34 protein-coding genes, 3 tRNA genes and 2 pseudogenes (2 of these 39 cut by a window edge) are annotated in these 57,671 nt (G+C 45.1%); 13 read left to right on the forward strand and 26 right to left on the reverse strand.

The window, feature by feature from the left end:
- The 6 genes from WC882_01370 to WC882_01395 all read right to left on the reverse strand — a co-directional run.
- Nucleotides 1-222, reverse strand: partial view of a S1 RNA-binding domain-containing protein gene (locus WC882_01370; protein ID MFA5842313.1) — the beginning only. The gene continues 990 nt to the left of window position 1, outside the view; the window shows 222 of its 1,212 coding nt (coding positions 1-222); its start codon is at nt 220-222; the stop codon falls past the left edge of the window.
- A gap of 263 nt (nt 223-485) precedes the next feature.
- The gene (locus WC882_01375) at nt 486-3,071 is read right to left on the reverse strand and encodes an ATP-dependent Clp protease ATP-binding subunit (GenBank protein ID MFA5842314.1); all 2,586 of its coding nucleotides are present in this window, start codon (nt 3,069-3,071) and stop codon (nt 486-488) included.
- A gap of 172 nt (nt 3,072-3,243) precedes the next feature.
- A complete protein-coding gene (locus WC882_01380) occupies nt 3,244-4,869 on the reverse strand; it encodes a hypothetical protein (protein ID MFA5842315.1) in 1,626 nt (541 codons plus the stop codon).
- A gap of 31 nt (nt 4,870-4,900) precedes the next feature.
- A complete protein-coding gene (ruvB, locus tag WC882_01385; GenBank protein ID MFA5842316.1) occupies nt 4,901-5,908 on the reverse strand; it encodes a Holliday junction branch migration DNA helicase RuvB in 1,008 nt (335 codons plus the stop codon).
- 4 nt (nt 5,909-5,912) lie between these two features.
- Entirely contained in the window at nt 5,913-8,165 is a 2,253-nt protein-coding gene (locus tag WC882_01390) for an S-layer homology domain-containing protein (GenBank protein ID MFA5842317.1), read from the reverse strand.
- Entirely contained in the window at nt 8,077-10,128 is a 2,052-nt protein-coding gene (locus WC882_01395) for an O-antigen ligase family protein (protein MFA5842318.1), read from the reverse strand. The genes WC882_01390 and WC882_01395 overlap by 89 nt, the downstream gene beginning before the upstream one ends.
- A gap of 341 nt (nt 10,129-10,469) precedes the next feature.
- Between WC882_01395 and WC882_01400 the strand changes: the two genes are divergently transcribed.
- Nucleotides 10,470-10,545, forward strand: a tRNA-Arg gene (locus WC882_01400).
- 90 nt (nt 10,546-10,635) lie between these two features.
- Nucleotides 10,636-11,661, forward strand: coding sequence for a tyrosine-type recombinase/integrase (locus tag WC882_01405; GenBank protein ID MFA5842319.1), 1,026 nt, complete (start codon nt 10,636-10,638; stop codon nt 11,659-11,661).
- 445 nt (nt 11,662-12,106) lie between these two features.
- Here the strand turns inward: WC882_01405 and WC882_01410 are convergent, their stop codons facing one another.
- The 3 genes from WC882_01410 to WC882_01420 all read right to left on the reverse strand — a co-directional run bounded on the left by WC882_01410 (nt 12,107) and on the right by WC882_01420 (nt 15,678).
- The gene (locus tag WC882_01410) at nt 12,107-12,238 is read right to left on the reverse strand and encodes a hypothetical protein (GenBank protein ID MFA5842320.1); all 132 of its coding nucleotides are present in this window, start codon (nt 12,236-12,238) and stop codon (nt 12,107-12,109) included.
- 22 nt (nt 12,239-12,260) lie between these two features.
- A complete protein-coding gene (locus WC882_01415) occupies nt 12,261-13,271 on the reverse strand; it encodes a class I SAM-dependent methyltransferase (protein MFA5842321.1) in 1,011 nt (336 codons plus the stop codon).
- A 202-nt stretch (nt 13,272-13,473) separates the two neighbouring features.
- Complete coding sequence (locus tag WC882_01420) at nt 13,474-15,678, reverse strand: S-layer homology domain-containing protein (GenBank protein MFA5842322.1); 2,205 nt, start codon at nt 15,676-15,678, stop codon at nt 13,474-13,476.
- 509 nt (nt 15,679-16,187) lie between these two features.
- Between WC882_01420 and WC882_01425 the strand changes: the two genes are divergently transcribed.
- Nucleotides 16,188-16,778: an HD domain-containing protein gene (locus WC882_01425; GenBank protein MFA5842323.1), complete on the forward strand. Its 591-nt coding sequence runs from the start codon at nt 16,188-16,190 to the stop codon at nt 16,776-16,778.
- Here the strand turns inward: WC882_01425 and WC882_01430 are convergent.
- The 6 genes and pseudogenes from WC882_01430 to WC882_01455 form a co-directional block, all read right to left on the reverse strand.
- Complete coding sequence (locus WC882_01430; GenBank protein ID MFA5842324.1) at nt 16,747-27,966, reverse strand: Calx-beta domain-containing protein; 11,220 nt, start codon at nt 27,964-27,966, stop codon at nt 16,747-16,749. The two genes, WC882_01425 and WC882_01430, sit on opposite strands and share 32 nt — an antisense overlap.
- 89 nt (nt 27,967-28,055) lie before the next feature.
- Complete coding sequence (locus WC882_01435) at nt 28,056-29,486, reverse strand: peptidoglycan-binding protein (protein MFA5842325.1); 1,431 nt, start codon at nt 29,484-29,486, stop codon at nt 28,056-28,058.
- Complete coding sequence (locus tag WC882_01440) at nt 29,464-32,205, reverse strand: type IV secretory system conjugative DNA transfer family protein (GenBank protein MFA5842326.1); 2,742 nt, start codon at nt 32,203-32,205, stop codon at nt 29,464-29,466. Before WC882_01440 ends, WC882_01435 begins: the two co-directional genes overlap by 23 nt.
- Before the next feature lie 89 nt (nt 32,206-32,294).
- Nucleotides 32,295-34,052, reverse strand: a pseudogene (aspS, locus tag WC882_01445) (aspartate--tRNA ligase).
- 166 nt (nt 34,053-34,218) lie between these two features.
- Nucleotides 34,219-37,800, reverse strand: a complete 3,582-nt coding sequence (locus WC882_01450; protein ID MFA5842327.1) for a DNA polymerase III subunit alpha — start codon at nt 37,798-37,800, stop codon at nt 34,219-34,221.
- Between the two features lie 71 nt (nt 37,801-37,871).
- A complete protein-coding gene (locus WC882_01455; GenBank protein MFA5842328.1) occupies nt 37,872-38,171 on the reverse strand; it encodes a DUF5665 domain-containing protein in 300 nt (99 codons plus the stop codon).
- Nucleotides 38,172-38,771: 600 nt separating this feature from the next.
- On the opposite strand from WC882_01455, the gene WC882_01460 reads away from it, so the two are divergent.
- The 6 genes from WC882_01460 (at nt 38,772) to WC882_01485 (ending at nt 43,762) form a co-directional block, all read left to right on the forward strand.
- Nucleotides 38,772-38,855, forward strand: a tRNA-Leu gene (locus WC882_01460).
- Between the two features lie 342 nt (nt 38,856-39,197).
- A tRNA-Arg gene (locus tag WC882_01465) sits at nt 39,198-39,274 on the forward strand.
- A 108-nt stretch (nt 39,275-39,382) separates the two neighbouring features.
- Nucleotides 39,383-41,323, forward strand: coding sequence for a DUF2339 domain-containing protein (locus tag WC882_01470; protein ID MFA5842329.1), 1,941 nt, complete (start codon nt 39,383-39,385; stop codon nt 41,321-41,323).
- On the forward strand, nt 41,251-42,222 hold the full coding sequence (locus WC882_01475) for a thrombospondin type 3 repeat-containing protein (protein ID MFA5842330.1): 972 nt from the start codon (nt 41,251-41,253) through the stop codon (nt 42,220-42,222). Before WC882_01470 ends, WC882_01475 begins: the two co-directional genes overlap by 73 nt.
- 121 nt (nt 42,223-42,343) lie before the next feature.
- Nucleotides 42,344-43,408 carry a sigma factor-like helix-turn-helix DNA-binding protein gene (locus tag WC882_01480; GenBank protein MFA5842331.1) on the forward strand — a complete coding sequence of 355 codons (1,065 nt, stop codon included), beginning with the start codon at nt 42,344-42,346 and terminating at the stop codon, nt 43,406-43,408.
- Between the two features lie 39 nt (nt 43,409-43,447).
- Nucleotides 43,448-43,762 (forward strand): histidine triad nucleotide-binding protein, encoded by a 315-nt coding sequence (locus WC882_01485; GenBank protein ID MFA5842332.1) that lies wholly within the window; start codon nt 43,448-43,450, stop codon nt 43,760-43,762.
- Between the two features lie 100 nt (nt 43,763-43,862).
- Here the strand turns inward: WC882_01485 and nadC are convergent.
- The 3 genes and pseudogenes from nadC to WC882_01500 form a co-directional block, all read right to left on the reverse strand.
- Nucleotides 43,863-44,747 (reverse strand): annotated as a pseudogene (gene nadC / locus WC882_01490) (carboxylating nicotinate-nucleotide diphosphorylase).
- A gap of 9 nt (nt 44,748-44,756) precedes the next feature.
- On the reverse strand, nt 44,757-45,689 hold the full coding sequence (gene nadA, locus WC882_01495; GenBank protein MFA5842333.1) for a quinolinate synthase NadA: 933 nt from the start codon (nt 45,687-45,689) through the stop codon (nt 44,757-44,759).
- A gap of 255 nt (nt 45,690-45,944) precedes the next feature.
- Complete coding sequence (locus tag WC882_01500; GenBank protein MFA5842334.1) at nt 45,945-46,472, reverse strand: hypothetical protein; 528 nt, start codon at nt 46,470-46,472, stop codon at nt 45,945-45,947.
- A 110-nt stretch (nt 46,473-46,582) separates the two neighbouring features.
- Between WC882_01500 and WC882_01505 the strand changes: the two genes are divergently transcribed.
- Nucleotides 46,583-49,207 carry a valine--tRNA ligase gene (locus WC882_01505; GenBank protein ID MFA5842335.1) on the forward strand — a complete coding sequence of 875 codons (2,625 nt, stop codon included), beginning with the start codon at nt 46,583-46,585 and terminating at the stop codon, nt 49,205-49,207.
- A gap of 17 nt (nt 49,208-49,224) precedes the next feature.
- Here the strand turns inward: WC882_01505 and WC882_01510 are convergent, their stop codons facing one another.
- The 7 genes from WC882_01510 to WC882_01540 all read right to left on the reverse strand — a co-directional run bounded on the left by WC882_01510 (nt 49,225) and on the right by WC882_01540 (nt 53,865).
- Entirely contained in the window at nt 49,225-49,635 is a 411-nt protein-coding gene (locus WC882_01510; protein MFA5842336.1) for a very short patch repair endonuclease, read from the reverse strand.
- 1 nt (nt 49,636) lies between these two features.
- On the reverse strand, nt 49,637-50,719 hold the full coding sequence (locus WC882_01515; GenBank protein ID MFA5842337.1) for an HpaII family restriction endonuclease: 1,083 nt from the start codon (nt 50,717-50,719) through the stop codon (nt 49,637-49,639).
- On the reverse strand, nt 50,634-51,572 hold the full coding sequence (locus WC882_01520; GenBank protein MFA5842338.1) for a DNA cytosine methyltransferase: 939 nt from the start codon (nt 51,570-51,572) through the stop codon (nt 50,634-50,636). The genes WC882_01515 and WC882_01520 overlap by 86 nt, the downstream gene beginning before the upstream one ends.
- A 49-nt stretch (nt 51,573-51,621) precedes the next feature.
- Nucleotides 51,622-52,026, reverse strand: a complete 405-nt coding sequence (locus WC882_01525) for a hypothetical protein (GenBank protein MFA5842339.1) — start codon at nt 52,024-52,026, stop codon at nt 51,622-51,624.
- 12 nt (nt 52,027-52,038) lie between these two features.
- Entirely contained in the window at nt 52,039-52,386 is a 348-nt protein-coding gene (locus tag WC882_01530) for a hypothetical protein (protein MFA5842340.1), read from the reverse strand.
- 28 nt (nt 52,387-52,414) lie between these two features.
- Nucleotides 52,415-52,888 carry a hypothetical protein gene (locus WC882_01535; GenBank protein ID MFA5842341.1) on the reverse strand — a complete coding sequence of 158 codons (474 nt, stop codon included), beginning with the start codon at nt 52,886-52,888 and terminating at the stop codon, nt 52,415-52,417.
- 92 nt (nt 52,889-52,980) lie between these two features.
- Nucleotides 52,981-53,865 carry a hypothetical protein gene (locus WC882_01540; GenBank protein MFA5842342.1) on the reverse strand — a complete coding sequence of 295 codons (885 nt, stop codon included), beginning with the start codon at nt 53,863-53,865 and terminating at the stop codon, nt 52,981-52,983.
- A 345-nt stretch (nt 53,866-54,210) separates the two neighbouring features.
- Between WC882_01540 and WC882_01545 the strand changes: the two genes are divergently transcribed.
- Entirely contained in the window at nt 54,211-54,969 is a 759-nt protein-coding gene (locus WC882_01545) for a hypothetical protein (GenBank protein MFA5842343.1), read from the forward strand.
- Here WC882_01545 and WC882_01550 read toward each other — a convergent pair.
- Nucleotides 54,959-56,254 (reverse strand): adenylosuccinate synthase, encoded by a 1,296-nt coding sequence (locus WC882_01550; protein MFA5842344.1) that lies wholly within the window; start codon nt 56,252-56,254, stop codon nt 54,959-54,961. The two genes, WC882_01545 and WC882_01550, sit on opposite strands and share 11 nt — an antisense overlap.
- A 286-nt stretch (nt 56,255-56,540) precedes the next feature.
- Here WC882_01550 and WC882_01555 point away from each other — a divergent pair, with 286 nt between their 5' ends.
- Entirely contained in the window at nt 56,541-57,509 is a 969-nt protein-coding gene (locus tag WC882_01555; GenBank protein MFA5842345.1) for a phosphoribosylaminoimidazolesuccinocarboxamide synthase, read from the forward strand.
- A gap of 71 nt (nt 57,510-57,580) precedes the next feature.
- A protein-coding gene (locus tag WC882_01560; GenBank protein ID MFA5842346.1) for an AIR carboxylase family protein crosses the window boundary here: on the forward strand, nt 57,581-57,671 show its 5' end (the start). 365 nt of this gene lie beyond the right edge of the window; only the first 91 of its 456 coding nucleotides appear in the window; it begins with the start codon at nt 57,581-57,583; its stop codon lies off the right edge, out of view.

The following is a 57,671-nucleotide window of genomic DNA, read 5'->3' on the forward strand; positions in this document are numbered from 1 at the left end:
TTTGTCGCCGGGTTGAATGGTTTTTAACGTATCCGCACTGTCTCGGGTTTCACGGCCGGAAATGATTCCGACTTTGACTCCACCAATATCAATCAAGATACGGTTGCGGGAAATCAAAACCAATTTTCCTTCCACCAATTCTCCGGGCTTTGGGCTCAGGAGTTTCGGGGAATCTTTTAAAAGTTCATCCATGGGGATGAATTGTGCAGCAGTCGTGGTCATAAAAATAAGGGCGGAAGAAAGGCTGAAAAAATAAAATCCGCGAATCTTCAGGGGCTTTCTTCCTGTTTTACCCTGAGAGAGCGGAAAACGAAGTGATTATAAGGAGAGGTTCAGGGGAAGTCAAATGCTTTTTCAGAGCAAAGAGGAGTGGGTGTTTTTGAGATCGCATTTTTTCAAGGGAGGTTCTGCGAGGATCATGTATCCGAGCAGGTTCTCCCCATGCGATCGAGAGAATACCCGCTCCTCTTTGAAAAAAATAAGCTTTATTTCTTCAGCACCAGCTCCTCTCCCTTTTTTACAATTTTAATGGTGTCTCCTTCTTTAAATGTGCCTTCGAGTAAGGCTTCGGCCAACACATCTTCTACATGATCCTGAATCACGCGGCGGGCCGGGCGAGCGCCATAATCCGGGTCATACCCGAGTTTGGCGAGGTAATCGAGGGCACCGGCAGACAGTTGGAGCTTCAATTTCTTGATTTCGAGCCGTTTTTCAAGATCAGCGACAAGAAGTTTGACAATGGCTTTGATGTTGTCGTGCGTTAAAGCTTCAAATACAACAATTTTATCGACACGATTTAAAAATTCGGGACGGAATTGATCCTTGAGCTCACGCATGATGTCTTCTTTTTTATTCTTAAAGGCACCTTCGGCGCGCTTGAGTTCATCCGCTTCCAACGAGAATCCAATGGGTCCCGCAGACTCGGTGAGTTGACGAGCGCCAATGTTGGAAGTCATGATCAAAATGGTATTTCTAAAGTCGACTTTTTTCCCTTTTCCATCCGTCAAAACCCCATCCTCCAAAATTTGCAAAAGGATGTTCATGACTTCGGGATGGGCTTTTTCAATTTCATCCAAAAGCACCACAGAATAAGGTTTGCTTCGAATCATTTTAGTGAGTTGGCCACCTTCTTCGTAACCCACATAACCGGCCGTGGTTCCCACCAAACGGGAGACATTATGGCGTTCCATGAATTCACTCATATCGATTTTAATCAGCGCGTCTTCATCGTTGTAAATTTCTTTGGCAATGGTTTTCACGAGCTCGGTTTTCCCAACTCCGGTGGGTCCCATAAAAATAAAGGAAGCGATCGGACGACTCGGGCGGGAAACCCCGACACGAGATCGACGAATGGCTTTAGCCACGGCTTCGATGGCTTCTTTTTGCCCAACAATGTGCTGACTGAGGAGGGTTTCAAGATTTTTAAGACGAGCGATGTCATCTTTTAAAAGCTTGGTAACGGGGACTCCGGTAGCTTTTGAGAGCACCGCAGCAATATCTTCGGCATCGATTTTCCCACGGAGTTCTTTTGGAACTTTAATTTTTCGCGCTTCTTCGACTTTTTCCATCAATGTCAATTCTTCAGTACGGAGTTCCGCGGCTTTTTCATAATCTTGTTTTGAAACCGCTTCTTCTTTTTGTTGAATGATGGCATTGAGTTCTTTTTGATGTTTAACGAGATCTTGTTTGAGATTTTTAGCCTGCATGCCTTTGAGGGACGCGGCTTCATCCATGAGATCGATGGCTTTATCCGGAAGGAATCGATCGTTGACATAGCGTTTGGATAAGCGAACCGAGGCTTCCAAGGCTTCATCCGTAATCACCAAGTTGTGATGATCTTCAAATGAAGTGCGGAGTCCTTTGAGAATTTGAAGGGTTTCTTCTTCAGACGGTTCTTCCACTACCACGGGTTGAAAACGGCGTTCGAGTGCCGCATCGTTTTCAATTTGCTTACGAAATTCATTCGTCGTTGTGGCGCCAATCACACGAAGATTCCCTCGAGAAAGAGCGGGTTTCAAAATGTTGGCGGCGTCAAGACTGCCTTCCGCGGATCCGGCCCCTACAACCGTGTGTAATTCATCAATGAAAAGGATAACATTTTCTTGAGAAGACGCTTCGTCAATGATTTGTTTGAGGCGTTCTTCGAATTCCCCACGGTATTTGGTTCCCGCAACCACAGAAGCCATTGAAAGACATAAAACGCGTTTGTCCACCATGGTATCCGGTACATTTTCTTTTACAATGGCGTGGGCAAGGCCTTCCACCACTGCGGTTTTTCCAACACCGGGTTCTCCGATGATCACCGGATTATTTTTGGTTTTGCGTTGAAGGATGCTGATCACGCGTTCGATCTCTTTGGCACGGCCGATAATGGGGTCCATTTTGCCTGCGCGGCACTTGGCCACCAAGTCTTCGGTGAAATAGTCGAGGGCCGGGGTTTTGGAGCCTTTTTGGCCGGGTTTGGTCGAGGTTTTCATGTAGGATTCTTTGTCTCCTCCTTGAATCACCCCTTGCAACCCGCTCAAAAGGAATTCAAGAGGATTGCCTTGTCCCATGGCTCCGGGCATCGCGCCTCCGGGGCCCATTGGCATTTGTCCGGGTTTTGCTCCGCGTTTTAAGGTTTCAAACGCGGCTTCGATTTCAGTTTGAATGTCTTTGGGGCGAACTTTCATGTTCTCGAGAATCACGGTGGCCGCAGTGTTGTCTTGGCGAACCAAGGCGTGAAGCAAGTGTTCAGTGCCCACAAACATATGACTGTGGTCTTGAGCGCATTTGATGGCATCTTCAATCACTTTTTTGGCAAATCCGCTGAGTCCTCCGCCTTGAGAGGTTCCCTTGGCGGTTCCCGCGGTGCGTCCCACGCTTTTTAACACCAAATTCACATTGTCGATGGACACCCCAAAATTCATAAGGATGGAAGCGCCGAGCGAATTCGGTTGGCTTAAAATCCCGAGAAGAATATGTTCGGTTCCCACATAATTGGTTGCTGTTTTTTTAGCAACATCTTGTGCAACAATAAGGGCTTGTTTGGCCTCTTTGGTAAAGCGTTCAAAACGATTGTCTTTTTCCATAATTTTTAGATGAGAGATTAAGAAGTCTTTTTTAAATTCCGATTATTATAACACGAGACAGGGGTAAAAGCCTACAGAGAAAGTCTTGCGGAAAAGGGGAGAATGACGCATAGATTATATCTTAAACTTAGCACACTTGATTGTAGAGTGCTAAGACGTGAATGTCAACGATTTAGCTCTTTGTGGAAGTAATGCCTTGGGCCATGGTTTCCATAATGGCTTTGTAGTCAGGAAATCCAATAAATGAATATCCGCTGGAATCGTCCCGAGGAGCTTCGATTATATAGCGTTGAGCGTCCAAAGATTGAGTTTCAACTGTGGTTTCATACGCACGATACGCTGCCACAGGAGTTGAAAGAATTGTTAATGTCACCAATGCATTGCTTACATCCGCGGGTTTATCACTGAAATAAAAGGAATCTCCCGAACGTGAGTAATACCACTGGGAAGGATAAGGCATGGAAAATTGGAGGCTGGAGCTTTCAAAAAGAGCATAACCTTCAGGAATGGAATACGATTGGCCACTCTCGGCATTGACCGAGGTTTGGGGCAAGCCGGACGCTTCGTTGGTGCCGGAAACCAAAGTCCAATCCGTGGTTTCGCCTTCTTTGAATACCGCAAGTAATTGGAAAGGCTCGGCATTTCTTTCCCAATAGTCACGAACAAGAATACGGCCTTTGGTGCCTGTGGTGGAATCTTGATATTCCACATAAACATAATCGGGCTCTGCAAAAGAATAGCGCGTAGGAACCCAGTTGCCGGGATCCGGGATCAAATAATTGAGTTGAGTTTTGAGAGCTTCAATCGTGGCTTGATGGTCGGAGGAAGTGGGGGTTATGGGCGTGTCAGTAGAAGTGTTATCCGTAGGAGTCTCCGTTGAGTCGTCAGTTGGAATCTCGGTTGTTGGCGCAGTTGTCACAGTGGGGACAATTTCATCCACGCCGTGAACATCAAACGAGTAGAGCATGTCGGAAAATAAGGTGGAATATTCGAGTTTGTAATCGGTTTGAACCGCAGAATGAGAGATCTCGAAAATAGTGGTTTCATAGGCCACAAAATAAACAGGATCCGCATCTGAGGTGGAAGATTTGACAGCAGGGAGCTGATCTCTGGAAACCATGCTCTTGCTGTAAATTTCCGCTTCGGACCACGAAGAAGCCGTGGCATAGATGGCATACCATTCTTCAATTGGAAGAGATTGAAGATTTTCTAAAACCTTAATCGAAATGGTGTCCCGAGGAATGTCGAGCGTGTCGAGGTCTGTGTCAGTCGCCAAAGAAACAGGAGCGGTGAAAGTAACTGCAGTGCCGGTTCCATTGACTGTGCCTTCTTGTAATTCCCAATCACTGCGGTAAGAAATCGTGAAATTTAAAGTGCTGTGACGGAAAGTTTTCATTTCCACTGCGGCGGAAGTTGTGGCGGTTTCGAGGGTGACGAGTTCGATTTTGGTGATGCCAAGGGTGTCTTTATCGGATTCCTCGGACGCGAGATAAAGATTCCCGGTCACGCGGACTTTTACTCCTTTATAAGAAGGATCATCCAAATCCACAGTTGAGGAGGCACTATACGCATAAATCATTGTGCCATTTTCCAACCCCAATAAATGAGTGGGGACATTTTCTTCTTCTTCCGAAACACTTGGATTTCCCAAAGAATAAAGAGTGCCTTCAAATGTCTCGACCGTAAAAACGGAATCCACTTGAGTGTCATCTTCTGAGGAGAAAAAACAGCCGGGAAGAACCAAGGTCATTCCCAATAAAAGAATGGCGGTCCGTTTAAACCAAAAAGGGGAGTGCATAAAGGAAAAAATTAAGGGGTGAAGAGAGATATTATTTGCGAAGAAGACCAAGGTGGTGATAAGCGCGAGACGTGACGAGGCGGCCGCGAGGGGTACGCTCCAAAAAGCCGCATTGGAGGAGAAAAGGCTCGTAAATATCTTCCAGGGTTTCGGATTCTTCATGGGTCGCGGCCGCCAGCGTATTCAGCCCCACCGGACCTCCATTGAATTTTTCAATCACGGTTTTCAAAATAGTACGATCTGTGGAATCCAGCCCCAAGGCATCGATTCCCATATATTTTAACGTTTTTTCAACCAGAGGAAGGGTCACCGTGATCGTGCCTTCAACACACGCAAAATCTCGAATGCGTCGCAATAAACGATTTGCAATACGAGGCGTTTGCCGAGACGATTGCGCCAATCGTGCCACCGCATCTTTATTGATATCCATTTCAAGGAGTGATGCGGAGCGGTGAATGATGGCTTCAATTTCATCTGAGGCGTAAAAATCGAGGCGATACACATGCCCGAAACGATCGCGCAACGGCGAAGACAAAAGACTCAACTTGGTGGTTGCTCCAATCAAGGTGAACCGTGGCAAATTGAGTCGCATCGATCGCGCGGACGGGCCTTTTCCCAAAATAATATCAATCGAATAATCCTCCATAGCGCTGTACAAGGTTTCTTCCACGATCGGGCGCAGTCGATGGATTTCATCAATAAAAAGCACATCGTTTTCCTCAAGATTGGTGATGATGGCCGCAATATCACCTTGGCGCTCCAAGGCCGGCCCGGACGTCACACGAATATTTGCCCCCATCTCATGAGTGATCACATGAGCGAGTGTGGTCTTTCCCAATCCCGGAGATCCGTGCACCAAAATATGCTCCAGCGGTTCTTTGCGTTGCTTGGCCGCTTGGATCGCAATGGTCAGATTTCGTTTGATCTCGGGTTGGCCAATATAATCCGCAAAAGTTTGCGGACGCAACGTAATGTCGAGTTTTTTTTCTTGCACCTCTTCCGCTGGCTCGGGAGAGACATCGCGGGGCGGAGGAGGCACGGGATTAACCGAGTGAATCGTCATGCGTCAAAAATAGCGCATTTCATAGCGCATCGTCCACACAATCTCTCACCCTTTCGCTATTCGTCGGGCTGAAAAACGGCATGCGATCATCGGGATCGGCTCCACCCGCGGCTCCGCTGGCCATGATCGTGGATCCACACACATGTTCCCATAACCCGACGCCACACGTATTGATGAGAGCATCTTCATGAGTAGCATTGAGAAGGTGTCCAATTTCATGTGCGGAAACCACAAATCGTCCATAATAAGTCGCGAATTGATACCCTCCATCCACATCCGTAACCTGTTGCCCCCACGCGTGGATTCGATTTTCATCTTCTTCCCCGCAAAAAGTTCCAACTCCGCCGGCTCGTCCCGCGATACCGGTATCCATGTCATACCCAACATAATAGAAACTGATCTCATTTTTATCCGGATCCGGGTGGTGAATCATATAATAATCGTCTTCGTTGATTTCATCCGCCAGTTCTACTTTATTCGTGGTCGTTGGCCCATAACCATCCAACCATGTTTCTTGCCCGGCAATTTTAAATAGGATATTAAAATCCGCATTTCCGACCGGTTCCACAAACCCGTACACAAGATTCACGCCCGCCAGAATGGAGCGTTGGCGAGACCAGATGGTATCTTCATTGATTTTGTAAAATTCGGCATCCGAATCCAACATGATTTGGATTTCCGCTTCCAATATTTCATCATCTTCGGCATTGGCTTGAGGAATTTGAGGCAACCAAGCAGTGGCTTCCTCTGTCGTACAAGAATCTTCTCCGGCCAAAACATCCACATGATTGGCACTGTTATAAATCACATGACAACCGCGAGCCCCGGCCGCTTCACTTTCCGTACCGCCCAAGAGGCGAATCAAGTTGTCTGCAGGTTCAATTAGGCTTAAACCCGATTCCGTATCCATGAATGCGCCTTCGATTTGCGTGCCTTCTTCGTCCAAAATCGTAAGCACGCCGCACAATCCAACCGTTTTGTCACACGCCACTTGGTAGGACAATTCTTTGGGAAGATCGAGGATGGAATAGGTGTTTCCTTTTATTTTCCCGGCCCCTACCGTGATATCGTCCTCAAGGAGTGGGCTATAAGTAAAAGTGAGCGTTTTTGAGGTTAAAGATCCATCTTCTTTAGCCAGCACAAAATCGATTTTTTCATCATCGAGGGCTTCCTCCAATTCATCCGCATCAAAAGTTCGCAATTCAAAAACAGACAAGTCGTCGCCCAAAAGTTTCACCAATTCATTTCTCACATACGATTCATTCGAGCACGTCGTAAAAAGGGAACTTTCTTCATCGATTTCCTCCATCGGTTCCGCCTCCTCTTCGGAAGCATTCAATAAATCAAAAAGACGTTTTAAAATCACCGCAGCTTCGGCTCGATTCACATTAACATTCAAGCCAAATTGGCTATTTCCATATCCGGTCATAATGCCAGCCGTGCTTAAAGATTGCACTGCCGTATAATAGGGACTGGTGGATTTAACATCCGTAAAACTATAAGAACTATTATAAAGAGAAGCGCTGTTTTCGACATCCAAGATTGTGCCAAATACCTTATATACATAAGCGCTCATCGTGCCACGAGAAACCATTTGGGTTGGATTGAACTTGGTGCTTGTAGAGTCGATCCATCCTTCACGATAAAAATAGCAGATGGGAGTATAGGCATAATGAGTCTTGGGTACGTCTGTATACACAGCACAGGTTTTGTCTGTAGTGAGATCGGAGTCATTAATACTTCCGGTGTAGACAAGCAATCGATACAAGAGTGTCACCACTTGTGCATTGGTCAATGAATCCGAAACTCCAAAATTTCCATCATTGTAGCCGGTCATGATCCCCGCATTGTACATCGAAACAATGGAAGTTTGCGCCCAGGTGGGGAGAGAGTCTTTATAAGGATTGACCACCGGTGCGGTCACGGAAATCGTGGCTGAATCGGTGAGGGTCGTTTCATTTTCTTCTTGAGAAGCGGTTAAAGTGGTGGTGCCCTCTGTGGATCCTGCGGTAAATGTGCAGGTCTTGGCTTGTTCATCTCCGCAAGAAAGCGTCCCGAGGCTCGTATTCGCAAGAGTCCATGAGGTATTGATAGGCACTGTTGTGGTTGAATAAATCCCATAGGAGGTAAAGGTATAAGTTCCCTTAGTGGTTAGGTCCACTTTTTCCGCATCGAGTTGAATCTCAAGAAGAGTGGTTTCACTCGCGGTTGTCCCGAGAACATCGGTCGGCATATTTCCATTCCCGGAATTCCAAGCATAGAAAGAACCCAAAATAACGAGGCCGAATCCGGCCACGATTAAAAGGGGAGAGAACATCGACTTTTTCATTGGTTTTTGTGTTAAAAATTAACCTGTAACAATATCATTTTACCATAATTAAGCCATTTAGCCAAGTGTTTTCTTTCCGAAAAATGCGTGAAGCATCGCTCGTCTCATCTTCAAGGTAAGACGGGAGAAGGGCGCGGATTTTTTCATATTCAAGTGCCGCTTGTTCGGTTTTCCCAAGCAGTTCATAAATATGCCCCGTGATTTTATAGGTATTCGGTTGATTCGGAGCCAAAGTGCGCCCTTGTTCCAAAAGAGGTTCAACCGTTTCGGGATCTCCGGTCAGCATTATAAACCAAGCCTCTAAAAGAAATGGCGAAGCCCCAAATCCTCGATCAAAAGGTCTGAGTTCTTCAAGGCTTTCTTCAATGAATTTTGAGATATCTTCGCCGATTTCATCATGGGGATCTTCTACGTTTTCTAAAATGACTAAGTGCACTTCAATATCCTTTAAAGGATAAATCAAATCGTAAGGATATAAAGAAATAGCGCGAGAATAAGCAATAACCGATTGATCCCATGCGGAATTTAAAGTCGCTTCAGCCTGAGTATAGTATCGATCCGCCTGAAAATGACGGATCGGGAAAGGGATCGTTACGATCAAAACCGCAATCATCAACCCAAAAATCATACGAGAAAAAATCACGGATTTGTGCGAAGGCATGGGTAGAGAAATTTTCGAAACAATGAATCCAATCATCATCCAAAACACTATGCCGGTGAGAAAGGTTTCAAATCCGAACAAAAGCGAAACCACATACCCGATCAATCCTAAAATAGTCCCGCGCGTTTCCGGAGAGCGATAACCGATTTTAATTAAAAGTCCCAAGAGAATTAAAAAAAGAAGGGGAGCTAAGGGCCCGGCCGCGACCCACAAATCAAGAATCAAGTTGTGAGCACGATCCGCGGAGGAGGTGAATTTTTCATACTCAAAAAACTCAGGACTCTGAAATTGCGGATAAACAAGCGAAAAAGTCTCCAGTCCGTAGCCAAGAGGTCTTGCTTGAATCATTTCAATCGTGTCGCCCCAAATCACTTCTCGGGCGCCAAACGAGCGAAACGCTTCAAAATCCACCCGATTTCGTTCATGAAAAGTGTAAACCGTGAATGCGATAAGCAGTGCAAAAATCAATCCAGAACCGATCCATATTTTGGCCTGGATTTGGCGCAGGCTTGAAGCATAAGAAAAAAGCGCTAAAACTCCAACCACAATCAATCCAATCAGCGCCGCTTTGCTCGCGGTTCCGATTAGAACAATCAAGTTGGCTACAATCAAAAGCCCAAAGCTTTTATGTTGTTTTATTTTTTCAAAAAGAATGGGGAGCGTGAGTACGATAAAAGACCCCAGAAAATTGGGATTTCCCAGGGTACTAAAAATTCGACCCAAAAATCCTTCCGCATCCCACGCCGCGGCCCAAGGATCGAGGTGCAAGAGCTGCAACAATCCGTAAAAAACCACCACGCCATTGAGTAAAAGCAGGGGACGATAAAGAGATTTTGCATACGCCAAGGCAAAAATAAACGCTGAAAAATAGAGAATTTGAGTGAGCAATCCCTGCAATTCCGGTGACGCGCCAAAAAAGCTGATCAAAGGAGTGATTGAAAAAAATGTATACGCACAAAGAAGCCCAAAATAAAGCAAAACAACTCGTCCGGGCCATGAGCGCCACAGGGCGCGAAGGTCGGGTTTCCGTGCGATCCACAAAAGTGTCAAACCTAAGATGAGAAATCCTTGAAATACAATGATTTTGGGCAAAACAAAGCCCAAAACGCTGTGCGTCGAAAAAATAACGCCTCCGAGCAAAATCCCGACTTTAACGTAGAGATCGAAGAAAAAATCGAATCGAGAAGGGGAGGAGGAAGATTTCACAAAAACATCTTATATGAATTGGTCGGCGCTGTCATGGTGAGGCCCCGGGATTTTTGAGAATATTTTTAGGCAAGAGGGAGAGGAAAATTTTTGTGAACAGACACGCAATGAAATGGAGTGTCGCATTCTGAATTTTTGAATTCGAATTCAATGGACCCTTCGTCCCCCTGCGTGGGACTGCGGGTCTGCGAGGCGTTTCGCTCCCATTTGAACAAAAATTCTTCCTTCCCGATTGCCCTTATCAAGATAAAGCTTCTCGCCTCCCGCTAAACAATTTTTTATAATCTCTCGAAGTCCTCTTAAAAAAAAGGTATAATAAGGAAGGATTGTATTTTCAATAGGCCCGCGTAGCTCAGGGGATAGAGCAGTAGCCTTCTAAGCTATTGGCCGCAGGTTCGATTCCTGCCGCGGGTACCAAAATGGCGTCCATAAGCCAAAAGAACGAATTCGACCCTCGAACCCACGACCTATTGCCAAAGTCTTACTGGCGTCGGCAATTTTATGAATATGAAAATTTTACCGCTTCACGAGCAGTTTTGTGACGAGCGGCGTTACATCAAAAATTTCAGTCCTGCCACAATCCAATGGTATAAAGTTTGCTTTAAGGCTTATTTGAGATTTCATGGGAATATCGAAGACTTGGAACAAGTCACAACCGATAATCTCAGGGCATTTTTGTATCATGGTTTGTTGCAAAAAAAGTGGATGCCGGAGAGTTTCATTTGTCACCATAAAGCCATCAAATCTTTCCTGAAATGGTGCGTTAAGAGAGGTTACATCCCGACGAATCCGATTGAGCCCATTGAAAAGCCAAGATTGGATAAAAAGCTTCCCAAACGGGTATCTCGCCAAGAGGCGCTTGATATTCTCGATTGGTCTTTTGGGTTGCATTACGAGTATCAACACGAGGCTTATCGGAACCGTGCCATTTTCGCCATGATGATTTATTCGGGGTTGAGAGCAATGGAAGTCTTGAATTTGAGAGTCCCGGAAGTTGATTTTGAAAACAATCTTATCTGTGTGGCTCGTGGGAAGGGCGGAAAGGGGAGGGTGGTTCCCATGTGTGCGGCATTGAAGCATTTTTTGATGGAATACGTGAAGGATAAGGCTCGGTTAAAAAAGGAGTCTCTTTATTTTTTTACAGGTTTGAGAGGGAATAACGCTTTTACTTATCATTCTCTTGCGCGGGTGGTTGCCCGTATCCGTAAGAAATCGAATATCAATTTTTCGTCTCATCGATTGCGCCACACGTTTGCGACTTTGATGTTGGAGGGCGGCTGTGACCTGTATACGCTTTCGAAGATGATGGGCCATTCAGACATTAAAACCACAACGATTTATTTGTCCGCTTCCGTTCATCACATGAGGGAACAAATCCTGAAACATCCGTTGAATCAGATTGGGTTTTGAAAAAGTTACCCTACCCCGCGTTACACTATTGTTTTAAAAAGGGACCGTAAATCGTTCTATCGATTAGATCAGTATATTTTTGCATGTCTACCCCTTCTGTTTGTCCTCCCCAATCCACAATAAGAGCTTTTTTGTCGTCGTATCTGCTGAATCGAATATTTCCCGGGTGCATATTCGAAAGTGTCCATCCCAATGTCTGTGTAATGCGACCTAACGCACGGTATCTTGCAACAGCGATTCCTGCCGAAACGTATCTTAATATGGGCTCTTCTTCATAAAGTTCTCTCAAGTCTTTCCCCGGAACAAAGGCTTCAATAAAAAGACGATGGTCTTCTCCTTGGAAGCAATGATTTCTGGGGGTGCTTTTAACATCAACACTGGTTCCTAAAAAGGTTGGAGCAAACGGTTGAATGGCTGGATTAGCCCTTGGAGATACTTCCCGTTCAAATCGGTCAGGGAGATTCCGACGATGGAATTTTACAATCACTTTTCCTATTTTTGTCCCATCTGAAATCTCGAGTAGATAGATAACTTTAAATTGTCTTCCTGGATTTAAAAGAGATAAGTGCTAACTGCGAATCGTTGAAATTCCCGTAAAAGTTTCAATGCTTCTCAATAGAGTTTCATCATGGAGGACACGATGAATAATCTCAAATTTCGCATCATCCGGCGTCGTTAGCCTTGGCTCGGGTTCAAGCATGAAAATGCGTAGTTAAATAATTTTAAGCAGCCTTTTTTCGCGCAATCGTAACCACCCCTGAAACCATTTGATGCCCAGGCATGGAATGAGGAGAAAAAGCTCCGGAATAAAAAACACCTCCTTTCCCGGGGAAAGGTGCAATACTATGAGCTGTGATCCATTCATTAGCAATAAGTTCTAATCCTGGAGTCCCTTGAATAGCACGGCCCAATCGCCTTCGGAATAATTCGGCCACAGGAAGGGGCCCTTTTTGGGTTCGGTAGGCCACAATTTTATCTAAAGAATGTCGCCCGGTGAGAGAACCATTCGGTCTCATTGCTTCAGGGTCCAAACATTCAACATGATAAGGGAAAGGTTCTCCTGAAAAAATCATTTCTTCAAGACAAGAGCTGAAGCTGGGAGAAACATCTTGTAGATGGAAAAGAAATCCGCCTTCTTTCAATGCGTTTCGTATTTTTAAAATGGCTTGTCCCATAAATGAAGTGGAATCCAAAGAAGAAAGTCCGGTAATCAAACTCAACTCATTGTTTAATCTTAAATTTAAGTACGATGCTCGTTGCGCTCGTTTTTGGGCTGCAGGATGGCGTCGATGATGTTCTTCAATAGCACGAGGATTTCCATCGATTTCATAACAAACAGAGCGATCAATCGTTCGAGGAAATAAGCCATGAACCATTTCCCCGGAAGGTCCGCACCCTATATCTAAAATGGGGCCGGGATTTGTAGGGAGAGAATAGTTCTGAAATACATAGCCAACAATAGCTCGTAGCGCTTCCCGAATTCTTTCTCGGATAGGATCAAAAGGGAGAGAATCTCTGGCAATGTCTGCATGATAAAAAAGAGCGGATTCCGCTTCTTCAATCGTTCTCGGGCAAATAAGCTCAGAGAGGGTATCATTATCTATGATTGCAGGAGTTAATTGCCCGATCTCTCGTAAAGAATCAATAAGATTTCCATCACCGACAGGCGCGCCACGGGACACATGGCAACCATTGAATGTTCCTACAGGGGTGAGGGGGTGTCGTGAGGGCATAAATAAAAAATATCCTTTTAAAATAGGGATATTTATATAATAAAAATACAAATTAGTCAAAAAAATAAACAAAAGTCCTTATGCGGGCCAGGCAATATGCCCTGGGACCCTTGTTTTTTGATGAGTATTGTTAGACCGTCATCAACGTGGGGTGGCTATGGTGCGTGGGGAATTAAAAAAGAGTACTGGAATTATCTTAGATTTACTCCAACACCAGCATCCGGCTGTAACTCTCAGCCTCATTATTTTTGATGGCCATCATGCGATAGAGCATTTCCGCCACTTCGCCGCGCGTCATGGAGTCTGAAGGCTTAAGGTTGTTGGAATCCCACGGCGCAATATTGGTTTCTTTTACGAATTGCGCGTACGGGGCATACCAATCAAGATAATGAACATCATTGTAAGGATCTTCTGCCACCACCGGGTCCACATCCGTGTCCATGGCCAAGGTCAACATTTTGATGAATTCAACGCGATTCACTTCATTGGTTGGCTTAAACGTGCCGTCCGGATAACCTTGAATGATGCCATCGCGTTGCGCACTCGCCACATAAGGCGCGTACCACGTGGTGGAATCCGTGTCCGGGAATTTTAAAGTCGTACCGCTCATCGTTTCTTTATTGAGCGCCACAAAAATCATTTTTAAAGCCTCGACGCGAGAAACCGGGCTCTCGGAACGAAAAGTGCTGTCCGGATAACCCTGAATGACTCCGGTTTTTTTAAGATAACGAATCGCATCGTAATACACATGATTATCTGAAACATCTTTGAACAATGACCCCGAAATCAACCCGCTCGTTTCCTTGGAGTCACCGTAAGACACTTGAAGCATAAAATTATCTCCTTCCGTGGGAGTGAATGTCACCGTGGCAATTCCATTTTCAAAGTCGCTGGCCGCGAGTACGGAACGGGAAAGATCCCCTTTTCCCTTGATCACTTCAAGATAAATGGGATCTGTCGTATCCACACTTAAGATACGTTCTCCTTCGGCGTTTAAGGCCACAACGGCCACAGACATAGGAGAATTGATATAAAAGCCTCCTTCTATTTCAATGCCAAAGGAAGAAAGCGTTTGGGATTCCGGACTCACTGCAATCGTGGTGGAGGCGAATTCTTTTCCCAAAAAGGAAAACGTCAATGTCGAGGTTCCGGATTTTTGACCGGAGATCGTGAGAAGGGTTTCCCCGGTCGTGAACATGGGCCATGACAGCTCATTCGGAAAAACACTTAAAACACTCGAGTCTGAAATCGAAATTTTAATCGGGCTGTTGAACGTGGCGGTTCTGACAAGTTCTCCGCGTTCATCTTGTAAAGACACCTTAATTTCACTTTGAGTGTGGTTTGCGATGGTTTCCGGTGCTTCCACTCCAATTGCAAAAAAGGGAGAAGTGTAAGAATCGTTATCCGAAGAAGTTGTAGTAGTCGTAGTAGTTGTTGTCGTTGTCGTATTTGTCGCAGGGGTTGAAGTTGTATTTGTCGCAGAATCGTTTGTCGTTTCCGTATTCGATGTGTCCGCATGGGTAAGAACGGTCGTTGCATCAAGATAAGTTTCCACATACTCAATGGGATTCACGGTATAGGCATAGACATTATTGAGCCCGAGTCCTTTATTCACCGCCTCCCAAAATCCACCCACGGTGTTGGATTCCGCGGTGGTAAAAGGCCAATACAAATGCCAGGGCGCATCGCTGTTGTCCATCTGAAAATGAAGATGATGGGTTGTGGCGGTCCCGGTGTCTCCAACGGTTCCGATTTGCTGACCTTTAGTCACTACATCCCCATCAGCCACCAAAATGGTGTCGAGATGCGCGTATCCGGAATAAAGCGTTGTGGTCTCATAATCGTGCTCAAGGGTTGGGACGTCGTTGTGGCGAAGCACTACAAGATTTCCATACCCCGAATCCGAGTGGACCGTTTTGTCCACCACGCCATTCATAATGGCATATACGGGAGTGCCTCTCACGGTTTTGATATCCACCGCCGGATGGCTCCCGGCTCCTTCAATCCAATCCATTTCATAAGTTCCCGCATACACCACGGGATAAGTGAGTTTCATCTCGCGAGTGTAATCGTCATACGTATCACCCCAATCGAGAGACGAAGTTTCCGTTCGCAACCGAGAGGGTTCGTAACTTGGGATTTCGACCAATTTACTTGAAGAAAGTTCGGAGTAAGTGAGTTTTTGTTCCGTGGAAGTCGTGTTCAACCAATCCGGCACTTGAGCGATGGGGTACGTGGTGCCATCAAACGCCGCATGTTGAGGGGTAGTCATGATGCTCATCTGGAGATACGTGGTTTGTTTCACCAAAAAAGTCGAACTCATCAAGAGCATGAGCACTAAAACCCAGCCTTTTTTATGATCGCGCCACAATTTTCGGGAACGCTCCGAGGAAGGAAAGAACATCATAAAAGATTTGGTTTTTAATATTTATTTTATCTACTAATTTTACCTCTTTTCTCTTTTAAAATCAAGGAGAATCGGGCAAAATATCCGTATGGAATGGCTTTCAAAATCACCCAAAGAAACGATTCAACTCGGAGAAAAACTTATGGAGGAGTTTCCGGAACATCGCCTCATTTGCTTGGAAGGGGAGCTCGGCAGCGGAAAAACGTGTTTAATGAAAGGCATCGGCCGCGCTTTGAATGTGGCGGAAAACATGATCAAAAGCCCAACATTTACCACGGTTTTTACGTATCAATCCGGCGAAAATATTATTCATCACTGTGACTTCTATCGATGTGAAAAACTCGAAGATTTTCCGGTGGATTGGTGGCGGGATTTACTGGATCAAAACACGCTGGTGGTGGTGGAATGGAGCGACCGGATTCAACCGCATTTACCAATGCCGCGGCTCGAAGTGAAATTTATTATTACGAATGAAAATGAACGAAAACTCATTATTAACGAAATCACCCATGAAAAGAAATGAAGTTGAAAAATGGTTGGATGAATTTCATACGCCAGCGCACATTCGGGAACATTCCGAAAAGGTGGCTCAATTGGGAGAAGATTTGGCGAAAAAATTAAAAAAGGTCGGGGAGCAAGTAGACCCGGAAAAAGTGTGGATCGCAGGCATGATTCACGACATGGTGCGCGTGGTGGATTTCAAAAAAGATCCTGACACCCTGGGAACGCCTGAAGATCGGGAAATTTGGAAAGCACTTCGGGAACAATACAAAGGCTGGCATCATGCGGACGCCGCGGCCGACATTTTACGAAAACGTGGCGAAGAGGAACTGGCGGACATTGTGGCTCGCCATAAATACACCTGCATTCTCAGCGATACCCCGCCTCGCACGTGGGAGGAAAAAATATTGTATTACGCAGACAAACGCGTGGCTCACGACCAAATTGTCTCCCTGCAAGAACGTTTTGACGAGGGCCATAAACGGCATCATCCGGGAGAGTCGGTTTCGCCCGAAGAAAAGCAACGCCGAGAGGCGATCCTGGCGCTGGAAAAAGAAATTTTTAAATTTATAGTGCCATCACCAGCGTGATGATCTTAGCGGTTTCTCCTAAAGAGATGAGCCGATCCGGTTTAAACGTTTTGTCTCCATACCCGATAACAATTCTATTGGAATACGCGTATAAAATATAAGGTGCATACCAAGCATCGATCGAGACATCCGAGAATGGATTTTCAGGTAATTCATAGTAGGCCAACAATTCATCTCCATACAACAGGGGAACCTCCTGGAAGGAAAGGTTGATAGCAATTTTAAGAGCTTCAGCGCGATTAATGACTTGAAGGGGCTTAAAGGTCCCGTCCGGATACCCCTTGATGATTCCGAGTGCATAAGCTTTTTCAATGTAGGCGCTTTCTTGCGTATTGATTGAAATATCTTTGAATGAGGTGGAAGCCCCATACCCGTCGACAGATATGCCCAATAAATCCATGGCGGATTTCAAAAATTCAATACGAGAAACTTGTCGATCCGGCTCGAGAAAATAACTTAAAACCGCAAGTTCGCTCGCTCCTTCGTAGTCACCGTTTAAAATTTTGGTCAATAAGGTTTGCTCAAGGAAATTTTTCAAATAAGTCTCAGCCCAATGGCCTTCCAAATGTTGAGACTCCCATTCCATTTCAAATTCTTGAAGCACAGTTGAAATCTCAGGCTCAACCGGTAAAGGATAAACAGTGTCGTCTTCATTAGAGGATCCGTGCGTTTGAGTGGGGTGCCATCCACCATCCCCTCCGATATTTGTGGAGTTCCCTGTATGAGTCGCTGAATCCGTTGTTACGGTTAAAATTTGAGACAATGAATAATTTCCATAATCATCCACGGCTTTTATGTAAACATTATAAGAGCTTCCCGTATTCAAGCCCGCAATTGAAGTCCCGGAGGTGGTCATATCCGTGAGTGTGGAATAAGAAGTATAGAAAGAGCTGGAAATCGGTTTATAGAAGATTTCATAATAATCGAAATGGGTTTCGTTTGTTATCGCTGTCCATGCAAGTCGGACGTCATTGGTATTGATTTCAGAAACATAAAGATCGGAAAGTCCATTGGTTGGGGATTTTTGATCCAGTACAAAATTGGAGGAGATAACCGTTGCGCCTGCAATATTCCCATCATAAGGAGTGATTCGGATTTGGGCATTAGTGATATCAAAATTAGCGATATTGGAAGTTGAATCCCAAATAACAACGATCGTATTGGCTCCGGAAGAAGTGAGAATATAATTTCCTTCATCTCCGATTTGATAGGAGTTTGCATTCACCACAGTGGGAGTTCCATAAGTAGCAATAAAAGGAGAAAGGGCGAGGGTCGCCTTATTCCATCCCATTCCAACATTGTATTCAACCAAGACTTGTAATGTGTCATCATCATTGGGATCATCGATGGTGAACGAGATTGTTACTTTGCCGCTTCCGTCCGTTACTTCTGACGCCCCAACCGAAGAAACTGTAGGAGTAACGGGATTATCATTGAGGGTCACAGTATGAACGAGAATGGCTCCAAGATCGGCGTTGATTGGAGTGGATAGTGTCGCGATAATCGTTTCATTTCCTTCATCCAAAATGTCGTTCACAAGAGTAAAGATAACAGTTCCCGAGGTTGATCCCGCGGAGATTGTAATAGAGGAAACGGAAGGGGAATAATCGATATTATCTCCGGTCGCGGTTCCTGAAAATTCCAAGGGAAGAGTAATCTCTCGTCCGGAAGCGGCGGAAAGTGAGGCGGTAAGGGTAACAGTCATACCATTTTCATCTACGGATTGAGAGGAAGAATCCCAAGTCACAAGGGGAGTGGCATCGTTATCATTGATGGTTGCAGTATGAACCGTAGTAGAACCCTGAGTGGCATTCGTGGGAGATCCCATCGTGACAATGACAGTTTCAGCATCCTCATCAAGCGCATCATTCGTAAGAGTGAGGATTATACTCGCTGAAAGTTGTCCCGCGGGAATGACCAATGGGCTTTCAGTGATTGAGTAGTCAATTTCATTCTCGGTCGCGGTTCCGGAAAGAGTAAAAGGAACTGTAACATCGAGCGGCGAAGTATAAGCAAGTTGTGCGGTGATCGTCACAGTCCCGATTTCTTCATTAACGGATTGATTCGCAACTGTCCAGCTTACGGTAGGCGGAGGCGTATCGCTGATATTGATAGTTGCAGTATGAACCGTGATCGCGCCCAGAGAAGCGTTGGTCGGAGATTCCATAGTGAGAATGACGGTCTCTGCAGGTTCATCAAATTCATCATTGATCACAGTAATAGTGACATTGGCGGAAGTTTGGCCCGCAGTAATTGTAATCGGGCTTGCGGTTATGGAATAATCGGTCTCGATTCCCGTTGCAGTTCCTGTGACGATGAAAGGCACAGTGATATCATGGCTTGAAGCAGTGGAAAGTTGAGCGGTAACGGTTATGGTTTCGACATTCTCCTCGATAGATTGAGAAGAAGTTGTCCATACCACTAAAGGCGGATTATCGTCATCGACGATAATCGCGGTTTGCTCGATAGTTCCTCCTGCGGTTGCATTGATCGGTTCTCCCATGGTTAGAATCACGGTTTCATTCACTTCATCCATAAGATCATCTGCGAGAGTAATTGTTGCTCCTGAGGTTAGGGAACCCGAAGGAATAATAACCGGAGATTCGGTGATAGAATAATCAACCCCACTCCCTGTCGATGTCCCGGAAACAGTAAAGGGAACGATTACGTCAAAGGCGGAATAATCCGAGATTTGAGCAGTGACAGTTATGGTCCCATCATTTTCTGACGCATCTTGAGAAACTACAGTCCAAGAAACCGTAGGAGTGGCATCGTTGTCATTGATCGTAGCGGTGTGGACGGTGATGTCCCCGACAGTGGCGTTGACCGGATTTCCCATGGTGATAATAATTGTTTCTGCATCTTCATCAATCAAGTCATCGTTGAGCGTAATTGTGACATCGGCAGTGGTATTCCCCGCGGGAATGGTAAGAGGCGAGGCCGTGATGGAATAATCAGTACCGTCTCCCGTGGATGTCCCTGTAATTGTAAAAGGGACTGTGACATCCGTCTCAATCGCAGCGGAAAGTTGTGCCGTAACCGTGGCCGTAGGGCTCCCTTCACTTACAAGTTGAGAAGAAGAAGTGAAATACACTAAAGGAACGGTATCATTATTTTCAATAGTTAACGTAAAAGCCGTAGTCGATCCTGGGATGGCATTAATCGGAGTGTCCATGGTAACAATCACGGTCTCATTGGATTCTTTAAAGGAATCATTATTGAGTGTGATGGTAATATTAGAAGTGGTCGTACCCGATGCAATGATAAGGGGAGAAGAGGTGATAGAATAGTCCGTCCCGTTTCCGATGGCGGTTCCGGTAAGAATGAAAGGAACACTAACATCTTGACCTGAGGTGACAGAAAGTTGAGCCGTGAGCGTGACTGTGGAAATCTCTTCACTCGTAGATTGAGAAGAAGTGGTCCATGTTACGGTTGGGATCTCGTCGTTATCATTAATGGTAGAGGTATGAACCGTCGTAACGCCTGCCGTAGCATTGGTAGGGGACCCCATGGTGACAATAACGGTTTCATCACTTTCATCAAGAACATCATTAACTATGGTGATCGTGATCGCGGCCGTGGTTTGACCTGCGGTGATCGTAATGGGACTGGAGGTAATGGAATAATCAGTCCCATTTCCCGTGGCAGTTCCGGAAAGAGTAAAAGGAACTGTAACATCTTTCCCTGACGCGGAAGAAAGTTGCGCGGTGACTGTCATGGTTCCGGCATTTTCATTTGCGGATTGAGAAGCGGCAGTCCATTGAACAAAAGGAAGAGCATCGTTGTCCTCAATGGTAATCGTATGGACTGTGACCGTTCCTTGAATGGCGTTAGTGGGGGACCCCATGGTAACAATAACGGTCTCATTGTTTTCGTCGAGAGAATCATCAATGAGCGTTACGGTAATGTTGGAGGTAAGATCGCCGGGGGAAACAATGATCGGGCTTTCCATAATGGAATAATCGGTTCCGCCCCCAGTCGCTGTCCCGGTTAATGTAAAAGGAATCGTTATTTCGGATTCCGATGTGGCGGAAAGTGCTGCAGTTAGAGTGATCTCTGTAATTCCTTCGCTTATGGTTTGAGAAGACGAGGTCCAAGTTACTCCAGGTGAAGAATCATTATTCGTAATTGTTGCGGTGTGAATCGTAGTGGCCCCAAGGATGGCATTAGATGGAGAACCCATGGTTACGATGATTGTTTCGGACAATTCTTTAAAGTTATCATCAGAAAGGGTAAGAGTAATTGTTGCAGTGGTATTCCCTGTCGTGATGGTAATCGGAGAAGGGGTGCTGGAGTAATCAATTCCGCCCCCAAGCGCGGTTCCGGTAAGGGTGAAAGGGATGGTGACATTTTTCCCTGAAGTGGCTGAAAGTTGAGCCGTGATCGTCATAGTTGCTGTCCCTTCTGAGGCAGATTGCGAATCTACAGACCAAGAAACTGACGGAATACTCCCGAAATCATTATCATTGATCGTTGAAGTGTTCACGGTAATAATGCCTTTGCTGGCATTGGTCGGGTTTCCCATGGTGGCAATTACTGTTTCGTTATCTTCATAAAGAGAATCGTCGACCACGGCGATACTGATAGTGGCAGTGGTTTGTCCTGCAGTAATGCTAATGGGGCTTGCCGTAATAGAATAATCCGTTCCGCTTCCCGTCGCTGTTCCGGTCAGAGTAAAAGGGACAGAAACATCAAGTCCAGATGCAGAAGAAAGCTGAGCTGTGATGGTCGCAACCCCAACATTTTCATCACTGGCTTGAGAAGAAGAAGTCCATGTCACAGTTGGACTATTATCATTGTCATTAATTGTGGCGGTATGAACCGTGATACCTCCTTGAATAGCGTTGGTAGGGGACCCCATGGTGACAATCACGGTTTCATTGTTTTCATCAATGGAGTCATTAATGAGTGTGATTGTGATATTGGAAGAAATATCCCCGGCAGAAATCGTGATCGGACTGACGGAAATCGAGTAATCGGTGTCATCCCCCGTTGCTGTCCCCGAAAGGGTAAAGGGAACCGTCACATCAAGATCGGAATACGCGGAAAGTTGCGCCGTAACTGTCATAGTCCCTGTGCTTTCAGCAGCGAATTGAGAAGAAACGGTCCAGGTCACAGCGGGAGTGGTGTCATTATCATTGAGGGTAATAGTGTGGGAAGTAACAACTCCTTGAGTAGCATTGGTGGGAGAATCCATAGTTAGGATCAAAATTTCGGTGGATTCCTTAAATGAGTCATCCATCAATGTCACCATGATATTGGAAGTTGTGGTACCGGCAGAAATCGTGATCGGACTTGCCGTGATGGAATAATCGGTCCCATCTCCAATAGCAGTCCCAGAAAGAGTGAAAGGAATCGTAACTTCTTTCCCGGACACGGCAGAAAGTTGTGCGGTAATGGTAAGAGGGGAAGCTCCTTCAGCTGCGGATTGAGAGTCTATCGTCCATGCAACTGTGGGGGCATTGTCATTGTCTGTAATGGTGACGGTATGAACAGTCGTTTCACCTTGTGTGGCATTCGTAGGCGCTCCCATGGTAATAATCGCCGTTTCGTCATTTTCATCCAGTGTATCGTTGACGATGGTGAGGGTGATATTGGCCGTGGTTTGGCCCGCAGTAATGGTGATTGGGCTGGCGGTGATCGAATAATCCGTTCCATTTCCGGCCGCCGTTCCACTCAAAGTATAAGGCACGGATACATTGCGCCCTGAGACCGCAGACAATTCCGCGGTAAGGGTCAACGTCCCTACCGATTCAAGACCACTTTGAGAAGAAGAAGTCCATGTTACGGTGGGGGAAGCATCGTTATCATTGATTGTTAACGCTCCGTCTCCATCTGAAATAGTTGAATTAACCGCATTGGAAAGAGCAAGAATTACGGTTTCATTGTTTTCATCAAGCCCATCATCAGTAATGGATACATTGAAAGTTTTGTCTCCGGTTTGTCCCGCCGTCCATGTGATCGTTCCCGAAGTAGCCGTGTAATCGGATCCGGCAGTTGCCGTTCCCTCTGAAGTCGCATAATTCACGGAAACAGTGCTTGAACTGGTTCCGGTCATGGTCACTGTAATTGCAGCTGTAGATCCATTTTCAGAAACAGAATTATCTACGATAGCAATGGAAACATTGTCGTTATCATTGATTGTGGCAGTGTGTACGGTGGTCGCCCCTTGAGACGCGTTAGTAGGAGAGCCCATGATAACAATCACAGTTTCATTGCTTTCATCAATCACATCATCCACTACAGAGAGAGTGATATTGGCTGTGGTTTGTCCTGCAATCACAGTGATTGGACTGGCGGAAATTGAATAATCCGCTCCATCTCCGGTAGCAGTCCCATCTCCTAATGTAAAAGGAACAGAGATATCCAACCCAGAGGCCGTAGACAGTTGAGCCGTAATCGTGAGCGTCCCAGCAGATTCAAGTCCCCCTTGTGAAGCAGCGGTCCACTGGACCGTTGGACCCGCATCGTTATCATTGAGTGTGGCGGTGTGCACTGTGGTGGTCCCTTGAGTGGCCTTGGTGGGGGAGCCCATTGTAACAATCAAGGTTTCGTTATTTTCATCAAGAGAATCATCGACCACTGTGATTGTAATATCTTCAGTGATATTTCCGGCCGTAATCGTAATAGGAGACGCGGTAATAAAATAATCTCCGCTGCTCGCTGTACCCGAAAGAGTAAAAGGGACCGTAACGTCGAATTCAGATGACTCAGAAAGTTGCGCAGTAATAGTTAATGTACCCACAGATTCAACCCCGCTTTGTGAAGCAGTGGTCCACTGGACCGTTGGTTCAGCGTCGTTGTCATTAATTGTTAAAATTGCCTCTCCGTCACTGATTGTTCCGACAATAGGGTTTGAAAGAGTCAGCGTTACGGTTTCATTGTTTTCATCTGAAGTGTCATTTGTGATAGGCACATTAAAGGTTTTATCTCCGGTTTGTCCTGCGGTCCAAGTAATAGTGCCCGAAGCGGCCGTATAATCAGTGCCTGCCGTTGCGGTCCCATTTGAAGTTGCATAATCCACGGAAACATCACTCAAGCTGGTGCCTGTCATAGTTAAAGTGATTGTTGCCGTAGTGTCATTTTCAGCTACGGAATTATCAGAAATTATAATACTGGGAGGGGTATCATCATCAATTAGGGTTACTGTATGGACTGTAGTTGTGCCCTTGGTGGCATTGGTTGGGGATCCCATAGTTATGATGATGGTTTCATCCTCTTCATCAAGGGCATCATTAATGATGGTAAATGTAATATCTTTAGTGGTATCCCCTGAAGAAATAGTGATTGGGCTTGCAGTGATGAGGGTGTAATCGGTGCCAGACCCTACGGCGGTGCCGGTAAGGGTGAAAGGGACCGTAACGTCAAGCCTAGATTCCATATTCAATTGAGCGGTCACGGTAACCGATGCCACGGACTCTGCAGAAGATTGAGTAGCCGCTGTAAAAGTGACGGTTGGAGGATCTTCATTATCTTGTAGGGTCGCGGTATGGATCGTGATATCCGCCCCTTTGGCTGCATTTGTTGGATTCCCCATGGTAATCACTATGGTTTCATTATTTTCGTCAAAAGTATCGTCGACCACATTTATTGTGATATTGGAGGTAAGTTGTCCTGCGGGAATCGTGATAGGACTTGCCGTGATTGTGTAATCAGCTCCACCTCCTGTTGCGGTCCCGGTGATTGTATACGGTACCGATACGTCTGAATCGGTCACTCCATTAAGCGATGCCGTAACAGTTAGTGCTCCTATAGATTCAGCTTCACTTTGCGAGGTCGATGTCCAATTTACAGAAATCAACCAAACCCAATTTAAGTTATGTCCGGAATCTAAACTGGTCGATCCACCAACAATGGCGTTGCCGCTAGAAGCGTCTGAATCTTTAGCGTCTACATAGCTAACAGACTGGGCGCCTGACACATTCAAATTCCAATAATTTCCATCCGAAGTACTTCGTAAGACAACTTTATGCCCGGAAACACCGGTTAACGTAAAAGGACCGGTAACCGTTTGAGTCGTAGCGGCTGTAAATTGAATATTTTTATCCTGAGTAACCGATCTGAACCCATAAAAAGATGTGCTCCCTGAAATGACGGAAGTTTTTGTTGCGTCATCAAATGTAACGGTCCCGGAACGCGGCGTAAAAGTACCTGCGCGAGAAAAATTACCGCCAATGGTTAAAGCGCGATTATCTACAGAGACATCAAAATTGCCTGCCGTGATTGTTAAATTATTATTAACATCTAAATTCGTGCCAAGTTGAAAAACATCAGTAGCGCCATCGGTTGAATTGATTGTGAGGTTGTAATAAGTTGGCGATAAAGTTGTAACCGTGTACGAATCCGCTCCAGCATCAGCATCGCCAACAAATTGCACTGTTCCGGAATCCGTATCATTTGTTAAAGAAATGGTCTCGTTTCCACGAACTTTTAATGTCCCGTTATTAGAAAACGATCCGGTAACTGTTAAATTTCTTCCGTCGGTTACAAGAACCCCGGCTGGACCTATTGCGGCTCCGGCAAAAATTTTATGATTTGGCAAGGTAAAGTTCGTCTGCGTAACGCCGTCGTAGGGCGAAATGTCTAAAGTGGCGTTGTTGTAGACCCAATCTTTCATGGTGTACGGACCGGCGATGCCGGCATAGCGCATCGTACCCCCCACTACAAAAGTTGGTTGACCGGCGAGAGTGGTAATCGTCTCGTTACCGAGCAAACACAATCCCCCATTAGCTCCAACTGTCAATGTGCTGCTGGTGCCATTAACGGTTAGGTTTAATCCGGAAGTATTAAAAATACCCGAGGTAATGATTAGGTCTTGACTGGCGGCATCGAGAGTTAGTGCGTTGCTGGTTAGCTGAACATACGTCCCCGCTGTTTTGTTGATGGTTATGTCGGCATTAAAAACTCCGCCAGCACTGGCTCCCACCGTCAGATACTGCAAATTTCCTCCACCGAAAACTAATAAGCCGGCACCGCCATCAAAGGTTGAGGTCAGAGAGACATCTCCACGGGCTTCAATGGACGCTCCAGAGGCACCGGCCCAAGTTCCGTCATTAAACGTCAACGCATTTTCAACAATCAAAAACTCATTGGTTGTTCCGTTTAATGCTCCAGCCCCTCGAGTTAAATATAGATTGTAAAAAATTTCATCGGCGTCCGTGCTTGTGCTATCAACATTGATTGTCGTGGCAACGCCGCCATTCATGTTTCTGAACATCACCCATCCATTACTATGCTGAAAAGCATCGGTTCCCCCACCTTCTGCAACAGTAAAATGAGATCCGCATTGAAGTTGTTCGGAAGTTGAAACATAGGTCGCTCCAACATTTATAGTAAGAGCGCCGTCTTGATAAATTCTTCCACCACCCCCGTGAAAGGTTCCTCCCGATTGCGTATAAGCATTAGAAAAAGTATTTGTGGTACTTGAGGCATAAAAATCACCGCCACTTACAGTCATCGCTCCTGTAATTGTTAATATACCACTACCGCCATTAAAAATACCGCCCGATTGAGAAAAAGTACTATTAACTGTTAGTGCGTTTGCACCCATTGAAAACTCGCCACTGGTTACTCCTAGTGTGATCATTGTGGCTCCTGAACTAAGAGAGACACCTTCGGAATTATTGATAACTATATTTCCGATAATTTTCGCCGTTGCTCCGGTAGCATTTATGGTTTGCGCACTAGTTCCGCTCATGGTGATTGTTGCACCCGTAGAGGTCCCGTCATAACTACTGCCAACTGTTATATTACCTTTTAATTGGATGTTTGATCCGAGCAGTCGACCATTTTGCAAGGATAAGTCGCCAAGTATGGTAACCGTATCTGAAGACCCAAGAGTAAAAGTATATGTGCTATCGCAAGCTCCCCCTAACAAACAATTGATCGTCAAATTATTAAAAGAGACCGCACCCGGAAAATCAAAAGTAACCGGACCACCAGAGTCTAGAACAACGGTTCCGTTGTTATGATTAAAAGTACCGGAAGAATATATCCAGTTTCCTCCGCTGTAAGTACCCGTACTGGATGCGGTGAATATTCCACCGTTAATTGTTACAAAATGAACGGTCAATCCAGATGTTTGCCCATCAAACGTTCCTCCGGAAAAAACTCCGGCATAAATATTCGTTGTATAACTTCCACAATTATAAGTACCGGAACTGTGCGTCCATGTGCCGGTTACATTAATATTTCCACCACTATTTGCAATTGTACCTCCATTATAATTAACGTTGACTGATGCAAATCCGTAAATTCCAACATCTAAAGTTCCGCTACTAACAGTCAAATTTTGCATGGTCACCGGCGAGAGTAAATTCACTCCACTGGCATTGTTTACTACGATAGTACCTGTGTTTTTTGTCGTAGCACCAGTCGCATCAATACTCTGGGCACTCGTACCAGTCATGTTAATTGTTGCACCATTTAAAGTACCATCATAATTTGATCCAACAAGAATATCGCCTTTTAATTGTATATTCGCTCCCCGTAATTCTCCATCAGCCAAGGTTAAATCACCTGCAATAGTAACAGTATCTGATGATCCTAATGTCAAGTAATAACTATCACAAGTAGAACCACCGCAAGCGTCGATATTAAGATTATTCAATGTGATTGCCCCTGGGAAATTCCATGTTATTGAACCGCCGGCATTCCATTGAATGGATCCATTATTATGATCGAAGGTTCCTCCAGTAATACTCCAACTGTCTCCGGACATCAACCAACCGGTCGGAGCAATGAATGCACCTCCGGAAATTGTTGGTCTGTGGAGTATAAATCCGGCGGAAGTATTCCCGTTAAACGTACCTCCCGAAAGATTCAAGTTATAAATAGAAGCATTTAAAGAACTCCCCATATCTATTGTACCAGCGGCCTGATTGATGGTGGTAACCGTAAAGGCTCGACCAGCTGTGATAGTTCCGCTATATCCAGCATTGACGTTTATCGTGGTTAATGACGCAGAAAAACTGGCATCAATTGTTGAAGTCTTTGTAGAAGTACCATCAAAAGTAACAGTATCACTAGCCACCGGACAAGTATCTAAGCTCCAGTTCGCGCACGTACTCCAGTTGTCATCCCCCCCCCCACCATCCCAAGTGCGGGTTGCTGCACTGGCCAACCCAACCCCGGCAAAAAAAGCCAACATCATGATCCCGAACAAAAAACTGATTTTTAATGTTTTTTTTGTTTTCATTTTTAAAAGGAAAGGGGATTGAAAAGATTTTTAATCTTGTTATTTTAACATAAAAATGAGAAACATGCAAATCTGTTGAATGGGGGTTTTTACAGTAAGTTCTTCAACATCGCCAGCGTGATTTCATCCACTTGTCCGGCATTCGCATCGTTTACAGAGGCGATCAAATTGTTTTTGAGTTGAAAATTTTGAACCGCGGTGCGGGTTTGCTGTCCATAATATTCCGTGACCATGGCCCCCTTAAAAAATCCCAATTCTCGCAAAAGAGTTTGCAAGGTTTTGACATCTGCGCCGCGATCCCCAAAATTCAAAGTCCGTACTAAAGAAGCAATTTTGCTCGTTTCCGAAGACGCAATAGAATCATTGGGGTTGGATCGGTTGAGAGCAATATTGCTTAAGGCTTGGGTGCGCGATTCCACAATTCGATTCAATGTAGAGCGGGTGTTGGGCCCAAAAACCCCGGCTCCGGCATCGGTTTGAGCCGTCAAAATCCCCATTTTTTGTTGAAATTTAAACACCGCATGTTCGGTGACTTCACCGTAATATCCTGTGGCTTCCACGCGAAGGTATCCCAAATCCGTTAATTCTTGTTGAAGGATTTTAACGTCTTCTCCCGACATTCCCAACACCAAATCACGTGAAAAAGAAATACGGTTCATCCCCAAATCCGGATAAGAATCAATGAGAAGCAATCCTTTTTGATAGGCTTGGAATTCTTCATTGTCTTGCTCTTCACGGAATTTGGCGAGCATGAGGTCAAGCATCTTGCGAGTGTTGACTCCGGTGTGTCCCGCCCCAAAATCATCCACGGAGCTGATCACGCCATTGTCGAGCTGAAATTGGACCACAGCCTCGCGAGTATCCTCACCATAATAACCCGTAATTGGGCCGGCAAAATATCCCAATTCAATGAGATAACCTTGGAGCTTCTCAACATCTTCGCCATTGGATAAATACCAAACATCCTCAGGGAAAAGTTGAGGGGCTAAAATTACATTTTTTACAATCGCTTCGCTGGCCGTGAATTCTTCAAAGTAAACCTCTTCGGTGACCCCTTCATCCAACCCATAAACCGTGACATCCACGGTTTTGAGTCCCCAGTTGAGCGCACGTTCGAGCCCGGGTTCACAAGCACCCATCCACACATCCAAACGATCGTACGTTTGCCCGCGATTTCCGGCGGTTACAATGGCACCGCCGCGATCATGCACCGCCGTTAGACCAATGCCGGGAATGTTCATTTTTGTGCCAAAGGGGTAGGTCTTGGGTGCCGCGATCATACCCGCATAAACCGGTGTCCCATCCGCTCCATTCGTGCCGTTTCCATTGAGGCGAATATCTCCCTCATAAGAACCGGTCACATAATACGATTGTCCCTCGCAAGGGGAGTAGTATGCGGAAACTCGAAAGGTTTGAACATAGGGAAAAAGCGTTTCGGCTTGTACGGTTGGAATTCGTAACGGAAAGGCGACGAAGACAAGGGCGAAAGCCATTAACTTAGCATGGCGTATAGAACGCATGGGATTTTTGTTTTAGTTTTTTGTTTATAAATCTTTCTATTATACCAAAAAATCAACCTTTCAACCATGAGAGGGTGTTGACATTATATAAATTTAGCTTATTCGTGCGAGTGGGAGAGGAAAATTTTTGTGAAAATTTTCAAGAAAGAAATGTCGAGAATCATGATCCGAGACATTTCGCTTCCATTTGAACAAAAATTCTTCCTTCCCTCTCGCCTCAAATCGCCCCTAACCTTCTAAAGATTTCTCTTTCCACAAAATCTTTATCCCTTCCGTATTTGAGACGGGAAAGTTGTTTATAGGCTTCGGCAGCCTCAAGATCGCCTTTTTCCGTGTACGGGTTGACCGGAATGATACTGAACGGGCGGCTCGGCTGAGTGTCGATAGAAAGCTTGATCACGCCTTTGTATTTATCCATACTGATGAGATCTTGCTCGGAAAACACCGGCGCCATTTCTTTGGCCATAAACTCCGCGTCCTGAGCACCGATTTTATACGCCATAATGGAACCCACGTTACCAAAAATGGCATCTTTCAATGACACTTGTTTGGCTCCTTTTTTTGCTTGAGACCCTTCCAACTGCGCCAAATACTGATGAGCAAGCACCAAGCCCAAGCGATATTTGCGAGCTTCGGACAAGATCGATTCGATACTGTCGGTTACGTAATTTTGGAACTCATCGATGTAGAGGAAAAAGGGTTCGCGTTGTTCTTTAGATTGCTTTTGTCGGCGCATGGCCGCCATTTGAATTTTAGCCACAATGATCAAACCGAGCAGTTTGGAGTTCACTTCACCGGTTTCTCCTTTGGAAAGATTCATCAAAAGAATCTTTTTATTATTCATCACATCCGTAAAATCAAACGCGGACTTGGCTTGACCAATAATGTTACGCATCATTCCATTGGTCACAAATTGACCGAATTTAGCGGCAAAATAAGGGATCATTTCTTGTTTCTCTCGCGCTCCGGTCTTGGCCATTTGCTGTTCCCAGAACGATTTCACGATCGGATTGGTCACGTGTTTGGTTCTTGTTTTTTGATAATCGTCATCCGTGAATAGACGCACCACATCGGTTAAAGATCCGCCTTCGGGATCCGCCATAAGCGTCAAACAACCGTTGCGGAAATAGTCCTGAATGCGGGGTCCAAAGACTTCTTCATCAAATAATTTTATCATGATATTCATGGCTTCCAACGCCACCCAGTCTTGCTCTTCCGGCGTGGTCGCTTCCAAAAGATTGAGCCCCACCGGTCGTTCCAAATCGCCGGGACTGAAATAAACCACGTCATCCGCGCGTTCTCGCGGTACAAATGGCAAAATATCCTCAATGAGTGAGCCGTGCGGGTCGATCACACAGAGCCCGCGACCCTCCTTCAAGTCTTGACGAATCATAACTTGCAAGGTGGACGATTTACCGGTTCCGGTTTGTCCAATCACGTAAAAATGCCTGAAACGATCTTCTTGTTTGATTCGAACTTCCCGTTTTTCTCCGCGATAAAAGTTGTGGCCGATCAACATTCCTTCTTTGGGAAGATTTTCCGGCGCTTTGGCGATTTTAAAGTTTTGCCAACGGATGTGCGGCGCGAGATTGTATCGGATGTCCGGAATATGAAAAAGTGAAGCCAATTCTTCGGCGCAAAGAATCATCGGGCCATTGAAAAGATGATAAAACCGTTGAGTCCAATTGCGCTTTAAATTTCGATAAATAAAATTGACGGCCAATTGTTTATCGTTGTGATAACGAGTGTGCAGTAATTCATTATTGTCGATGCTTTCATACTGAGCAAACGCACTGCGAATACTGGTGTATTGTTGTTTGGCCATCACCGGATCCGGCGAACTGATCACAAGGCGAATCACACTCTCAAATCCGGGCTGTGTATTTTTTTCTTCAATCGCCTTTATTTGTTCATCCGTCATGGGAGTGGTGCGCTCGGTGTAGCGTTGTTGCTCGGCATTGTATCCCAAATATTCCTGGGTGGGCCCACGGAACAGCAAATTGATCAAAGTCCCAAACCAAGAAATAGGATTCAACATGGACAAAAAGGACGGTTTTTTATTTTTCATGATTTCTCGTGCAAGTTCACGGCCTTCTTCTTGCCAGCCTTCCTTTTTCGGACGAATCATGATTTGAAGCGCTGCCGCTTCATCTTCATCCAATTTGGAGAACACATTGGTGATCGCATTCAACGGATCGCTGTTCAAACGCTGATAGGTTTTAAAAGGGAATTTATAGTGCTTGAGGGGCCGGAAATAACAACCTCGAACCGTGGCTTTGTCGGAAAAAATATTGTAGCCGTCCGTATATTCGATATACACATCGGGATAAAACGTAGTGATGTGTTTTTCCACCAACTTGGTGAGATACTTGGGGACTACAAAATAAAAATCAATCTGATTGTTTTGCGAAACGATTTCACAACTCAAAAAGTCTTGGCCTTTGATTCGATGAATCCACGGATCTTCATAGATGCTGTGAAGAGATTCAAAAAAATGCTTCATAAGTCCGATCACTTCCTTAAAATCCTTTCCGGTTGAGAATTTTTCTTGTTCTTTTTCCTTATCCTCCTTGGATTCTTTGCGCGGGATTTGGAGCTTCATAAAAACCATACTCATCGATTTCTGGCCGTTGAGGCGCAATCGAAACCACACCCATAACAAGAAAATTGTTAGAGCGGTCGCGAGAATCAAACCGAGGATGATGAGAAAAGTGTTCATTCCGGGAGGGGGAATTTTTTGATTTTAATCCTATTATTATACTGGAAAATTCAATAAAAATAAAGTCGGGATCACTTAGCGCTCGGAGGGAGAACCACGGCTACATTCATTTCTGAGATTTGAGCGGTAGGTAATTCGCTCGGAGCGCCCACCATCAAATCTTTGGCTTTTTGATCTTTGGGGAACGCGATCACTTCACGGATATTGCTTTCTTCTTGAAGCAACATAAGGATGCGATCCAAGCCCCAAGCAATGCCGCCATGAGGAGGTGCCCCAAATTTAAAAGCTTTTAATAAATGCCCGAATCGAAGTTCAGCATCCGCTTCGGAAATTCCGAGCGCCTTAAAAATGCGGCTTTGCAACTCGGGTTTATGGATACGGATACTGCCTCCGGCGATTTCGTTTCCGTTGAGCGAAAGGTCGTAAGCCTGGGCTTTAACAATCTTAGGCGAAGTTTCAAGAAGATCGACATCCGAATCCTTGGGCGCGGTAAAGGGATGATGGGCGGCCACATAACGATTTTCTTCTTTGCTGAACTCGAAAAGCGGGAAATCCGTGATCCACGCAAACGCCAAAACATTGGGGTCTCGCAATTTAAAACGGTCCGCACACACCAAGCGCACTTGACCCATAGCGGTGCACGCGACGTCCACGGTATCTGCAGTAAAGAAAATAATGTCTCCGGTTTGAGCCCCCACTTTTTCAATAAAAGCTTTGCCTTCATCTTTGAGAAATTTCAAAATGGAAGAATGTGGGCCCTCAGGTTTCATCGCAATATAAGCCAGCCCTTTTACCCCATAAACCTTAGCCAATTCCGTGAGTTCATCGATATCTTTGCGCGTAAATTCAGCGCCACCCGGGACACGCATCGCTTTCACCACACCCACTTCATCCGCGGTTTTTTCAAACACTTGGAAACCGCATCCTTTGGCCAATTCCGTGACATCCTCCATTGCCATTTCAAACCGCAAATCCGGTTTATCGGACCCATAACGATTCATGGCTTCTTCCCACGTCATGCGTTTGAATGGTTTAAACAACATCTTTTTTTGAGGCGCGAATTCTTCAAACAAAGTCATCACCACTTCTTCATTCACTTGCATCACATCTTCCTCATCCACAAATGACATTTCAAGATCAAGCTGAGTGAATTCGGGTTGGCGATCGCCACGCTGATCCTCGTCGCGGAAGCAACGGGCAATCTGAAAATAACGATCCATGCCCGCCACCATGAGGAGTTGTTTCAATTGTTGAGGGGATTGAGGCAGAACGAAAAATTTCCCGGGATAAAGACGTGAAGGGATCACATATTCGCGACTGCCTTCAGGCGTGCCTTTGATCAAAATTGGGGTTTCCACTTCCACAAAATTGCGCTCATTGAAAAGATCTCGAGCACGTTTGATGAATTGATGCCGTCGAACAATGTTATTTTTCATGCGCTCACGACGAAGGTCAAGATAGCGATAGGTGAGGCGAAGTTCTTCATTCACGGGCTTTTCTTGATCGATTTCAAACGGGGGAGTGAGAGATTCATTTAAAATCGTGACCTCTTCAACTAATACCTCAATCGCGCCGGTTTTAAGATTGGGATTGGTCATGCCTTCGGGACGAGCGCGCACTGTTCCCTTCACTTGAACCACGTATTCGGGACGGCAAGAATCCATAAGTTTGTGGGCCGCAGGGTTATGCTCGGGGTCGGAAACCACTTGCGTGAGCCCGTAGCGGTCTCTCAAATCAATAAAAATCAATTGTCCATGGTCGCGACGGCGATGCACCCACCCGGCCAAGGTGACAGTTTCGCCAACATGTTTTTTGTCGAGTTCATTGAGGGTATGGGTGCGGTACATAGGTAAGGGTTAGGGGATATTAAACCTAGAGGAGCAGGTGTTTTTAAGGTCGCATTTTTTCAAGGGAGGTTCTTTATGTCGTGGTGAGCCTGCCGAACCACACATCCATAAAGGGAAAAAATACGAAATGCGGGGGAAAAGGACACTCACTTCGTTCGTGTCTATTCTATTGAATTACCGCAAACGGGGCAATCTCGGTTTTAAGCATTTCCGTCATTTGGATCCCAAACGGGACCTTGATGCGCTTAAGCATCCCTTGCGACGGGATGTGAAGTTCCACAGGAAGGTCTCCTTGGTATTTTAAAAGAATGGCCTTGAGGTCGCGCAAAGCCTCGGGAGAGGTCGCGTGTTCAGCCAGGGCGAGTACAATGGATTTACTCGGGGTGGCAACTGTGGGGGCAGGCAAGGGCGGAGGAGGTGGAGTCGCTTCCCCATGCGAACCGAGAGGAGCCTCCACCGGAACGACCCCTCCCTCTTTTTCAGGCTCGGAATGTAAAGTGACCGCCTGAATTTGAAGGCGTTCTTTTGGGTTGTAAAGCTTGGCTTGTTTGGCTTTCGTAATCATAGCCTCCAACGACACCGTTTGAATATTTTGGCAGATCAATTGAAGAGAACCGCGTCGATTTTCCAACTTGCCGGTGATCACGACCACGCTGTCTTCGGTGAAAAGGCTTCGATATTGCAAATAGGTATTGGAAAAAACAATCACCTCAATGCGCCCGGTGGGATCTTCCAAGGTAAGATACGCCATCGGGGAACCACTTTTGGTTGTGATGCGTTTGATTTGAGTTAAAATTCCCGCCACTTTAATCAATTGTCCAATTTTTTTCTTGGTCAAAGAAGAAAGAAGATCAGCTTTTTTCTTTAAATACGAGGTAAGTCCTTGAAGCGGGTGTCCGGAAACATACAATCCCAAGTATTGTTTTTCCCAGTTGAGGCATTGCAACGGACTCGCAGCCGGGACTTCCGCCAATTTAAAAGAGGGGAGAAGGTCGTCTCCTCCGGACAACATGGAAAAAATATCGGTTTGCCCTTCTGCTCCGGTGCTTTGCGCACTACGGGCAAAGCGAGAAATTTCCTCAGTGCTGGAAATCATAGCTTTTCGTTCGCCGAGTTCATCGAGAGCCCCGGCATAAATCAAGGCCTCGAGAGTTTTTTTATTGAGAAGGGAAAAAGGAACGCGTCGCGCAAAATCCTCGATGGATTTAAAAGGCCCGGTTTTCTGACGAATTTCATGAATATCATGAACCGTGGATTCTCCCACCCCCTTAATAGCCGCTAATCCAAAACGGATATGTGTGTCATCCACCACCGTAAAGTGCGCCATGGATTCATTGATGGAAGGCGGAAGCACTTCAATGCCCATGGCTGAGCTTTCATTCATTTCCAAAACAATGCGATCCGTGTCATCAAGGTCCGAGGTCATGAGCGCAGCCATGAATTCCGCGGGATAATGGCTCTTAAGATAGGCGGTACGGTAGGCGATCATGGCATAACATGTCGCATGCGCTTTATTGAATCCATAACCGGCAAACGGTTCAATCACTTTATCAAACACTTCTTTGGCAAAAGATTCAGTATGGCCTTTATTGATAGCGCCTTGGATGAATTTTGCGCGCTGTTTCATGAGGAGCTCGGGCTGTTTTTTCCCCACCGCTTTCCTTAAGATATCGGCTTCTCCGAGAGAAAACCCGGCCACCATTTGAGCGAGTTGAAGAATTTGTTCTTGATACACGGCCACGCCATAGGTTTCCTTTAAAATCGTGGCAAACGAGGGGTGCAAATAATGAATCGATTTTTCATTGTGTTTGCCTTTGATATAAGAAGGAATCCAGTCCATCGGGCCCGGGCGATAAAGCGCGTTCATGGCAATCAAATCCTCAAAACGTGTGGGCCCGAGTTCTTTCAAATAGCGACGCATTCCCGCGGATTCAAATTGAAAAACGCCGGTGGTGTCGCCTCGAGCCATGAGCTCAAAGGTGTCTTTATCTTCCAAAGGGATTTCATTGAGGTTGATGGTGACGTTTTTGGTGCGTTGAAGGATTTCAAGCGCGTATTGAAGGATGGTGAGATTTTTAAGTCCCAAAAAGTCCATTTTAAGGAGGCCGATGGATTCAATGGCGTGCATTTCGTACTGCGTGATAATGGCGTCATTTTCGCCGCGGGGCGTGGATTGAAGGGGAGTGTATTGAATAAGAGGTTTATCCGAAATTACGACCGCACAGGCGTGCACCGAGGCGTGACGTACAACTCCTTCCAATTTCATAGCCAAATCCATGAGTTTTTTAATGTGGACATTGGCCTCGCATTGTTTGCGGAGCTCGGGGTCCCCCTCCAGAGCTTCTTTTAAGGTAATGCCGGGGCGCGCGGGAATGAGTTTTGCAATCACATCCACATCGCCATACGGAATCCCCAAAACCCGGCCCACATCGCGAATCGCGGCGCGCGCCCCCATAGTCCCGAACGTGATGATTTGCGCCACATGATCCTTCCCATATTTTTGCACCACATAATTCAACACGTCCCCTCGACGATCATCGGCAAAGTCGATATCAATATCCGGCATACTCACGCGTTCCGGATTGAGAAAGCGTTCAAAAAGGAGCCCGTATCGCAACGGCTCAATATCGGTGATCGCCAAACAATAGGCAATGATCGATCCTGCCGCAGATCCTCTTCCCGGCCCCACCAAAACCCCGGAATTTTTCGCAAACGACACAAAATCATGAACAATCAAAAAATAATCATCAAATCCCATTTGATGAATGAGCTTCAGTTCATATTCAAGACGATCGAGAACCTCCTGTGACGGAGTTTTTCCATAACGTTTTTCAAGCCCCTCCAGACACAACTCCCGGAGATAATCCTCGGATTTTTTCTCGAACGGCGTATGAAACGACGGCAAAATATTTTTCCCCAACTTAAGCTCCACATTGCACTGGTCTGCAATCACGAGCGTGTTGGAAATCGCTTCCGGGATGTACGAGAAAGCATGCTTCATCTCTTCCGGCGACTTCATGGCAAAAACCCCATTCATCCTAAACCGATCTTCGGTATCCACCGTAACCCCGGTTTGCACGCACAACAAAGTATCATGCGCCTCTTTATCTTGCGGTAAAATATAATGACAATCATTCGTGGCAACAATCGGCGCCTTGCCTCTCCGCGCCAAGGCAATCAGGCGTTCGTTGAGAATGCCTTGTTCCATAAGTTCCGGATGATCTTGAATTTCGATGAAAACATTTTCAATTCCCACCATTTCTTGCAATTGTTGAAGCTTGGCAAAGGCCTCTTCCTCTTTATGGGAGAGCAATGATTTTGCCAAAATCCCATTCAAACACGCGGTGAGAATGATGAGCCCTTCGCTGTGCTCCTTAAGTAGCTCCATATCGATGCGCGGCTTATAGTAAAACCCCTCGAGATGCGCTTTGGTGGAAAGGGTCATGAGATTCTCATAACCCTTGTTATTGCGCGCCAGGAGAACGATATGCCCGATTTGATTGTCGATGTTGGCTTGTTTGGAAAAACGACTTGTTAAAGCGGTGTAAGCCTCGATGCCAATGATGGGTTTGATGTCCGCTTCTTTGGCCGCTTTATAAAAATCAATCGCTCCGTACATATTGCCATGATCTGTGATCGCATGAGCCGGGGCGTTGTATTCTTTGGCTTTTTCAACATAAGCCTTGGGGGAAGGAAGCCCATCCAAGAGACTGTAATGACTGTGGGTATGAAGGTGAACAAACGTCATGGGAATGTCGGAGAAGTGGTTATGTCGTGGTGAGGCTCTCGAACCATACATTCACGAGAAAAATGTTAAGATTAAGATTGCTGATATTTATCAACGTTTTGTTGAAGCCAAAAATTGAGATTTCCAAAAAATTCTCCAAGCCAAGGCAGTCCGGAAAGAACATGCCCTAAAATATAAGCAGTAACCGTAAGAACCACAACCGTGCCCAAAATAAATCCAAGTCCTTGTGCGGTTCCAGCTAAAAAATTTCGCCAAAAAATACTGCGAAACGAAGAAAGATAACGAAAATATTCCTTCATTTCTTTAAGGCGAAGCGTATTGACGTGAATGTATTGATGTTTGTGAAGGGGGGCTTTTTGAGAAGGAGGCATAGAGAATGGAGGGTAAAAAACGAGAATTTATAAAAGCGATTCCAATGTAACATAGAGTATTTGGAATTTACAGCAATCAAGGACGGAGAGGTGTTTCTGGGCCACGAAGCACTTGAAGAAGCTGCTGCATTCTATACGGGGAATGATCGGCTAAAAATTGCTCCCATACCGCGACTAAAGGGCAGGGAATACCTCCGGGGCGAAGGGGGAGATGGCTCCTTAAATCACTAGGGATTCTAATATGAAAAATGGGCGTGTTTTCAAGAATGGGCTCGAGTAACAACCACAGTAAATCACAGTAAATTAGATCAATCTTTTCTTTAATTATTCCAATCTCTGGGCACGTTTCTTCCCCTTGTATTAGACCTCCTTTTTTATCTCGACGCATACGATCAACTCCACAGAAATGTGGGTCAATAAGTTTATGTGGAGGAGGAATGACACCGGGTTCCACATCAGGAGGAAAAGTTGTCGGGACTTGGAGAAATACTTTCATAAATTTTATTTTTTTATACTAAGATTTAGTATCTTTGTCAAATCTCTATTCCGTGAAACCAGATGGCATTTTTTTAAAGGGCCTTATACAATACCTCTTGATTTGTCGAGGTGGTGAAATGGCAGACACGCTAGCCTTAGGAGCTAGTGCCGCAAGGCGTGAGGGTTCAAGTCCCTCCCTCGACACCACTCCCGCAGCCCGCCAAAGGCGGGCAAAGGGAGCCTGCATTTCTTCTTTTCCCTTTCTCAATTTGTAGGCAGTTGTGCCCGGGCACACTTTTTACTCAAAATGATGGCTTATTTAAGCCATCTCGGTCTATGAAAGCCCTTCATCTGTATTTTTAATAATTAGCATCCCGTGGGGCGGGAAGCTTGCAGGACCTACAGTCAAAGTTTCTGCGAGATTTGTCGCCTACGGCGCCCCTTCTCTCGTTCGATCGACCTCATCCCCGCAAACGGGATTTCGGTCTCCTCACTTGAGAAGTTGGCCCTCGCAAGCGTGGGCCAAATCTCTTCTCAACTTTTCCTTACGGGCAATTAGCTCAGCTGGATAGAGCGTTGGTTTCCGAAACCAAAGGTCACAGGTTCGAGTCCCGTATTGCCCACCACTCCCGACGCGCCGCAACGCGGCGCAAAGGGAGTCTGATCCCGCATTTTCCCTTCCCCCAGGCACAAAGCGAAGCGAAGTGCCTTCTTACCCTTTCACCTCCTCCCTTATGTCCTTCTTTCTCAGCGTCGTTGCTTTAGTTCTCGCAACCCTTGCCTTTTTTCGAGGCAGCGACCTTAAAAATCGCTTCAACAATCTCGAAGAAGCCTTTTTAGCTTTTTCAAAAAAAACGCCTCTTAAACAGGCCTCTATTCAAGGAGGGCCAAAGCCTATCCAAACGCAAGAGGCTCAGGCCCCAAAAAAAGCTTCTCCTCAAGAGCCCAACGCTTTAATCGAATGGCTCAAACAAGATTGGCTCATGAAAGTGGGCGCGTTCTTTTTCCTTCTCGCCATCGGCTGGTTTGTGCGCTACGCGTTCATCAATAATTGGGTTGGACCTTATGGTCGAATCGCAATGGGATTGATGGCCGGTACGGCAATTTTTGCGTGGGGGGCATGGCTTCAAAAAAAACGCTCTCTTCAAGGTCAAGTTTTAATCGTCACCGGAGCCACAACCCTTTTAACTACGGTCTTTGCCGCGCGAACCGTTTACGGCTTTTTTACACCTGAAAGTGCCATGGGAATCATGGTTCTTGTTGTAGCCGCGCTTTCTATTTTATCCGTTGTTCAACGCGCATTCCCTTTATCTATGGCCGCTTTATTCGGAGGCGCCATTGCCCCTTTATTGGCCGATGCTCCTGTCCCGAATTATTTTATTTTAATGATTTATATTGCAGTCTTAGCCTTAGGCATGCTCGGAATTGTAGCTTTCCGCGGATGGAGAATTCTTATTTTATTTTCATTCATCATTTCCAATTTATACGCCACAGCCTCTTTTGAGCACCTTTCTCAATATCAAATTTATCTTTTTATGGGGGTGCTTTATGCGATTTTCTTTGTCGCCACCACCCTCGCGATTTGGCGAAGCAAAAAAGCAGAGTCTTTAGACCTTTTTATCAATGCTTTACTGGCCCTATTAACGCTTTTTTGGGTGAATGAATACATCCCGGAAATATGGCGCAGCTTGGTTTTGTCCGGAGTGGTCATTATTTCCGCTCTCATGACAGCCTTGTGTGTGCGTAAAGGGTTGGTTCGTGAAGCGGTGTATCTATATGGAGCCTCGGCCTCTGTGTTTTTGGCCGCAGCCTTGAATTACGAGTTGAACGGCGAAGCCCTAACGATTGCGCTTACCTTGGAATCCTTTTCATTAACCTTCCTTTCCAATCGATGGCTCAAAGATCGAATGGCCACCCTCATCACCTCCTGCACGCTCATAGTCCCTTTATTCATGGCCCTTTCCGAGATGCCTTTTGATTATTTTGATGAAAAATTTTACGTCATTTTAATCGTCATGCTTTTCTTCGGAGCCACAACATGGCTTTTTTATACCAATAAATTTTCAAAAACTTTTACCCTTATTCATGCCGCAGTGACCAATGCTTTGGCTGCGCTCATTCTCTGGTGGAGTTTGGAAATTGTTATCATTGGGGAAGATTTTGCGCACAGCACGGCCCTCATCCTTTTTGCCTTGGAAGGAATTGTGCTTTTATCCCAAAGTTTCCAAAAAAACAATCCGACACTTCGCATTTTTGGACTCAGTATCATTGGATTGGTTATTGCTCGACTTCTATTGATTGATGTGTGGGCTATGCCACTTTCAGGCCGTATTATGACGTTCTTTGCTGTGGGCGCTTTATTCGTCAGTACCGCTTTTTTCAAAAAAAATCTTATAACCCCTAAAAAATGAACCCTCGTTTTTTATCCCTCGTTCTTTTGGGAAGTTTGATTTTCCCATTTTCCGCTTTTGCCTCCACCTCCACTACGAATGCCAATCTTAACGTTTTTTATACTCAATACGCCGTGGAAGTGCCGGACATCCAAGTCCCAACCCGTGTTCAAGTGCACTTGGAGAACGTTCAATCTTATTCCGTCGCAGTGATGAATGACAGCACCGGACAGGCTGAGCCGATCGGCCAAAAAAGAGAAAGTGAAGTCGAGAAATCCATTTTAGCCGTGGAATCCACCACCGCTTTAATTGGAGAATCGGCGGCTTTGGTGGATGGAGATCCTTTAACCAACGCTGAATTTGACATAGATCGGGATGAAGGGCATGCGATTATTGTTTTAACGTCAAATGCCGCTGCCCTTACCGGTGAAACCCTAAAAATTGATTTAGGGGAGCACAGCGCTATGCCAAATAAAGTCGCGATTTATGCTGAAATCAACAGCGAATGGAAAACCGTAGTCGCTCCTTCCGATATCTCCGGGGGAACCAGTTTCTATAACACATGGACATTGAATTTTCCGGAATACACGTCTTCTCGTTGGAAAGTTGAATTATGGCACACCCAACCGTTACGGCTCCGAGAAATCACTGTGGTGGACGCTACAACCACCGTGGTTTCAAATGGGACCTCTGTGATTTGGTTGGCTCAACCCGATACCACTTATACGCTGTATGCCGATGCCGCCACTCAACCCAATATTCAAACCACGGAATCGCCGGATTTAACCAGTGACCCGGAGACCATTATTGAGGCCACATTGGGAACCTCATTGGAAAATCCTTCTTTTGTGGAGCCCGATGATGACAGTGATGGGGTCGCTGATTTTAAAGACAATTGCATCAAGATTGCCAACACGGACCAAACAGACTTGGACCAAGATCAATTGGGTGACTTGTGCGAGGATCATGACGCCGACGGCCTGATTGCGTCAAAAGACAACTGCCCGGATATCACCAATAGCAATCAAACGGATACGGACGAAGATGGGATTGGAGATGCTTGTGATACTGAAGAAAGTCGCGTGACCGAGCGTTTACCCTGGCTCCCTTGGGTGGGGATGGGACTTGCCGCTCTCGTTGTAATAGGAGTTATTGCCGGAAGCCTTCGTCCAAAAAAAATGTAAAACATCACTCACGGAGCGAAGCGGAGTGAGCTCTCCCGCATTTCATTTTTCGAATCCCCTTGACAAATGCGGAATTCGCACTCATAATGCCTCCCTTAATTTCACTTATTAACGAAAAAGTATGGCCAACTCTGCAACGTCCAAGGCCTCCCTTGATCTCAAGTCGCTCACCGAAGATCTCTTCTTGGTTTTAACTCCCAAGGAAAAAGAAGTCGTCGTGAAACGCTTTTCCATTGAAACCGGAGCTCGATACACTCTGGAACAAATCGGGAAAAAATTTGGAGTGACTCGTGAACGCGTTCGTCAAATCGAAAAAATCGCGCTCAATAAACTCAGACGAACCGCGGGGAATACACCGCTTAAGCCGATCGCCAATCTCGCTTTTGAAGTTCTTAATAAAAACGGGGGAGTCGTCACGGAAGAAAAATTGATCAATGAAATTTCAAAAACATTGGGATTCCAAGGAGAAAATGACGGATCGATTATTAAGCTCACCATCGCGATTACGCCTTCGATTTTGCATGCAGCAAAAAGCGAAACCCATCACCCCTACTATCACCTTAAAAACGTTTCCCCGAGCGAGGTTGAAAATCGAGTAAAAAAAGCCATTCAAACATTGGAAAAAAGAACCGATGTGCTCGACGAAGGAAAATTACTCACGGAAATGGCCTTGGCTTCCACGGACGCAAGCCCCACGCCTGAATTTATTTTGTCCGCCGTAAGCACCGATGTCCGCATCAAGAAAATCGGAAACACGTATGGACTAATGAGTTGGCGTCACGTGAATCCGAAAAGCATTCGCGACAAGGCGTTTATCATGCTTAAAAAAATCAACAAACCCCTTCATTTTGAAGAAATCGCCAAGGCGATCAAAGACGAAGGGTTTGATAAAAAATCCGTGACCGTTCAGGCGGTTCACAATGAACTCATTCGTTATGAAAATTTTGTATTGGTGGGCCGCGGATTGTACGGGCTCAAGGAATGGGGCTATCAAGAAGGAACAGTTTCCGACATCATCGAATCCCTTTTAGCGAAAAAGAGTCCCCTGACCAAACAAGAAATCACGAATGGTGTGCTCAAACAACGCATGGTCAAAAAAGGAACCATTTCTTTGAATCTTCAGAAAAATTCTCAATTCGTTCGAATCGGTCGCGCGCTTTACACTCTGGATGTTTCCAGGAAATAGACTTTGACAGAAGGAAGGGCCGCTTTGTATGCTACGTTTATGGACGATTGTATTTTTTGCAAAATCATTGAAGGGAAAATCCCGTCAACCTTCGAGTGGGACGACGAGCATTGCGTGGCATTCAAGGATTTGCATCCCAAGGCTCGCGTGCATCTTTTGATTGTGCCAAAAAAACACATCGCAACCGTGATGGATCTTCAAGAAGGCGATGAAAAAATCATGGGCCACCTCATCCGCACGGCCAAAGATTTAGGAAAAAAGATGGGGTTGGAAGGCTACCGTCTGCAATTCAATGTCGGGCACAAGGGCGGGCAAGAGGTGTTTCACATTCACTTGCACATGATGGCAGCGTAAAACTTGTCATACTGAGCTTGTCGAAGTATGACCTCAAGAAAGAGCTTCTTTTTGAATGTGTCCTTCGGCAAGCTCCGGACGACACAACCCTCATCGAAAAATCCACCCCTCGAACCGAATGCGTCAGCGCGCCGAGTGAAAGGACATCCACTCCGGTTTTGGCATACGATTTTAGGTTTTTCTCCGTGATCCCGCCTGAGGCTTCAAAATACAACTCGGAACGAGGTTTTACTCCTTTCAAAAATGTTTTCAATTGCGCCACGGAAAAATTGTCGAGTATCACAAAAATAGGGCAGGGGAGTCGGCCAGGAAGCGCCTTCAAAAGGGAATGGGCCTGAGTCGGAGTTTCAATTTCGATGGTAAGGAAAGGGGATTTCTTGGAAATTTTCGTAAAAAATTTCACCAATTCAAATTCAGGCTTTTCCGAGGACAAAAGCGCCCAGTGATTTTCTTTAAAAAGGGGAGCGTCGCCAAGGTGTAAACGATGGGTGAGGCCTCCGCCCACGGCCACCGCGTATTTGTCGAGGAGTCCGTAAAGGGTTTTGCGGGTGGCGGCGATGCGGCACGGGGCTGCCAAACGCGCCAGCCGCGATGTCGTGGTAGCAATCCCACACAATCGCGATAAAACATTAAGAAGCGTGCGTTCCATTTTCAAAATAGAATCGGCCGGGCCGCGAAGCGCGAGTAGGCGTTGTCCTTTTTTAAACGTTTTCCCTTCTTTTACATTAAAAACCACTCGCACCTTTGGCGCCACAGCCTGAACAAAGGATCGAATCACCGGTTCTCCACAAAAAATCCCGGCTTCTTTGGCCACAATCACAGCCTCAACGTTTTTATGACGATTCGCCAAAACCTCGGTCGTGCAATCGCCATGCCCCACATCCGATTCATACGCCCCAACCACAAACCGCTCAATTTCCTTCACGAAATCCGGATTCTTGAGCGTGAGCAATCGAGACCGGTCATAAGGAAAAACAGCAGCCATGAGAATGAGTTATTTTAGGTGAAACATACGATCAAACGCCTTAAACGCACGCAATCGAATCGGTTCCGCAAGGGTCACCGGATGCGTCTCGTTTTCAAGCGCATCAATGATTTTTTCAAGCGTATTTTTCTTCATATCAAAACACATGCTGCACACGGTATAAAATTGTTTCCCGGGAATCTCTTTTTTAAGACGATTGAGCATTCCGCACTCGGTCAAAATAATAAATTCCGGGGCCGGATCCTCTTTGCACACTTGAATCATCTGACTCGTGCTGCAACAATAATCCGACGCTGCGATCACCTCCTCTCGACATTCCGGATGCGCCACCACCTTGGCTTTGGGATGATTTTTACGGGCTTCAGCCACATATTCGGCCGTGAGGCGAGAATGAATCGGACAATAGCCGTTCCAGGGAATGATTTCCTTATTCGGAACCTGTTTCGCCACATAACTCGCCAAGTTTTGATCCGGCGCAAAAATCACACGTCGGTCTTTTAATGATTTCACCACGGCCACGGCATTGGAGGACGTACAGCAAATATCGGATTCCGCTTTCACCTCTGCGGTGGAATTCACATACGTCACCACCGGAACCCCGGGATATTGGGCCTTAAACTCACGCAATTGCTCGGCCGTGATCATGTTTGAGAGAGCGCACCCCGAATCCGGGTCCGGAATCACCACGCGTTTGTCCGGGTTGAGGATCGCAGCGCTTTCGGCCATAAAATAGACGCCGCAAAACACAATCAACTCGGCCTTGGTTTTTCGCGCCTGTTCGCACAAGCCCAGCGAATCCCCAATAAAATCCGCGACTTCAAAAATCTCGGGGCGTTGATAATTGTGCACCAAAATGATCGCATTTTTTTCTTTTTTCAAATCACGGATTTTTGCGATCAGCTTGCGTTGTTCGGGCGAAAACTCGGAAAGGGGAAGTGACATAAAATTTTTCTAAAAAAGCGGCACTTAAGATAACACAAGAGTTCTGTTTTCGCGAGTTAAAAATGACAAAGAGGCTGTCATGGTGAGGAGCCACGAAGTGGCGTCTCGAACCATCAGTCACGGAGCGCAGCGAAGTGACTTCCCCCCCCTGCATTTTTGTAAAGTCACCCCCTCGAGAGGAAGAAAATGCGGGGGAAAGCTCACTCCGCTATCGCTTCGTGAGTAGCCTCAGGGTGACAAAAGTTCTCATTTTCGCTATGCCGCTATCCCATGCACCACTTTCAGCCATAAATTTTTCACAACATCCGCGGTGGCGCGAGCCAGGCGATTCAATAAATCCGTCAATTCGCGCATGCGGCGAACCAACTCGTTCAATTCCTTAAATTTTCCCTGTTTTTGGCATTTATGTGCATCTTTTTGAAGCACCTTAATTTCCTTATGAATGTGTTTTTGAATTTCACGAATCATTTGTCGGCGCTCCGGAGGAATTTCGAGTAATTTTTTCTTCAACGCATCGGCTTGCGCTGTCGTCATCTGGGTCTGAAATTGTTGAAATTTCCCAGCCGTACTCTGTCGATGTTCGCCAACGCCTTCATGGGCTTTTTCTGAAATTTTCCCATCTCCACCTTCAGCGCTTTCCGCGCCATCGACTCCCTCCAAAACCGAAGTCGCATTGGATTTTAAGCCCAAATCAGCCTCCGCCCCTTGATGAGGAGTTTCTTTCACTCGTTCCGCACTGTGCGAACCGAGATTTTCCGGTGCTGAGGGTTTTAGATCAGGCATCTATTAATTATAACGGTTTTTTAAGAAAAGGTCAATCGAGGTGTCTTCTGTTTCAAGGTGCGGATATGGTATAAAGCCACAAACGACAACCCTTTAAATGTAAAATTATTATGGCACAAATTGATACCGCCTACAACGCGAAAAAGGTCGAAGACGCTCTTTATAAGAAGTGGGAAAAGAGTGGGGGATTCACGCCCAAAATCGATCCCAAGAAAAAACCTTTCACTATTGCTTTGCCGCCGCCCAATGCCACGGGCCAGCTTCATCTCGGTCACGCCACCATGCTCGCCATCGAGGACATCATGGTGCGTTTTCATCGAATGAAAGGCCAGCCCACGTTGTGGCTCCCGGGCACGGATCACGCCGCCATTGCCACGCAAAATAAGGTTGAAAAAATCATTGCCGAAGAAGGCACCAACCGCCACGAAATGGGGCGCCGTCAATTTCTCGAACGCGTGAAAAAATACGTGGCCAATTCGCAAGACACGATTCGAAATCAGATGCGAAAAATGGGCGCCAGCGTGGATTGGACCCGCGAACGCTACACGTTGGACGATGGGCTTTCCGAGGCCGTGCGAGACGCGTTTGTAAAAATGCACCACGACGGGCTCATTTATCGGGGCCATCGTATTGTGAACTGGTGTCCGCGTTGTGCGTCAACGTTGGCGGACGAAGAACTCGAGTACAAAGAGCAAAAAACCAAGTTTTACTATCTCAAATACGGCCCGGTTGTGATCGGAACCGCGCGTCCGGAAACCAAATTTCAGGATAAAATCATCATCGTTCACCCCAAAGACAAGCGCTACAAAAAATGGATTGGCAAGAAGATGAGGGTACCTTGGATCGACGGCGAAGTGGAGGCCCAATTTGTGGCAGACGAAACCGCAGATATGAAAATGGGAACCGGAGCCATGACCATCACTCCGGCCCACAGTTTTGTGGACTTTGATTTGGCGAAAAAATACGGATTTGAAATCGTGCAAATCATTGATGAACAAGGCAAAATCACGTCTGCCGGAGGCCCGCATTTTCAAGGCTTGCCGGTCAAGGAAGCGCGAGAAAAAGTGATCGAAGCCCTACAGCAAAAAGGACTCGTGGATCACATTGATGAAAATTACGTTCACAATTTATCCGTGTGTTACCGCTGCGGCACCGCAGTTGAGCCGTTGGTTTCAAGGCAATGGTTTGTGAATGTGACTAAAAAAATCCGCGGCAAATCGCTCAAGGATCGCACGCTCGAGGCGGTCAAAAAAGGCAAAATCAAGATCGTGCCCGATCGTTTTAAAAAAGTGTACTTTCATTGGGTCGAAAATTTGCGCGACTGGTGCATTTCCCGCCAGATTTGGTGGGGACATCAAATCCCGGTGTGGTACTGCGAAGATAAAAAATCGCCGAAATGTGAAGAGCCGATTGTTGGAAGCAAAGCCCCGGAAAAGTGCCCGCATTGCAAAGGCAAAAACCTCAAGCAAGACCCGGACACTCTCGACACCTGGTTTTCCTCGGGTTTGTGGACGTTTTCCACACTCGGCTGGCCCAAAAAGACCAAAGATCTCGCGTATTTTCACCCCACCTCTGTGCTCGAAACCGGCTACGACATCCTGTTTTTCTGGGTCATTCGCATGGTGCTCATGACCACGTATTTGACCGGAGAAATTCCGTTCGAAACCGTGTACCTTCACGGCCTGGTCCGCGACAAAGAGGGGAGGAAGATGAGCAAATCCCTGGGCAATGGCATCGACCCCCTCGACATGATTGAAAAATACGGAACCGATGCCGTGCGCCTCAGCCTTGTGCTGGGTTCGTCCCCGGGCAATGACATGCGTTTGTATGAAGAAAAAATCGCCGGGTATCGCAATTTTGTGAATAAAATCTGGAATGGCGCGAGGTATGTTCTTATGAACCTCGAAAAGAAGGACTTCGATGCAAAAATAGACGCCAAAACTTTAACCGATGCCGACGCTTGGATTCTCACCCGCACCACCGAAGTGATCGAAGCCGCAACCAAAGGCCTGAACGCCCATCATCTTTCCGAATCCGGCACCTTGATTTACGACTTTTTCTGGAGTGAATTTTGCGACTGGTATGTGGAAATCAGCAAAATCAGCCCCAACAAACCCGTGCTCGCGTATGTGCTCAAAACCATTTTGACCCTTCTGCATCCTTTCACTCCGTTTGTGACCGAGGAATTGTGGGATAGGGTGGGCATGGACGGCTTGCTCATGGTGGCACCGTGGCCCAAGGCGAACCCGCGCTACAAGCTTCCCAAATCCAAAAAAGCCATGCAAAAAGTCATGGCCGTGGTTTCTACGATTCGAAAAATGCGTGCCGACTACAAAGTCGAGCCCGGAAAACGAATCAAGGCCGTGCTGTACGGGAACGCGCACACGTCCGGCCTCAGCCAAAATCGGATCCTGATCGAGCAACTCGCGAGGGTGGATGATTTGACGATTGAGAAGGAAGGAAAAAAGATCAAAGGCGCGTTGAGTGAATTTGTGGAAAGCGTTGAAATCCATTTGCCCCTTGCCGGGTTGGTGGACGTGGAGCGCGAAAAAACCCGCCTGATTGAGGAAATCAAGAACGTCGAAGTGTATTTGAAAGGCCTCGAAGCCAAATTGAACAACAAAGGCTACATCGCCCACGCCCCGGCCATGATTGTGGAGCAAGACAAAACAAGGCATCAGGAGGCGGGGGAGAGGTTGAGGAATTTAAGGGGGCAGGTGGGGGAGCTGAGGTAGAAGATGATGAGACTTCGTTATTGTTTGCTTCCAAGTTTTGACAGTATTCCATTTAACGTTTTCTCAAGATTGGTTTCCAACGCATGCTCCCAAATTCTAATTATTTCCCAATCGTTTTTTTTATAATATTTGGTCACCTGTAAATCTCTTATTTTGTTCCCTCCGATTTTTTTATCCCAAAACCTTTTTCTTGTTGCCGGGGCTGCGTAATGTTTGGGGCATTTATGCCAAAAACATGAATCAACAAAAATAACGACTTTGTGTTTTGGTAAAACAATATCTGGCTTCCCGAAATATTTTGTTGAATTTTTCCTGTAACGAAATCCTTCTTTCCAAAGCGCTTTTTGTAGCAAAATTTCAATTTTACTGCCCTTATTTTTAACTTTTGACATTATATCGCTGCGTTTCTCTTTTGAAAAAATATCCATATTATTTCAAAAAGCGTATTTGAAGATTAAGTTTTATAAATTGTTCGCCGTTTTCTTCATAAACAACACCGAATTTATGACGGGAACTACTCGGAGTTTCAAGTTTTGTATTTTCAAAAAGATATTCTTCGAATTGATCACGATTATATAAATGATAACAAACAACCTCACCGTCTTCCCTGACGATAATATATCCGCCATGAGCCTCGGTCCGACCACTCCATTCACCTCTCGGGGTCATTCCCAGAGCGACGGCCATCAAGAAGAGCTTTATTTTATACGTGTAGTCGTTTAGAGAAAGCTGGAATTTTTTTTGAACAAGCTGTTTTTTTCCTAAATAATCCAAAATTTCAGAGAGAGTTGCCCCGTGACCTTCAAAAAATGTTTTTAAAGTCAAAGCGATCATTTGAGGGAACATGGTATCGATCATTCTTAAATTTTTCTTAAATCCCTCGTTATCCATATGATCGTATTCTATTACTGCGTCGCCCCCCTCTATTTCCAAAATTCTATCGCGAATTTTAGATGATCCAATAATCGAATTTATTTTGAGGGCGTTTACATTTTTACTTAATTTATAAACAAAATTCGTTGAACCCGAGGAGTTAAGCAATGTGGAAGGAGATCCGAGCATGGATTTAATACTGAATCCCAAATCGGGGGTGGTGGGAGAAATGCTATCGTATATTTTTAAAAATAAATCCGCTTTTTTCCCGCTTGCAGCCTTAATTTGCGTGCAATGGAGTTCTTCCATGGCTTTATTAGCCAAAGAAATTGAAAAAGTTCGATCCGTCGATGCTTTTATTCTTTCGAAAATTTTCTCAACTTTACTTGAAATGGAAGCCTTATTTACGACCTTTATGATTTTATTGTTTTCATCAAAAATAAAAATATCCCTGGAACGCTTCGTTAAATCGTACATTTTTTTACCCGTTTTTGCTTCTTCTCGGACAATTTGCAAAACATCGAAATATTTTTCGGGGATTTTTTGAAGATTTTTATCGGCTGCAAATAATTTTCCGTCCGATAGAATTTTTAGGAACGCGTAAAACTCGCTCCATTCGCCCTTGTTTCCTGTTATCATAAATTGTAAGTGAGTTAATTATTTGTTTTGCAACGGCATGAATAGCGTTAACCGCAACGGAATTCCCGAGCTGTTTCATAGCCTGAGTTGAAGTAACCGGGAAAATGAAATTATCCGGAAACCCCATCATTTTTTTGCCCTCATGAGGACTAAGTCGTTTTACCTCTCCATCAACAACATAGGTGTCCCAATTTCTACGGTCATGTATCCCGGAACCACGGCCTCCAACCCTCAACGTATAACCGATTTTCTTTTCGCATTTACCGCCCCAAATTTCAGATAGTGTTTTTGTCAGTTCTACGGGGGCGGGAAATTCAAAGGGGATGTTTTTGTTTCGGAATCCAACCATAAAAAGTCGAGGTCGATGCTGGGGTAAATTGAAATCGGATGCGCGGACTATTTTATAGTGAAAAGAATACCCCAAATCTTTTTCTATTGTTTGTTTTATAACCTCAAAAGTCTTTCCATTATCATGTTTGAGTAAATGACTTACATTTTCTAGAAAAAAGGCTCTTGGTTTTTTTTCTTTAATAATTCTTACTATATCGTGGAATAAAGTTCCTCTTTGATCCGTAAATCCTTTTTTAAATCCGGCATGACTGAATGGCTGGCAGGGGAATCCTCCCGTTATTATATCGAAATCCGGCATTTCTTTTTCGTTAACTTTCGTGATATCACCTGCGAAATTTCCTTTTTTAAACATTCCCGGTGAAATTTTTCGCCAATTTGTTTCGTAGGTTTTTCTTGCATGTTCATCCCATTCGCTTGCAAATACGCATTTCGCGCCAGCCTTATGAAAGGCCAGATGGAAACCTCCTATCCCCGCAAATAAATCTATAAAAGTATATTGCATAATAATCGTATTCTAGTTTCTTATTATTATAATTTAAAGCGATAAAATTTTATTTGGTTTTAAATAAGTCTACGAATTTTATATTTAAGCTCAACCCTTGGAAACATAATTTTTTGAGCGCATCCTTATAATCTTCAATTTTTTTGTATTCAAAGGACCTGTGAATAATTTTATTGCGATCTTTATTAAGAGAATCTAGCTCGTTTATGAGAGGATTTTTGGGGTCTAAAAGATTTAAATATAATACTAGTTTGGAAAAGCTTATTTCATCTTCAGTAATAATTCTTTTAATTTTTTCATTTATTCCCATGCCTTTGGCTTTTAAGCCGATATAACCCCGAAGCAAAGCTTCTACGGTTTGAAAAATTATAATTGCAGCTTGTAAATAATCTTTGCTCTTGAACGCTTTAATGCTTTCTTCTTTAAGCTCATTTATGATGTAGTATTTTTTCATTTATTTATTAAGTTAAATTTCCTCCCAGCTCCATTTTTCATCCTTAACTTCCAAATTCTTGACTTGTCGCGCTTCCAAAATTGGATCGTGACCAATTGTGATTATATCAGTATTGTTTTTAGTCCTATTAATTTTAGGCCCATATGCTAACCCTTCACAATTCCTATTGCGTAGAAAACCAATTTTTTCACTTGGAGAAAGACGATTATCTACATAAAGCTGGGTAAGATGTTCAACAATCTGTTTTAATGATTTTTGCCACTTTAAAACTGACAGTACCTTATTATTAAGTTTTTTATATCTATTATATGATTGATAGGTAACGATCCAAGCACGACTTACTTTTATATTTTTTATCATAGAAAATTTAATTTAACTCGCGAACCGGTTAGCCCATTTTGTTTGATATTTTAATATTTTTATAATAACTCATTGTATCCCCACAAAAAAGAACTAGCCAAACCAAACAAAAATAATAAACTAGGCGGTTTCGGATGTTTTTAATTACTATTACGTTATCATTGCTATTTTCAGTTAACTTTAATTTATTAAGTGAATTTTGTGCAATTGAGCCAAAAGTAAGATTTTTCATGCTTTTACCTGAAGAGTTGATTAGTATGTCATGTTGCTGAATTTCCTTATTCCTTAAATATTTCGAATGCCACAAATGTGTAAAAACATCTGCTCGTCTTTCCCCGGAACCACCTCCTAGTGAAGCTCTATTATGTCTCAAAATTTTCCAAGCAATACAAATAGCTTGAGGGATTTTAATAATAAAAGAACCAATGATAATTATTAAAAACCATATAACCTCCCATGGGAGATTTTGTTTGGCTAGTTCTTTCAGTTCTTCAAAGCTCATTGTTTATATTTAATTAAAATATCAGATAACGTTCGCAGCTGAGGCGACGTTTTAATGTCGCTTAGCCGCTGTTGTGTGTAGTATTTTGGGGTCTAAGATCTAATCCAGCTTAATAATGTCAGCAGATTTTTCCATGCAAGTGAATAGTCTATCGTAAGTAGTGTAATCATAACAATTAATATAGATATTATCCTATGCCCCCATGCATATTTTAATATTTTTAGTAGAAAAAGAAGCAACTGCCATATAATCCAAAAAGGATTAATATAATTCCATGCATTATTGGAAAAAGGTAAAAATTGCACTTTTTTCATTTCAGTTTGTCTAAGTAGTTGGTCTACAAGCTGTAAGAAACTTTTTATAGACTCGGATATATCAATAAAGCTTTGGCCCAGTCCCAGATAATATTTATGCGATGCGATACACACACCTTCCATTAAAGCACCTTGATCGCGAGTCATTAATTTTTTTGGAATATGTTTATTAATAAAATACGCTTTATCTCTGCCAAATTCTATTTTTTCTATTTTATCAAATAGTTCCTTTTCCTTTGGAATTTTATTTAAATTTATCGAAGAAAAAGCAATTTTTACCTCATTTAGATTTTTTTTAGATTCTTCCTTCATGGCAGTTGCTTCTTTTTCTAAATCATCTATTTTTATGGAAAAATCTGCTGACATTCGTCTTTCGATCTCTTCTTTTACTTCCTTAGCTTCTTTTTTTACCCAGCCATTGGGTATACCATTTATTCCGCCCCATTCTCCACTAAATCTTTGGTTGAGTTGTGGGGTTTGAAAATCTTTAAAATACATATGACCATGCCAACCAGCGAATGAACCGCTAAATGATTTATCAACTTCATTACAAACATTTATTAATTTTTTTGCGTTTTCTGCTAATAATTTTAATCTTGGAGAGATGTTATGATCAAACTCTTTTATAAGTAGTTTTATATTTTCTATTGCTTTATTTTTCATACTTTAGTGAAGAAAGGGGCGGTGAAACCTAAAATATTACACGAAACTCATCTCTAGACGAATAAAAATTTATCTAAAAACCTTACTACTTTACCACATCTCTTCATCCTCAAAAAGCAGGGAAGCCCTCAGTCTGAGCTGTTGCGAAAAATGCAATAACTGAATGGCGACCTAATTCACTATCTTTTAAATTTGGTCACTTCTTTAAAAATATTTATACATAAAGTTCAACGCTTAACTTTATATATATAAAGTTATATAAAAATCAGCCCAATCATTTAAGAATCTACTTTGAAAGCAGGGGAGCCCCTTCCTCTCCCCCCCATTTTCCTGTAAAATACTAAGATGGATTACAAACTCACCCTCAAACAAATCAAAGCTCTGGCCAAAAAAGGCGCCTTCGATCAGGCGTTGCAGCTCACGATTGCCCTCAAACAGGAGCATCAAAGCGACCAGCGCCTGCACCGCTGGATCAACAAATTCAAGGTTAAGGCCAAAAATCAGGAGGCCAAGGCAGCCGTGAATTTCATCAAAAACGGAATCAAAACCATCAAATCCCTTCGCAAATCCAAACAATTCGAGCTCGCCATCAAGGCCTGCGATGAAATTTTTGAAGTGGACCCGGACAATGCCAAGGTCAAAGTTTTACGCAACAAATGCGCCATCGACATCGTGGACCAAAATCTCGCAGACCAACTTTGCCGCACCTGGGAGCAGCAAAAAGAATACGAAAAATTGTATCTTTTTTATCAAAAACTCCTCAAGGTTTTCCCGGAAGTCAAAAAACTCAAAATTCTCATCAAAGCCACCGAACAAAAAATCATCATTGAAGATCAAAAACGCAAAAAAGCCTTTGCCGAAGCCAGTCTCGTGAAAATCAATCAGATGTTCGCGGAAGGCAAATACGAGCCCGTGATCGAGGCGTGCAAAGAGCTTCTCAAATACACGCACCAGGGTTCCACCGAAGCCATCAAACTTCTCAAACTCGCGCAAAAAGAAAACGGAAAAGAAATCGAAGCCCACACGTACGAATTTATGCGCAACCAATTGCCGCTCTTGCGGAAGAATTATGAGGATAAGACGGAGCCGATGATTAGGCTGTAGCGCCGCGGTCGATCAATTGGTCGCGTCTTTGCCCAACCCCCACATATCGAATCGGGCACTCGAGCCAGCCTTCCAACGCCAAAACATAATTCTTGGCATTTTCAGGAAGCGCATCCCAAGAATTCACATCATTGAGTGACGTTTTCCAGCCCGGAAGCGTCTTGTATTCCACCTCAACTCGCGCCAAATCCTCGAGTCGCGCCGGGAAATGATTGATTTTTTTGCCATCCAACGAATAGCCCACCGCCACCTTGATTTCATCGAGGTCGTCGAGCACATCGAGCTTGGTCAAATTGAGACACGTGAACCCATTCAGCAAAATCGAATAGCGGGTGAGGGGAACATCAAACCATCCGCAACGACGAGGTCGGCCGGTCGTAGAACCATATTCTCCGCCCGCTTCACGAATTTTCACTCCCAAATCATCGAGCAGCTCGGTCGGGAACGGCCCGGCCCCCACACGCGTCATGTACGCTTTGGTGATGCCAATGAGCTCGCCGAGATATTGAGGATTCATTCCGGTTCCGGTGAACACGCCGCCAATCGTGGGATTGGAAGAAGTCACAAACGGATACGTGCCGTGGTCGATGTCGAGCAACGCCGCATTCGCGCCTTCGAGCAGGACTTTTTTGCCTTGCTTAAGCGCAGTATTCAAAAACACCGCTCCATCGGTCATGCGCCCCAGCAATCGTTTTTGCTCGGCCTTCAACGCCGCCAATTCCGCAGACGGATCGTATTCAAATCCATACACTTTTTGATGCCACGCTAAATTCGCACGATATTTTTCTTCAAACGCCGCAAAATCAACGAGGTCGCACAATCGCAATCCGCGTCGATTGATTTTATCCGCATAGCACGGCCCAATTCCACGCTTCGTGGTCCCGACTTTTTTCGCGCCTTTCGCATCTTCTTGGCACCCGTCCACAATCTTATGATATTCAAACAACAGCGCCACGCGGTCCGAAATCCACACGCGATTTTCTACATCAAATCCCTCGCTCTTCAAAGTCTCCAATTCCTCCAACATGGTCGGGATGCTGAGCACGCACCCATTTCCAATCAGGCACTCCACATGCTCGCGCAAAAGCCCGCTCGGCAACAAATGGAAAATGAATTTTTTCACTTCGCCATTCAACGTGATTTGCACCGTGTGTCCGGCATTCGCCCCTCCTGTTGCGCGCGCCACAATATCAAAATTTTCACTCAAAATATCGACCAACTTTCCTTTGCCTTCGTCGCCCCATTGGGCACCTAAAATCACAGAAAGGTTGCGCGGGGTCGTCATAAAAGAGGTGGGTTAGGAGTTACGTGCGTACTATAAATGACGATCATAAAAAAAGGAATACAGACCGAAAATTAAGGGATGGCGATGTGCTTTTGACCAATTCCACAGCGCCAATCGGCTTGGTTTTCGCAACGCGGAACGATTGGCGCGAGGCATAGCGGGCGTTCGCCGCAGGAGCGAACGAACCGCGGTGGCCAAAAGTACGTTGCCATCTTTTAATTGGATTTTGCCCCTATTTTAAATTTCCGATATAGTGAATTCACCTAATTCATAAAATTTTAATTTTATGCTCACTACGGATCAAATCCGCCAACAAATCCCACACTGTTTGGCAGGGACGAATTTTGCGGCGCTTGGAGAACGTTACGAAGGGAAAGTGCGCGACAATTACACCAAAGATGGAAAACGAATTCTCGTCGTAACCGACCGTCTCTCCGCGTTTGATCGAGTGATTTGTCTTATTCCGTACAAAGGCCAAGTTTTGAATCAAATGGCCGAATTTTGGTTCACTCAAACCAAAGACATTTGCGACAATCATGTGATCGAATTCCCGGACCCGAATGTGGTGGTGGGCAAACAATGCACGCCGCTCGCCGTCGAAATGGTGGTGCGCGGGTATCTCACCGGCACAACCTCAACCTCGGTTTGGAGTCATTACAAAAACGGGGGACGCAATTTCTGCGGCAACCCACTCGAAGATGGCATGAAAAAAGATCAAAAATTCGACAAACCCATCTTAACGCCTTCCACAAAAGCCGAACACGGCTCTCACGATGAATCCGTGGCTCCGGAAGTTTTATTGGAACGCAACGTGATCACCAAAGCAGAATGGGATTATCTCGCGGACGTTTCGCTTCGCTTATTCGAACGCGGTCAAAAAATCGCCGCCAAACAGGGGATTATTTTGGTGGACACCAAATATGAATTCGGAAAAAACGCGGATGGAAAAATTGTGCTCATCGATGAAATTCACACTCCGGATTCTTCCCGTTTCTGGATTGAAAAAACCTACCAACAACACTACGAAAAAGGGGAGGACCAAGACAACATCAATAAAGAATACCTCCGCTTGTGGCTTTCGGAAAAAGGATTCAAAGGCGACACCGAAACCCCGGAAATCCCGGAAGACGTAAAAGTCGAAACCGCACGCCGCTACATCGAAGCGTACGAAAAAATCACCGGCCAAACATTTAAAGCCGACCCCTGCCCGGACATCAATGCCCGCATTCAAAAGAATTTAGCGAAATACTTTTAACACTCACCACGCACGAAGCGTAGCGAAGTGCGCTCTTCCCTCTCTCGCATTTATCCCCTAACTCCTAACTTATGCTCGTCCCTCTCATCCTCGGTTCCACCAAAGACAAAGAATTTGCCGCCAAAATCACCAAAACCCTCGATGAATTCGGCGTCCCGTACA

Source organism: Candidatus Gracilibacteria bacterium (genome assembly GCA_041658685.1).
In the GTDB taxonomy this organism is placed as follows: domain Bacteria; phylum Patescibacteriota; class Gracilibacteria; order UBA1369; family UBA12473; genus JBAZZS01.